General features: G+C 65.7%; 35 protein-coding genes, 1 tRNA gene and 1 pseudogene. 28 read left to right on the top strand and 9 right to left on the bottom strand.

The window, feature by feature from the left end:
* On the bottom strand, nt 1-511 hold a 511-nt coding region (locus M529_RS34765), incomplete at its 3' end, for an MFS transporter (protein ID WP_040600678.1).
* Between the two features lie 106 nt (nt 512-617).
* Nucleotides 618-1,670 (bottom strand): NAD(P)-dependent alcohol dehydrogenase, encoded by a 1,053-nt coding sequence (locus M529_RS34760; RefSeq protein ID WP_021317856.1) that lies wholly within the window; start codon nt 1,668-1,670, stop codon nt 618-620.
* Nucleotides 1,671-1,855: 185 nt separating this feature from the next.
* On the opposite strand from M529_RS34760, the gene uvrC reads away from it, so the two are divergent.
* From uvrC to M529_RS34700, 12 genes are all read left to right on the top strand, one after another.
* A complete protein-coding gene (gene uvrC, locus M529_RS34755; RefSeq protein ID WP_021317855.1) occupies nt 1,856-3,769 on the top strand; it encodes an excinuclease ABC subunit UvrC in 1,914 nt (637 codons plus the stop codon).
* Between the two features lie 247 nt (nt 3,770-4,016).
* Complete coding sequence (locus M529_RS49705; RefSeq protein WP_161626340.1) at nt 4,017-4,157, top strand: hypothetical protein; 141 nt, start codon at nt 4,017-4,019, stop codon at nt 4,155-4,157.
* 76 nt (nt 4,158-4,233) lie between these two features.
* On the top strand, nt 4,234-4,443 hold the full coding sequence (locus tag M529_RS34750) for a hypothetical protein (protein ID WP_021317854.1): 210 nt from the start codon (nt 4,234-4,236) through the stop codon (nt 4,441-4,443).
* A 1,383-nt stretch (nt 4,444-5,826) separates the two neighbouring features.
* Nucleotides 5,827-6,561 carry a DNA repair protein RecO gene (recO, locus tag M529_RS34740; protein WP_021317852.1) on the top strand — a complete coding sequence of 245 codons (735 nt, stop codon included), beginning with the start codon at nt 5,827-5,829 and terminating at the stop codon, nt 6,559-6,561.
* 49 nt (nt 6,562-6,610) lie between these two features.
* Nucleotides 6,611-7,654, top strand: coding sequence for a 3-isopropylmalate dehydrogenase (gene leuB / locus M529_RS34735; protein WP_021317851.1), 1,044 nt, complete (start codon nt 6,611-6,613; stop codon nt 7,652-7,654).
* A 48-nt stretch (nt 7,655-7,702) separates the two neighbouring features.
* Entirely contained in the window at nt 7,703-8,695 is a 993-nt protein-coding gene (locus M529_RS34730; RefSeq protein WP_021317850.1) for a threonine dehydratase, read from the top strand.
* Complete coding sequence (locus tag M529_RS34725) at nt 8,692-9,900, top strand: trans-sulfuration enzyme family protein (protein ID WP_021317849.1); 1,209 nt, start codon at nt 8,692-8,694, stop codon at nt 9,898-9,900. Before M529_RS34730 ends, M529_RS34725 begins: the two co-directional genes overlap by 4 nt.
* Before the next feature lie 32 nt (nt 9,901-9,932).
* On the top strand, nt 9,933-10,331 hold the full coding sequence (apaG, locus tag M529_RS34720) for a Co2+/Mg2+ efflux protein ApaG (RefSeq protein WP_021317848.1): 399 nt from the start codon (nt 9,933-9,935) through the stop codon (nt 10,329-10,331).
* Nucleotides 10,328-11,119, top strand: a complete 792-nt coding sequence (locus tag M529_RS34715; RefSeq protein ID WP_031294931.1) for a LysR family transcriptional regulator — start codon at nt 10,328-10,330, stop codon at nt 11,117-11,119. Before apaG ends, M529_RS34715 begins: the two co-directional genes overlap by 4 nt.
* A 13-nt stretch (nt 11,120-11,132) precedes the next feature.
* Complete coding sequence (locus M529_RS34710; RefSeq protein ID WP_021317846.1) at nt 11,133-11,897, top strand: alpha/beta fold hydrolase; 765 nt, start codon at nt 11,133-11,135, stop codon at nt 11,895-11,897.
* Between the two features lie 54 nt (nt 11,898-11,951).
* On the top strand, nt 11,952-13,763 hold the full coding sequence (locus M529_RS34705) for a M2 family metallopeptidase (RefSeq protein ID WP_021317845.1): 1,812 nt from the start codon (nt 11,952-11,954) through the stop codon (nt 13,761-13,763).
* Between the two features lie 83 nt (nt 13,764-13,846).
* Nucleotides 13,847-14,947 (top strand): GGDEF domain-containing protein, encoded by a 1,101-nt coding sequence (locus tag M529_RS34700; RefSeq protein WP_236617679.1) that lies wholly within the window; start codon nt 13,847-13,849, stop codon nt 14,945-14,947.
* A 10-nt stretch (nt 14,948-14,957) separates the two neighbouring features.
* Here M529_RS34700 and M529_RS34695 read toward each other — a convergent pair whose 3' ends face one another.
* Together M529_RS34695 and M529_RS34690 are read right to left on the bottom strand one after the other, a co-directional pair.
* Nucleotides 14,958-16,412, bottom strand: coding sequence for an AMP nucleosidase (locus M529_RS34695; RefSeq protein ID WP_021317843.1), 1,455 nt, complete (start codon nt 16,410-16,412; stop codon nt 14,958-14,960).
* A gap of 75 nt (nt 16,413-16,487) precedes the next feature.
* Nucleotides 16,488-16,970 carry a peroxiredoxin gene (locus M529_RS34690; protein WP_021317842.1) on the bottom strand — a complete coding sequence of 161 codons (483 nt, stop codon included), beginning with the start codon at nt 16,968-16,970 and terminating at the stop codon, nt 16,488-16,490.
* 149 nt (nt 16,971-17,119) lie between these two features.
* Here M529_RS34690 and M529_RS34685 point away from each other — a divergent pair, with 149 nt between their 5' ends.
* The 9 genes from M529_RS34685 (at nt 17,120) to trxA (ending at nt 30,715) form a co-directional block, all read left to right on the top strand.
* Nucleotides 17,120-17,680: a YqgE/AlgH family protein gene (locus tag M529_RS34685; protein WP_021317841.1), complete on the top strand. Its 561-nt coding sequence runs from the start codon at nt 17,120-17,122 to the stop codon at nt 17,678-17,680.
* 131 nt (nt 17,681-17,811) lie between these two features.
* Nucleotides 17,812-19,221 (top strand): adenosylhomocysteinase, encoded by a 1,410-nt coding sequence (ahcY, locus tag M529_RS34680; protein ID WP_021317840.1) that lies wholly within the window; start codon nt 17,812-17,814, stop codon nt 19,219-19,221.
* A gap of 214 nt (nt 19,222-19,435) precedes the next feature.
* Nucleotides 19,436-21,784: a sensor histidine kinase gene (locus tag M529_RS34675; RefSeq protein ID WP_021317839.1), complete on the top strand. Its 2,349-nt coding sequence runs from the start codon at nt 19,436-19,438 to the stop codon at nt 21,782-21,784.
* Nucleotides 21,785-21,791: 7 nt separating this feature from the next.
* Entirely contained in the window at nt 21,792-22,235 is a 444-nt protein-coding gene (gene tsaE, locus M529_RS34670; protein ID WP_152522581.1) for a tRNA (adenosine(37)-N6)-threonylcarbamoyltransferase complex ATPase subunit type 1 TsaE, read from the top strand.
* Nucleotides 22,232-23,218: an aminoglycoside phosphotransferase family protein gene (locus tag M529_RS34665; protein ID WP_031294930.1), complete on the top strand. Its 987-nt coding sequence runs from the start codon at nt 22,232-22,234 to the stop codon at nt 23,216-23,218. Before tsaE ends, M529_RS34665 begins: the two co-directional genes overlap by 4 nt.
* On the top strand, nt 23,215-23,925 hold the full coding sequence (locus M529_RS34660) for a nucleotidyltransferase family protein (protein WP_021317836.1): 711 nt from the start codon (nt 23,215-23,217) through the stop codon (nt 23,923-23,925). Before M529_RS34665 ends, M529_RS34660 begins: the two co-directional genes overlap by 4 nt.
* On the top strand, nt 23,918-26,893 hold the full coding sequence (addB, locus tag M529_RS34655; RefSeq protein WP_021317835.1) for a double-strand break repair protein AddB: 2,976 nt from the start codon (nt 23,918-23,920) through the stop codon (nt 26,891-26,893). The genes M529_RS34660 and addB overlap by 8 nt, the downstream gene beginning before the upstream one ends.
* Before the next feature lie 56 nt (nt 26,894-26,949).
* The gene (addA, locus tag M529_RS34650) at nt 26,950-30,330 is read left to right on the top strand and encodes a double-strand break repair helicase AddA (protein WP_021317834.1); all 3,381 of its coding nucleotides are present in this window, start codon (nt 26,950-26,952) and stop codon (nt 30,328-30,330) included.
* A gap of 64 nt (nt 30,331-30,394) precedes the next feature.
* Nucleotides 30,395-30,715, top strand: coding sequence for a thioredoxin TrxA (gene trxA / locus M529_RS34645; protein ID WP_021317833.1), 321 nt, complete (start codon nt 30,395-30,397; stop codon nt 30,713-30,715).
* 19 nt (nt 30,716-30,734) lie between these two features.
* On the opposite strand, the gene M529_RS34640 is transcribed toward trxA, so the two are convergent.
* From M529_RS34640 to M529_RS34625, 4 genes are read right to left on the bottom strand one after another with little or no spacing between them, the layout of a single operon-like run.
* Complete coding sequence (locus M529_RS34640) at nt 30,735-31,346, bottom strand: glutathione S-transferase family protein (protein ID WP_021317832.1); 612 nt, start codon at nt 31,344-31,346, stop codon at nt 30,735-30,737.
* Nucleotides 31,347-31,358: 12 nt separating this feature from the next.
* On the bottom strand, nt 31,359-32,156 hold the full coding sequence (locus M529_RS34635; RefSeq protein WP_021317831.1) for an inositol monophosphatase family protein: 798 nt from the start codon (nt 32,154-32,156) through the stop codon (nt 31,359-31,361).
* Complete coding sequence (gene argJ, locus M529_RS34630; RefSeq protein ID WP_021317830.1) at nt 32,156-33,382, bottom strand: bifunctional glutamate N-acetyltransferase/amino-acid acetyltransferase ArgJ; 1,227 nt, start codon at nt 33,380-33,382, stop codon at nt 32,156-32,158. The genes M529_RS34635 and argJ overlap by 1 nt, the downstream gene beginning before the upstream one ends.
* A gap of 31 nt (nt 33,383-33,413) precedes the next feature.
* Entirely contained in the window at nt 33,414-34,979 is a 1,566-nt protein-coding gene (locus M529_RS34625; RefSeq protein ID WP_021317829.1) for an ArnT family glycosyltransferase, read from the bottom strand.
* A 253-nt stretch (nt 34,980-35,232) separates the two neighbouring features.
* Between M529_RS34625 and secA the strand changes: the two genes are divergently transcribed.
* The 3 genes from secA (at nt 35,233) to M529_RS49700 (ending at nt 39,574) form a co-directional block, all read left to right on the top strand.
* On the top strand, nt 35,233-37,965 hold the full coding sequence (gene secA, locus M529_RS34620) for a preprotein translocase subunit SecA (RefSeq protein ID WP_021317828.1): 2,733 nt from the start codon (nt 35,233-35,235) through the stop codon (nt 37,963-37,965).
* A 156-nt stretch (nt 37,966-38,121) separates the two neighbouring features.
* Entirely contained in the window at nt 38,122-38,958 is an 837-nt protein-coding gene (locus M529_RS34615; RefSeq protein WP_021317827.1) for a flagellin N-terminal helical domain-containing protein, read from the top strand.
* 442 nt (nt 38,959-39,400) lie between these two features.
* Nucleotides 39,401-39,574, top strand: a complete 174-nt coding sequence (locus M529_RS49700; RefSeq protein WP_021317826.1) for a hypothetical protein — start codon at nt 39,401-39,403, stop codon at nt 39,572-39,574.
* Between the two features lie 28 nt (nt 39,575-39,602).
* Here the strand turns inward: M529_RS49700 and M529_RS34610 are convergent.
* Nucleotides 39,603-39,692: transfer RNA gene (locus M529_RS34610), tRNA-Ser, on the bottom strand.
* Nucleotides 39,693-40,084: 392 nt separating this feature from the next.
* Between M529_RS34610 and M529_RS34605 the strand changes: the two genes are divergently transcribed.
* The 4 genes and pseudogenes from M529_RS34605 to M529_RS50280 form a co-directional block, all read left to right on the top strand.
* A complete protein-coding gene (locus tag M529_RS34605) occupies nt 40,085-41,092 on the top strand; it encodes a lytic murein transglycosylase (protein WP_031294927.1) in 1,008 nt (335 codons plus the stop codon).
* A complete protein-coding gene (locus tag M529_RS34600) occupies nt 41,076-41,993 on the top strand; it encodes a septal ring lytic transglycosylase RlpA family protein (RefSeq protein ID WP_031294926.1) in 918 nt (305 codons plus the stop codon). The genes M529_RS34605 and M529_RS34600 overlap by 17 nt, the downstream gene beginning before the upstream one ends.
* A gap of 45 nt (nt 41,994-42,038) precedes the next feature.
* A complete protein-coding gene (locus M529_RS34595; RefSeq protein WP_021317823.1) occupies nt 42,039-43,202 on the top strand; it encodes a D-alanyl-D-alanine carboxypeptidase family protein in 1,164 nt (387 codons plus the stop codon).
* A pseudogene (locus M529_RS50280) lies at nt 43,199-43,295 on the top strand (dTMP kinase); the annotation flags it as partial. The gene M529_RS34595 and the pseudogene M529_RS50280, both read left to right, overlap by 4 nt.

The raw sequence follows: 43,295 nt of genomic DNA, 5'->3' as shown, positions 1-43,295 counted from the left end.
AGCGCCAGCCCAGCGCCTGCCCCATCCAGTTCGCCACCGGCACGCCGATGATCGTCGCGACCGTCAGGCCCGCAAACATGCGCGCGATCGCCTGCGCCCGCCGTTCCGGCGGCACCAGCGACGCGGCGACCAGGGCGGCCACGCCGAAATAGGCGCCGTGCGGCAGGCCGCTCAGGAACCGGAACAGCAGCATCCAGTGATAGCTGGGCGACAGCGCGGACAGGCCGTTGGCGACAGCGAACACGGCCATCAGCCCGATCAGCAGCGTCCGGCGCGGCAGCCGGGCGCCGAAGGCGGCGATCACCGGCGCGCCCGCTACCACGCCCAGCGCATAGGCGCTGATCGCATGGCCCGCCGTCGGCGTATCGATCCCCAGGTCGCGCGCGAAGAAGGGCAGCAGGCTCATCGCCGCGAATTCGGTCGTGCCGATCGCGAAGGCGCCCACCGCGAGCGCGAAGAGTACCAGCGCGGGATGCGCTGCGTGCCGGCTGTCCGCCATGGCCTGCTCCATGTTGCAATGCAAAATTTCGGAAGACCTGCCCATGGGCCTTATGACAACGTCGGTCAAGCGCGGAAGGCGGACCGCGTCCCGCAGAAGGCGGCCCGCCTTCGGACGCTCAGGTCGCCAGCGTCGCGCTGTCGATCACGAAGCGATATTTGACATCGCTCTTCTGCATCCGGTCATAGGCGGTCTCGATGTCCTGGATGCGGATCATCTCGATGTCGGCGACGATGCCCTTCTCGGCGCAGAAATCCAGCATCTCCTGCGTCTCGGCGATGCCGCCGATCAGCGATCCGGCGATCGACCGCCGCTTGAAGATCAGAGCCGCGACGTTGGGTGAGGGGTGCGGATGTTCCGGAATGCCCACCAGCGTCAGCGTGCCGTCGCGCTTCAGCAGGATCGTGAACTGGTCGAGATCGTGGCTCGCCGCGACGGTGTTCAGGATGAAGTCGAAGCTGCCCGCATGCGCCGCCATCTCCTCGGCATTGCGCGACACGACGACCTCGTCCGCGCCCAGGTCCAGCGCCTCCTGCCGCTTGGATTCGGACGTGGTGAAGGCGACGACATGCGCGCCCATCGCATGGGCCAGCTTCACGCCCATATGGCCGAGGCCGCCGATGCCGACGATGCCGACCTTCTTGCCCGGTCCGACATTCCAGTGGCGCAGCGGCGAATAGGTGGTGATGCCGGCGCACAGCAGCGGGGCGACTGCGGCCAGCTGATCCTCGGAATGGCTGATCTTCAGCACGAAATCGTCCTTGACGACGATGCTCTGCGAATAGCCGCCCAGCGTATGGCCCGGTGCGTCCGGCGTCGGGCCGTTATAGGTGCCGACGAAGCCGTTCTCGCAATATTGCTCCAGCCCCTCGTCACAGGACGCGCAGTGCTGGCAGCTGTCGACCATGCAGCCCACGCCGACGACGTCGCCGACCTGGAACTTGGTCACGCCGTCGCCGACCGCGGTCACATGGCCGACGATCTCGTGGCCCGGAACGCAGGGATAGAGCGTGCCGTCCCATTCGGATCGGACCTGGTGCAGGTCCGAATGGCACACGCCGCAATAGGCGATGGCGATCTGGACGTCGTTCGCGCCGACCGCGCGGCGTTCGATGTCGATGGCTTCGAGCGGCTTGTCGGCGGCATAGGCGCCATAGGCTTTGACAACCATGGGATGTCCCTTTTTGCAGGAGGGAAGGCGCGCGCGGCGCCTTCTGTCAGGGGGGAGATTCCGCCTGTGACCGGCGGTGCCGCGAAGATAGGAAGCGGACGCGGACGGTCAACGGGGGCGGAGGAATTTCTCGGACAAATTCCTGCGCCATTGCGCTTGCCGCCCCGGCCGCTATTTCTCCAGCCATGTCGCGTCCCCAGTCCCCCGACCGTTTCAACGAAGACAAGGCCACCTTCACCGTCAAGGGCAGCCAGCCCGACATCGACGCCGGGGTGGAGGCGATCCGCACCACGCTCAAGACCCTGCCGGTTCGCCCGGGCGTCTACCGGATGCAGGATGCGCGCGGCGACGTGCTCTATGTCGGCAAGGCGCGGGCACTGCGCAACCGCGTGGCGAACTACACCCAGGTCGATCGCCTGCCCAAGCGGCTCCAGCGCATGGTCGCGCAGACGCGCAGCATGACCATCGTCACCACCAACAGCGAGGCGGAGGCGCTGCTGCTGGAGGCGCAGCTCATCAAGCGCTTCCGGCCGCCCTACAATGTGCTGCTGCGCGACGACAAGAGCTTCCCCTTCATCCTGCTGCGCGAGGATCACGCCTTCCCCCGCGTCCAGAAGCATCGCGGCGCGCGCAAGGCGAAGGGGCGCTATTACGGCCCGTTCGCCAGCGCCGGATCGGTGACGCGCACCATCAATGCGCTGCAGAAGCTGTTCCTGCTCCGCTCCTGCACCGACAGCTTCTTCGCCAACCGTTCGCGCCCCTGTCTGCTCTACCAGATCAAGCGCTGCTCCGCCCCCTGCGTCGGCCGCATCGACGAGGCGGGCTATGCCGAACTGGTGAAGGACGCGCAGGACTTCCTCGGCGGCAAGTCCACCGCCGTGCAGAAGAAGCTGGGCGAGGCGATGCAGCTGGCCTCCGACGCCATGGATTTCGAGCAGGCGGCGGTGCTGCGCGACCGGCTGAAAGCGCTGACCTTCATCCAGGGGTCGCAGGCGATCAATGCGGAAGGTCTGGGCGACGCCGACATCTTCGCCTTGGCGGAAAAGGGCGGGGCGATGTGCATCCAGGCCTTCTTCATCCGCGGCGGCCAGAACTGGGGCCATCGCAGCTTCTTTCCGGTCCACACCGCCGACGTCGCGACGGATGAGGTGCTGGAAAGCTTCATGGCGCAATTCTACGAGGAAGTGCCGCCGCCCAAGCTGATCCTCGCCGACCGCGAGCCCGCCGAATGCGAACTGATGGCGCAGGCGCTGACCGAGCGGATCGGCAGCCGCGTCCGCATCGAGGTGCCCCAGCGCGGCGAGCGCACGCGCCTGATCCGCCAGGCGCAGCGCAACGCGGTGGAGGCCCTCGACCGGCGGCTCGCGGAATCGACCAGCCAGGGCCGGATCATGGACGAAATGGTCGAAACCTTCGGGCTGGACGGCGTGCCCGACCGGATCGAGATCTACGACAACAGCCATATCCAGGGCGCGCACGCGCTCGGCGCGATGGTGGTCGCGGGGCCGGAGGGATTCCGCAAGAGCGCCTATCGCAAGTTCAACATGAAGAACCCGGAAACCTCGAACGACGATTTCGCGATGATGCGCGAGATGTTCGAGCGCCGCTTCGGCCGCGCGCAACGCGAAGACCCCGATCGCGAAAGCGGCGAATGGCCCGATCTCGTCCTGATCGACGGCGGCAAGGGACAGTTGTCCGCCGCCCGCGCGATGCTGGAGGAAATGGGGATCGAGGACGTGACGATGATCGGCGTCGCCAAGGGGCCGCATCATGGTCGCGAGGGGCGGGAGGTGTTCCACCTGATGGACGGGCGGGAAATCACCTTCCCCCTGAACCATCCGGTCCTCTTCTATCTCCAGCGCCTGCGCGACGAGGCGCACCGTTTCGCCATCGGCGCCCACCGGCAGAAGCGCAGCAAGGCGATCACCGTCTCCTCGCTGGACGAAGTCCCCGGCATCGGCCCCGCCCGCAAGAAGGCGCTGCTGATGCACTTCGGCACGGCGCGCGCCGTTCGCGACGCCGCGCTCGACGACCTCCAGCGCGCGCCCGGCGTGTCAAAGGCCGTGGCGCAGCAGGTCTATGATTATTTTCACGGCTGACGTCGCCGATCCGAGGTTGAATAATTAACGAAGCTCCCGTATATAGTTGCCACTGACATCGTGTAAGACGATCTGTGATATTTCCGCTTCCCCTCAAAAATATCGGGAAAACGTCGGAAATGCTGGGTTGAGGCGTTTCGCTTCCCTCCGGATCATGGTTTTCGGACAATGATAGTTTCGGTAGCGCATCGTCATGGGACGCTGCGCTTATTCATCCACGCGGCGGCATCTGGCCGCCAGGAATTTCATGAACGTATATCGCAATAAATTACCGCTTCTCTCTCCTCGTTTCGACAGGCCATCGGGCCTGGGTCAGCCCAGGCGGCGGATGCATCCGACCCTGTCGAGCAGCGAATTGAAGCAGATCGTCGCCGACATGGTCGGCTGATCACCAGAAACCCGCCAGGCAAAGCCGATGCGCTTTGCCTGGCTTTTTATTTCCTTCAGCGGAATCGGATCCGAACATGAGCAGGCAAGCGGTGAAACCCTATCTGATAAGCAAGGACGAGGACGGCAATTTCCGCCTCACGATCCGCGACACCCGCTACAACTCGCAGGGTTATCCCCTCGTCACCTCCACCCTGCAGGAAGACCTGTTCGCCACCGCGACGGCTGCGCGCAACGCGGCCCGCGACAAGTTCAACGCCGAACCAGGCGAATTCGCCACCAAATAGCGCGGGCGATGGGATGGCGTGTCACGGTAAGCAGTCGCCTGTCATCCGCCCAGGCCCGCCCTCCAGCGCGCGCCCGGCGTGTCAAGGGCCGTGGCGCAGCAGGTCTGGTCTATGGCTGTTTCCAAAGGTGATAGGGAGGCGGACAGGGACGGTTTGCGGACTGTCGGGTCTGGGGAATGGCACGCGATAGCTGACGCTGCGCGGTAGGAAATCATTCGGCAACATGCCCGCTTGCAGACATTCGTGCAGTTCGCGACAATGACTGTATGCCCGTTCGAAAACATATTGCAGTTGTTGCCGCTTGCCTTGTTCTTGGTGGGTGCGGAAAGCCCGAGCACGAATTACCCGCGCTACTCCTCGGTGCTACGACGACGGGCGGAAGCAACTTCCTCTGCGAAGGCGGCAGCGAGCAGGGATCGGAACCGGAAACTGCTTCGCACTCGCCCGAAATTGTTGCGCGGCTTGACGCTGCCTATCCGCCCGGATCATCTGCCAAAGAACTGAGGAGAATGCTTTCGCGGCAGAGGTTCACCATTCACGACGGTTGCTCAGCCGACAAAAGCGTAAGCTGGGCTGAGTTCCGGCAGCGCCGGTCCAACGGCGTTGCGACCTATCAGGCGGCGTTTGGGACAGTGTACTGGAAGCAGGATGAGATCGGTCGTCTGATTTGGACGACTGGCGATATTGCCTACACTGGCTGGTAGTCCGCTCTCCACCAGATTTAGTCATTCAGCCGCTGGCCTGCCGTCGGAATGAATGGCTGGTATTAGGGATGCGGATGATCTGACGGACCGACCAAACTTGTCGAAATCAGCTAGGCAGCTTTCGGTAGCGGCATTTCGCACTCATGCCACCCGAGGGTAGGGAACGGACATAAATCCCAAGTTCGTCATCCCGGGCTTGACCTGTGCCTGTCGACGGGGTCGGGGTGACGTAGAATGTGGTTTCTGAAGGTGCTCGGAACCAGCCATCCCCATCGTCATACTGATCCCCGATCCGGCATCCCGACGCTTCACCTTCCCGCCCCGCGTCACCCCTAACAATGTAGGATAATCTCTGATCTATCCTGCCAGATGACCTGCCTGCCCCGAATCTCCCCCCCCCCGCCGCGCGAACCCGCAGACCAACTGTCGCGTCAGCGTGACCCAACTGTCGCGTCGGTGGCGCGTCACCGTGACCCGACCGTCGCGTCCCTGTCGCGTCGCCGTGACCTGGCCGTTACCCTCCTCCTGCGCCAGGGCCCCATTTCCCCGGAATCCCGTGATTTCACGGCCCCTGCAACGGTGTGAACTTCGGAGGCCCATCCCGCTGTCGCGCTCGGCAGCCGCCGTCACCCGCCGGCCGGACTTGGTGCCCGCCCGTCTTGCCCCTACAGACAGGTCCATGCCCGCGCTCACCACCTCCGCCATCGTCTGCGCCGTCCGCGCCCATGGCGAGCATGGTGCCATCGCCCGGCTGCTGACGCCGGATCATGGCCTGCTCCCCGGCTATGTGCGGGGCGGGCGGTCGCGGGCGATGCGGCCGGTGCTGCTGCCGGGCAATGTCGTGAAGGCTGAATTCCGCGCCCGGACGGAGGAGCAGCTTGCCGGCCTCACCGTCGAGCTGGCGCACAGCCGCGCCCCGCTGCTGGCCGAGCCGCTGCCCGCCGCCGCGATCGACTGGAGCTGCGCGCTGACCGCCGCCGCCCTGCCGGAAGCGACGCCCTATCCGGCGCTCCACCAGGCGCTCGACGGCGTGCTCGGCGCGGTCGAGGCGGCGCCGGCGGCGCGGGGCTGGGCGGTGGCGCTGGTGCGCTACGAGCTGCTCCTGCTGGCGGAGCTGGGCTTCGGCCTCGACCTCACGCGCTGCGCCGCCACCGGCGCCGCGGACGACCTCGCCTTTGTCAGCCCGCGCAGCGCGGCGGCGATCAGCCGGGCGGGGGCGGAGGGCTATGAGAACCGGTTGCTGCCGCTCCCTCCCTTCCTGCTGGAGGGAGGAAGCGGCGACTGGAATGGGATCATGGACGGGCTGCGCCTGACCGGCTTCTTCCTCGAACGCTCGGTGCTGACCGACCGCCGCGCGGACGTCCTCGCGGCCCGCGAAAGGCTGGTGGACCGGCTCAAAAGGGCGGTTGCGTAATGATGCCGTGCTTCATAAGGCGGCGGCGACTGAAACGAGGAGAGCCGCCATGTTGATCGCCCTGTTCCCCGGAGACGGGATCGGCCCGGAAATCGTCGCCCAGGCGAAGCGGGTGCTGGACGCTCTCGGGATCGACGGCCTGACCTATGAAGAGGGTCTCGTCGGCGGCGCGGCCTGGAAGGCGGTCGGCCATCCGCTTCCGCCCGAGACGCTGGACATCGCCAAGCGGGCCGACGCGATCCTGTTCGGCGCCGTGGGCGACCCGGACTGCGACGGGCTGGAACGACACCTGCGGCCGGAGCAGGCGATCCTCGGCCTGCGCAAGGAACTCGGCCTGTTCTCCAACCTCCGTCCCGCAAAGGTCTTTCCCGAGCTGGCCGATGCCTCGGCGCTGAAGCCCGAGGTGGCGAGCGCCATCGACCTTCTGATCGTGCGCGAAACCAATGGCGACGTCTATTTCGGCGAAAAGGGCTTCCGCACCACGGCGGAGGGCTGGCGCGAAGGCTATGACATCATGTCCTATAACGAGGCCGAGGTGCGCCGGATCGCCCATGGCGGCTTCCAGGCGGCGCGGGCGCGGCGCGGCAAGCTCTGCTCGGTCGACAAGGCCAATGTGCTGGAAACCAGCCAGCTCTGGCGCGACGTGGTGATCGAGGTGGCGAAGGACTATCCTGACGTGGCGCTCAGCCACATGTATGTCGACAATGCCGCCATGCAGCTGGTTCGCGATCCCGGCCAGTTCGACGTCATCCTGACCGGCAACCTGTTCGGCGACATCCTGTCCGATCAGGCCAGCATGTGCGTCGGGTCGATCGGCATGCTGGCCTCGGCGACGCTGAACGCCGAGGGCAAGGGGCTCTATGAGCCGATCCATGGCTCGGCGCCCGACATCGCCGGCCAGGGCAAGGCCAATCCGCTGGCAACGGTCCTGTCTGCCGCGATGATGCTCCGCTATTCGCTCGGCCTTGGCGCCGAGGCGGACCGTATCGAGGCCGCCGTGGCCAGGGCCCTCGCCGGCGGCGCGCGCAGCGCCGACCTCGGCGGGACCATGGGCACGGAGGAGATGGGAGACGCGGTCCTCGCGGCCCTTTGATTTTTCCGTCATGTCCGCACCGGCGGCGCGACGGGCTTAGGAGTGTCCGTGACCGACCTGTCCCTGCCTTCCCTGCGTGCCGCCGCCGCTATGGTGCATGCCCAGGTGCCGCCGACCCCGCAATATGCCTGGCCGTTGCTGGGCCTGCGAGCTGGATGCGAGCTCTGGGTCAAGCATGAGAACCACACGCCGACCGGCGCCTTCAAGGTGCGCGGCGCGATCACCTATATCGACTGGCTGCGGCGCACCCATCCCGAGGTGACGGGCATCATCACCGCGACCCGCGGCAATCACGGCCAGGCCCAGGTCCGCGCGGCGCGCGCGGCGGGCCTCGCCGCCACCATCGTGGTGCCCCACGGCAATGCGCTGGAGAAGAACGCGGCGATGCGCGCGTTCGGCGCCACGCTGATCGAGCACGGCCACGATTTCGACAGCGCCAAGGCGCACGCGATCATGCTGGCGGAGCGGGACGGGCTGTTCATGGTGCCCGCCTATCATGGCGAACTGGTGCGGGGCGTGGCGAGCTATGGGCTGGAACTGTTCGAAGCAGTGCCCGACCTCGACACCGTCTATGTCCCCGTCGGCTGCGGGTCTGGCCTCTGCGGCACGATCGCGGCGCGCGACGCGCTGGGGCTGAAGACCAAGGTCGTCGGGGTGGTCTCGGCCCATGTCGACGCGGCGAAGCGCTCCTTCGAAGCGGGACGGCTGATCGCCAGCCCGACCGCCCACACCTTCGCCGATGGGGTGGCGGTCTGCACCCCGGTCCAGGCCGCGCTCGACTATTTCGGCCCCCGTGCCGAGCGCTTCGTCGCCGTGACCGACGACGAGGTGGCGGAAGCGATCCGCATCTGCTGGCAGGACACGCACAATCTGCCCGAAGGCGCCGGCGCGGTCGCGCTGGCGGCGCTGCTGCAGGAAAAGGACCGAATGCGCGGGCGAAAGGTTGCGGTTATCCTCTCGGGCGGTAATGGCGACATGAGCCAGATGGCGACGATCCTGGCGGGGCACACGCCCCGTATCGAAATGCGGAAGGCAGTATGAAGCGCAAGAGCGGGCAAGACCGGGACATCACGAAGAACTGGAAGCCTGCGACCCTCGCGGTGCGCGGCGGCACGGCGCGCACCGAATATGGCGAAACGTCGGAAGCGCTGTTCCTCACCAGCGGCTACAGCTACGATCGCGCCGAGGACGCGGCGGCGCGCTTCGCCGGGGAGCAGGTCGGCATGACCTATTCCCGCCTCCAGAACCCCACGGTGGAGATGCTGGAAAAGCGGATCGCCCTGCTGGAAGGGGCGGAGGCCTGCCGCGCCACCACCACCGGCATGGCCGCGATGACCGCGGCGCTGCTGTGCCAGCTGTCGGCCGGGGACCATGTCGTCGCCGGCAAGGCGCTGTTCGGCTCCTGCCGCTGGCTGACCGACACGCTGCTGCCGCGCTTCGGCATCGAGACGACGACCGTGGACGCACGGGACAATGCCGCCTGGGAAGCGGCGATCCGTCCCAATACCAAGGTCTTCTTCTTCGAGACGCCGGCCAATCCGACCATGGACGTGGCCGATCTCGCCTTCATCTGCGGCCTGGCGAAAAGCCATGGCATCACCTCCGTCGTCGACAATGCCTTCGCGACCCCGGCGCTCCAGCGGCCGCTCGATTTCGGCGCCGATGTCGTCGCCTACAGCGCGACCAAGATGATGGACGGGCAGGGTCGTGTGTTGGCCGGTGCGATCTGCGGGACGGAGGAGTTCATCCTCAACACCCTGCTGCCCTTCCACCGCAACACCGGGCCGACGCTCAGCGCCTTCAACGCCTGGGTGGTGCTCAAGGGGCTGGAGACGCTGGACCTGCGCATCCGCCGCCAGAGCGAGAATGCGCTCAAGGTCGCGCTATTCCTGGAGGGGCGAGTCGCAAAGGTCCTGTATCCCGGCCTTGCCAGCCATCCGCAGCATGACCTCGCCATGCGGCAGATGGAGATGGCCGGCCCGATCTTCTCGCTCTATGTCGGCGGCGGACGAGCGGAGGCGCACGGCCTGCTCAACGGGCTGCAACTGGTCGACATCAGCAACAATATCGGGGATTCGCGCTCGCTGATGACTCACCCTGCATCGACCACCCATTATGGCATGGCAGAGGAAGCGCGGCTGGAAGTCGGCATTACGGAGGACATGCTGCGACTCAATGTCGGCCTCGAGGATGCGGACGATGTGATCGCCGATCTCGACCAGGCACTGACGGCAATCGGCCGTTGACGGATCAAGGGGCAGGGCGCAATCCTCCCGGCATGAACGCGCTCTTCCCCTTCCACGCCACGACGCGCGACGTCACGGTCCATGTGGCGGTGACCTTCCTGCCGGAACAGTCGGAGCCCGACCGCGGGCGCTGGTTCTGGGCCTATCATATCCGCATCGAAAATGAAGGCGACCAGCCGGTCCAGCTGCTGACCCGGCATTGGCTGATCACCGACGGACGCGGCGCACAGCACAGGGTTGACGGCGATGGTGTGGTCGGCGAACAGCCCGTGGTGCAGCCGGGCAGGAGCTACGACTATGTCTCCGGTTGTCCGCTGAACACGCCGACCGGATCGATGAAGGGGCATTATCACATGATCGGTGCCGACGGGCAGGCCTTCGACATCGCGATTCCGCACTTCGCGCTGATCGCCCCGGCGGTGGCCGAATGAAGCGTACCCATTTGCCGCTGAACGGCTTGCGCGTGCTGGACGCAGCAGCGCGGCACCTGTCCTTCACCCGCGCGGCGGACGAGCTTGCTGTGACCCCGGCGGCCGTCGGCCAGCAGATCCGCGCGCTGGAGGATATGCTGGGCGTCGTCCTCTTCCGCCGCACGCCCAAGGGCCTGGAACTGACGCCGGAGACCGAGGCGGGGCTTCGCGCGCTGCGGGCTGGCTTCCTCGAATTCGAGGAAGCGGTGCGGGCCATGCAGGCCGGGCAGTCCAGTTCCGCGCTCACCATTGCGGCGCCGCGCGACATCACCGCCAAATGGCTCCAGCCGCGCCTCGCCGCCTATGCCGCCAGCCGGCCTGACCTCAGTTTCTCGCTGATGGCCGCGGACGAAGCGCTGGACTTTACCGAGGCCAATCTGGACCTTGCTCTGCGGCTCGCCGAGGGCGCTGGCGAGCATGAGGGGACACGGCTGGGCGAAGCGCTGTTCGTCACCGTGGAAGCGGCGCAGGGCGGTCCCGACCAGCGCATCCACTGGCCCGGTTGCCCGTCGAGCGACGAGCATGCGCCGATCCGCGTGGCTGATGCCGGCCTGGCGATCGAGGCGGCGGCCACGGGCTTCGGTCGTGCCACCGTTCCGCAACTGCTGGCCGAAGCGGACATCAAGGCCGGGCGCGTGCGGCAGCTGGGGGAGGCGGTGCCGTCTTCCCTGTCCTACTGGCTCATCGCGCCGCTGCCGCAATGGCGGCAGAAGAAGGTCAAGGCGCTGGTCGAGGCGCTGCTGGAGTGAGAAAAGGAAAACCGTGACCGACCTGCCGATCGAGAAGCTGGAGATTGAGGGGCTGGGCGGCCTGCCGATCGCCGTGCATGTCATGGGGTCGGGCCGCGATCTGGTGCTGATCCACGGCTATTTCTCCAACGCCTGGACCAACTGGATACGCTATGGCCATGCGGCAAAGCTGGTCGAGGCGGGTTTTCGCGTCATCATGCCCGATCTTCGCGGTCATGGAGAAAGCGGAAAGCCGCACGACGCGGCCGCTTATCCCCCGGACGCCTTGATGGAGGACGGTTTGGCGCTGATCGACCAGCTCGGCCTTGCCGACTATGATCTCGGCGGCTATTCCCTGGGTGCGCGCACGACGGTACGGATGATTGCCAGCGGTGGCGCCACCCCTCGCCGGGTGATCCTGGCAGGCATGGGTCTTCAGGGCCTGACCCACACGATCGACAGGGGCGGTTATTACACCAACGTCCTCACCAATCTCGGTACGTTCGAACGCGGCACCTCCGAATGGATGACCGAGGCTTTCCTGAAGACGACCAAGGGCGATCCGGTGGCGCTGCTGCATATTCTTCAGACTTTTGTCGATACCCCGCGTGAGGAGATCGCAAGGATCGCACAGCCCACCGAGGTGATCTGCGGCGCGGACGACCGGGATAACGGCTCTGCCCGGGAGCTTGCGGACACGCTGCCGAACGGCCGCTATGTCGAGATACCCGGCAACCATATGAACGCCGTCGTCCGCAGGGAGCTCGGCGAGGCGATGGCGGATTTCCTCACCGCTTGACTGTGTCGCGCCCCTGACACAGTCTCCGCGCAGATAAGTTAAAAGGGGTCATTCATGAAAATCGCCGTCTCGCTGGCTGCACTCGCGGCCGCGCTCCTCCCGTCGCCAGCCTTCGCGCAACAGGTGGCGCCCACCGCTGCGCAGGCCGAAGCGTTTCTCGGCGAGGCGGAAAGGGCGATGTTCGACCATTCGCTGATCGCAGGACGCGCCGAGTGGATCAACGCGACCTACATCACCGATGATACCGATGCCGTTTCGGCCTATTTCGGTTCGATCCGGACCAAGATGAATGTCGACTATGCGCTCGATGCGGCGAAGTTCATGGCAGCGCCTGGCCTCAGCGAGGAAACCAAGCGGCGGCTGACCCTGTTGCGCACCGCACTCACCCTTCCGGCGCCGACCACCCAGGGGGCCGCGGAGGAATTGAACGCGCTCTCTACCCGGCTTCAGTCCGCCTATGGCAAGGGCCGGGGCACGCTGCGCGGCCAGCCGATCAACGGCAGCGACATCGAGGCCGAGATGGGCACGGATCGCAATCCCGAAGAGCTCAAGGAGATGTGGGTCAGCTGGCATGACAATGTCGGGGCGCCGATGCGCGGCGACTATGCCAAGCTGGTGTCCATCGCCAATGCGGGCGCCAAGGAACTGGGATTCGCCGATACAGGCGCGATGTGGCGCTCCAAATATGACATGACGCCCCAGCAGTTCGCCGCGCTCACCGACAAGATCTGGAACGAGGTGAAGCCGCTTTATGAAGAGCTGCACTGCTACACCCGGACCAAGCTGAACGAGAAATATGGCGATTCGGTGCAGCCGAAGACCGGCCCGATCCGCGCCGACCTGCTCGGGAACATGTGGGCGCAGGAATGGGGCAATATCTACGACATCGTCGCGCCGCAGGGCGCGGGCGACCTCGGCTACGACATCGGCGACCTGCTCCAGGCCAAGGGATATGATCCGATCAGGATGGTGAAGGCGGGGGAGGGCTTCTACAGCTCGCTCGGCTTTGCGCCGTTGCCGCAGAGCTTCTGGGACCGCTCGCAGATCGTGAAGCCGCGCGACCGGGAGGTGATCTGCCATGCCTCGGCCTGGAATCTCGACAACAAGAACGACATCCGCATCAAGATGTGCACGAAGGTCAATGGCGACGACTTCGTGACGATCCATCACGAGCTGGGGCATAATTACTACCAGCGCGCCTATCAGAATCACGGCTATCTCTACCTCGACGGCGCCAATGACGGTTTCCACGAGGCGATCGGCGATTTCGTCGCGCTGTCGATCACGCCCGACTATCTGGTGAAGATCGGCCTGCTGGATCCTGCCAAGGTGCCGGGTCCGGAGAAGGACATCGGCCTGCTGCTGCGGCAGGCGATGGACAAGGTCGCCTTCCTCCCCTTCGGCCTGCTGATCGACAAATGGCGCTGGGGCGTGTTCGATGGCTCGATTCCCGAAAGCCGCTACGAACAGGCCTGGACAGACCTGCGCCGGCAATATCAGGGCATCGTCCCGCCCGTGGCCCGGGATGAGACGAAATTCGACGCGGGCGCGAAATATCATATCCCCGGCAACACACCCTATGCCCGCTACTTCCTGGCACGGGTGCTGCAGTTCCAGTTTTACGAAGCGGCGTGCAGGCAGGCGGGGTGGACGGGGCCGCTTCATCGCTGCTCCTTCTATGGAAACAAGGCTGTAGGCGCCAAACTTGATGCCATGTTGGAGATGGGTGCGTCCAAGCCCTGGCCTGATGCGCTTCAGGCCTTCACCGGATCGCGCGAAATGTCGGGCCGCGCCCTCACCGCCTATTTCGCGCCGCTCCAGAAATGGCTGGAGCAACAAAATAAAGGCAAGTCTTGCGGCTGGTAATTCTGCTTTAGAATCAGTACAGGGCCGGTCCCGTGAATACGGCGATCATTGTCCTGTCCCTGCTATTCTTCACCAGCACCACCATGGCGGTGGCGATGGGGGTCGCCTGGGCGCATTTCGGTCGCCAGCGGCACATGCTCAGCTGGACGATCTCCTATGCTATCGCCAGCGTGCAATGGGTTTCCAACGCTGCCGGGCTGGTGCTGAAAAATCCCTTTTTGATGGGATTTGCCGGTCTTTGCATTGTGGTCAGTGCGTCGCTCGTGCTCGTCGGAGTCAAGCAGCGGAGCGAGCGGCCGATCCCTTGGCGGACCCTGATCGGCGTCGGCGGCCTGGTGTCGGTCGCCAGCTTCTATGCGGCGCTAATCAATGACCGCCCGCTGCAGAGCATGATCGTGCCCGGCTATGCTGCCATCCTGATCCTCAACTGCGCGATCGCCCTCTGGCCGACCGAAAGGCGGTTCTCGGCCCCTGAAGCCGGCTTCTTCGTCATTCTGCTCCTCTTTGCAACGTTTGAAGCGGGTCTGGTCGTCAGCGCCGCCACCGGCATGGGATCTGCGCCCGGGCAGGACATGGCGCTTTATCGCGCGGTGCTGGGTTTGGGCCTGCCGTCGGTTTATGTCGCCACGGGGGTAGCCGCGGTGCTGGTCGTCGCCGGCGATCTGGCCTATCAGCTACGGCGGCAGATACGCCATGATCCGCTGACCAACGTATTGAACCGGCTGGGTTTCAGTGAAGCGGCTGAGCGGGCGATTGCCAACGCCCAGCGTCAGGGGCGGCCTCTAACCTTCATCATCTGCGATCTCGACGGCTTCAAGGCATTGAACGACGGACATGGCCATCTGACAGGCGATGCGGCGCTGCGGAGTTTTGCTGGACTGCTGTTGAATGCGGTGCGCCGCGGCGACATCGTCGCACGCATGGGAGGCGACGAATTCGGTCTGCTGCTGATCGATACGGACGCCACGGTCGCCGCCACGGTCATGGAGCGAGTGCGCGCGGAGGTCGCTTGCCTCATCTTGCACGAGGCGCCGGGAGCGCTGCTGCGGGCGAGCTTTGGGGTGGCGCAGCTCAGGGCGCAGGACAGGCAGATCGAGGATATGGTGGGCCGTGCCGACCAGGCGCTCTACGAAGCGAAGCGCGCCGGCCGCAACCGCATCCGCGTGAGCGGCGAAGCCGCCTGACCGTAGCGCTTTAGCGGAAGGGCGGCTCGTTGAAGGCGCGCAGCTTGCGGCTGTGCAGCTTCGGCCCCTCCTGCCGCAGCAGTTCGCAGGTCATCAGGCCGACGCGCAGATGGCCCGCAATCGCTTCCTCATAGAAGCGGTTGGCCTGCCCCGGCAGCTTGAGTTCTCCATGGATCGGTTTGTCCGAAACGCAGAGCAGCGTGCCATAAGGTACGCGAAAACGGTAACCCTGCGCCGCGATCGTCGCTGATTCCATGTCGATGCCGACAGCGCGCGACAGGCTGAAACGCAGCGCCGAATGGGAATAGCGCAGCTCCCAATTGCGATCGTCGGTCGTGACCACGGTGCCCGTGCGCAGCCGCCGCTTGAAATCCTCCGGGTTGCCGCCGCCCAGGATTGCCTCGGCCGCCTTGGCGAGCGCGACCTGCACCTCGGCGATGGCTGGCACCGGGATCTCCGGTGGCAGCATTTCGTCGAGCACATGATCATCACGGAGATAGGCGTGGGCCAGCACATAGTCGCCGATCCGCTGGCTGGGGCGAAGGCCGCCGCAATGGCCGATCATCAGCCATACTTCGGGTCGCACCACGGCGAGATGATCGCAGATCGTCTTCGCGTTGGACGGACCCACGCCGATATTGACCAGGGTAATGCCGCTGCGGTCCGGCGCGATCAGGTGATAGGCGGGCATCTGGTGCCGACGCCAGGCGCTGTCGGCGATCATTTCGGCCGGATCGGCCGTCTCCGGCGTCACATAAAGGCCGCCGGCGCCTGAAAGCGCGGTGAACCGGGTGCCTTCCCGCTTCAGCTCCGCACAGGCCCAGTTGACGAACTCATCGACATAGCGGTGGTAGTTGGTGAACAGGATGTATCGCTGCACATGCTCGGCCGGCGTGCCGGTATAATGCTTCAGCCGCGCGAGCGAGAAATCGGTGCGCAGGCCGTCGAACAGTGCCAGGGGCCGGTCACCCTCCGAATCGGGCGTGAACAGGCCGTCGGCGATCTCGTCGCCGATCTCGGCCAGTTCGGTCGCGGGGAAGTGGCGCGCCAATTCTGTCGGCGGCGCCCCGTCCAGGGCACTGATATCCAGGCCATCCAGCACATAGGGAAAGGGGATCTGCTGGTCGCTGATCGCGGCTTCCACCTCGACCCCATAATCGCGGACCAGCAGGTCGATCTGCTCGGCCAGATAGTCGGCGAACATCGCCGGCCGGGTGATCGTGGTGACGTAGCGACCAGCCGCCGACAGCCGGGCGAAAGACCGGCCCGGCGGCGGCGCGTCATTGTCGTCGCGATGGGTGATGCGCAGTTCGGGATAGCAGAAACGGCGCTCGCTCCGCGCCTCGGGCGGTGGCACGGCGCCGTTGCTCGCATAGGCCCGCATGGCCTGGCGCAGATTGTCGATGGAGGTGCGGTATATCTCGTCGAGTTGCGCGACGATGGCGCTGCCGATGCTCTGTGTCATCGCCTCCTGTTACCGCAGATATGTGACGGAAGGAAGGCCGCGCGCGCCGGAAACGGCGCGCGCGGTGCGAAGGGATCAGAGCTGTTCGAGCATATGATCGGCGGAGGAGACCTTGAAGTCGCCGGGCGCCTCCACGTTCAACTCCTCGACCACGCCGTCCTTCACGATCATGGAGAACCGCTGCCCACGCGTGCCGAGGCCGAACTTGCTGCCATCCATGGTGAGACCGACTGCCTGGGCGAAATCGCCATTGCCGTCGGCCAGCATCGTCACCTTGCCGTCCGCGCCGGCCGCCTTGCTCCATGCGCCCATGACGAACGCGTCGTTGACCGCGGTGCATGCGATGACATCCACGCCCTTGGCCTTCAGCTCTTCGGCCTTGTCGATGAAACCGGGCAGGTGCCGGGCCGAACAGGTCGGCGTGAAGGCGCCGGGAACGGAGAAGAGCGCGACCGTCTTTCCCGCGAAGAAGTCGTCGGAGGCAATCTGCTCGGGACCGTTCTCGGTCATGGTGGCGAAAGTGGTGCTGGGAAGGCGGTCGCCCTTTGCGATGGTCATGGCATGTCTCCTGGCTTGTGGCGCCGGGGAGGTCGGCCTTGTATGCGGCGCTGTCAAGCCCCGGTGCGGGTCGGGACTTATCTGTCGCATCGCCCCGCCGCAGCGACAGGGCGCATTGGTTTTGCCGCCGGGCGGGCTATATTCCGTACATGGACCAGTCCCGTTTCTATGGCGGCCAATTCCTGCTCGCGCTGCCGGGCATGGAAGACATGCGCTTCGCCCACTCGGTGATCGCAATGTGCCTGCACGACGAGAATGGGGCGTTGGGCATTGCCGTGGGAGAGGAGATCGAGGGCCTGACCTTGCGCGACCTGCTCCAGAGCTTAGACATCGACGTGCGCGACGTACCCGACCGCCCGGTGCTCCGGGGCGGGCCGGTGGAGCCGCGGCGCGGGTTCGTGCTGCATTCGCTCGACTGGTCCGGGCAGGACATGATGCAGGTGGGAACAGGCTGGGGCCTGTCAGGCTCCCTCGACATATTGAAGGCGATAGCAGCGGGGCGGGGACCCAGCCGTTTTCTGGTCGCGCTCGGCTATGCTGGCTGGGGCTCGGGACAGCTGGAACAGGAGATGGCCGGAGAAAGCTGGTTTCCGACGCGCGCTGACGCCGACCTGTTGTTCGGCGTGCCGGCCGAGCGCAAATGGGCCGCCGCCTTTGCCGCCGCCGGCGTCGATGCCAGCCATCTGGTGAGCGGTGCCGGATCGGCCTGACGCGCGAGAGGCGACATAAAGAATTCTTTATATTGAGTTGCCATCGACCAAGTCGATTGGTAAAGCCCCTTCCAGCGCCGCCTGTCCGCCGAGGCAGCTGGCATTCAATCGAGCCCAATGGAGACAAGACCGTGGCTACCGCACCCGCCGCCCAGGCGCAGGACTATGTGATCCGCGACATCAGCCTCGCCGCCTTCGGCCGCAAGGAAATCGAGATCGCCGAAACCGAGATGCCGGGCCTGATGGCGCTGCGCGCCGAGTTCGGCGCCGCACAGCCTCTCAAGGGCGCGCGCATCACCGGATCGCTCCATATGACCATCCAGACCGCCGTTCTTATCGAGACGCTGGCGGAGCTGGGCGCCGAGATCCGCTGGGCCTCGTGCAATATCTTCTCGACGCAGGACCATGCCGCCGCCGCCATCGCCGCGCGCGGCATTCCCGTCTTTGCCGTGAAGGGCGAGACGCTGGAGGAATATTGGGACTATGTCATCCGAATCTTCGACTGGGGTGACACTACCTGCAACATGATCCTGGACGATGGCGGCGATGCCACTATGTTCGCGCTCTGGGGCGCGCGGGTCGAGGCGGGCGAGGAACTGTTCACCCCGTCGAACGAGGAAGAAGAGATTTTCGTCGCCACCCTCAAGCGCTTCCTGGCGGAGCGTCCCGGCTATCTCACCGAGACGGTCAAGGCCATCAAGGGCGTGTCGGAAGAGACCACCACCGGCGTCCATCGCCTCTATGAGCTGGCGAAGAAGGGCAAGCTGCCCTTCCCGGCGATCAACGTGAACGACAGCGTCACCAAGTCGAAATTCGACAATCTCTATGGCTGCAAGGAATCGCTGGTCGACGCGATCCGCCGTGCCACCGACGTCATGCTGGCCGGCAAGGTTGCCTGCGTCGCGGGCTTCGGCGACGTCGGCAAGGGCTCTGCCGCATCGCTCCGCAATGGCGGCGCCCGCGTGCTGGTGACGGAAATCGATCCGATCTGCGCGCTCCAGGCCGCGATGGAAGGCTATGAGGTCGTGACGATGGAAGAGGCTGCCACTCGCGCCGACATCTTCGTCACTGCGACGGGCAATGAGGATGTCATCACCGTCGATCATATGCGCGCGATGAAGAACATGGCGATCGTCTGCAACATCGGCCATTTCGACAGCGAGATCCAGATCGCGGGCCTTTCCAACTATAAGTGGACCGAGATCAAGCCGCAGGTTGACGAGGTCGAATTCTCCGACGGCAAGAAGATCATCGTCCTGGCCAAGGGCCGTCTGGTGAACCTGGGCTGCGCCACCGGTCACCCCAGCTTCGTCATGTCGTCCAGCTTCACCAACCAGGTGCTGGCGCAGATCGAGCTGTGGACCAAGTCCGACGAGTACAAGAACGACGTCTATGTGCTGCCCAAGCATCTGGATGAGAAGGTCGCCGCGCTTCACCTCGAAAAGCTCGGCGTGAAGCTGTCGAAGCTGACCGAGAAGCAGGCTGCCTATATCGGCGTGAGCGCCGAGGGTCCGTTCAAGCCGGACCATTACCGCTACTGATCGGGTAGCGCGGGAGGGCGAGTCCTTCCCGCGCCTCCGGTCGGACGGGTTCTGCCGCGAGAGCCAGAGCCGGATCTTGGTTCCTGCCCTCGCGGGGATAAGATCTATCTTTGCTTTCCCGATGGTTGAAAGCTTCCCGCTGCCGCCGACTTGGGTTAGTCCCTGACTCGATGAACCGGGGCATCCAGTCGGGACCGATGGCGGAGCGTGTGCGATGACGCCCATGACGCCGCTTGCCCTCGCCCTGCTCGGCATGTTCCTCGCCTGTTGGTTGGGCGCGGCCGTATGGGCCTTCCTCAGTGGTCAGCGGATGCGGCGCGAGGGGATGCATGTGCAGGGCAAGCTGGACCGCGTGTCGGTTCTGCTGGCATCCGCGCCTGCCGCACCCGTGATCATCCATGCCGATGGGCGGATCGAGGCCGCAGACAGGCTCGCCAAGTGGCTTTCCCGCGATCGGGCGCCGGCCTTTCTTTCCGAGCTGGTGTCTCCCGAAGGCGGGCTGGAGCCGACCGACGCGGCCCAGCTCGGCCGCGAGATCACCGGGGCGCAGCGCGCCGGCAAGAGTTTCGCCCTGCCGGTGCGCGGCGTCGGATCTTCCCGCCTGCTGCTGGTTCGGGGAGCCCCGGCTGGGCCGGAACTTGCCAATAATGGCGGCGTCGTCCTGTGGATATTCGATGCCACCGACAGCCAGTCGGAGATTGAGGCGCTCAAGGGGCAGGTCGACCAGCTGCGCGAAGCGCTGGAGGCGCTCGCCGGCCTCGTGGAGGCGGCGCCCTTCCCGATGTGGCATCGCACGCCCGACATGCGCCTCAGCCTGGTCAACACCGCCTATGTCAGCGCGGTGGACGGAGCCAGCGCGCGCGACGTGATCGCTGGTGGCACCGAACTGGTCGAGGCAGTCAATGGGCTGACGCCGCAGGCTGCTGCGGCGGAGGCGGTCGCCCAGTCCAGGCCGATCGACCGCATGGTGCCGGCGACCATCGGCGGCGAGCGGCGGATGATGCGCGTGGTCGATGTTCCCCTGGGTGCGGCGGGAGTGGCGGGCTTTGCGGTCGACCAGCATGCGCTGGAGCAGGCGCGGGTCGAGCATCGGCGGTTGGAAACGGCCCAGCGCGACCTGCTCGACCGGCTCTCTGCCGGCGTGGCTCGCTTCGGGCCCGACCGCACCCTGCGCTTCTGGAATCAGCCCTTCATCAGCCTGTTCGGACTTAACCAGGAGCGGCTGAGCGACCATCCGCTGTTCGAGCGCCTGCTCGATCAGATGCGTGATGCGCGACGCCTGCCCGAGCATCGCGACTTCCCGGCTTGGCGGAACGAACGTCGTGACTGGTTCCTTTCACCCGATCCGCTGGAGGAGAACTGGCTGCTCGCGGACGGCACGCACCTTCGCGTCTATGCCCAGCCGCTGCCCGATGGCGGACTGCTGCTGATCTTCGAGGACCGCACCGAGCAGGTCCAGCTGTCGAGCGCACGCGACACGCTTCTGCGCGTCCGGACGGCGACGTTCGACAATCTGTTCGAATCGATCGGCGTCTTCTCTTCGGACGGGCGGCTCCATCTCTGGAACAGCCGCTTCCGCGACGTCTGGGGCGTGGAGGAAGCGGTGCTTGCCGCCCATCCCCGCATCGACGACCTCATGCGCGCGGTACAGTCCCGCCTCGCCAAGCCGCATCAGGCCAATGTGGTGCGCGAACTTGTCCGGGCCGCCACCCTGGAACGCAAGCAGCGCGGCGGCCATGTTGGCTTCGCGGATGGCCGGGTATTCGAATTTGCGGCGATCCCGCTGCCGGACGGCAATGCGCTCTTCACCATGCTGGACGTCACCGACAGCCGCCGCATGGAGCAGGTGCTGCGTGACCGGAACGAGGCGCTGGAACAGACCGACAAGGTCAAGACCGCCTTCGTCACCAATATGAGCTACGAGTTGCGCACCCCGCTCACCACCATTGCCGGCTTCGCCGAGATGATGAGCGCCGGTTATGCGGGGGAACTCAGCGATTCGGCGAGGGACTATGTCGCAGGCATCCTTCAGAGCACCACGCGTCTTTCGATGCTGATCGACAATGTGCTCGACCTGACCCAGGGGGAGGCGGGAACCCTCTCCATCGAACGCGAGACGGTGGACCTCGGTGCGGTGCTGCGCGACTGCGGAACGCGGGCCATGGTGGATGCGAAGGCGAAGCGCATCGACCTGGCCCTTTCGATCCAGGACTCGCTGGGTACGGTCTCCGGTGACGCCCGGCGCATCGGTCAGGCGCTCGATCATCTGCTGGAAAATGCCATCCGCTACTGCGAGCCAGGCGCCCGTGTGCTGTTGCATGGGGATGGTGACGGCCGACGTGCCCGACTGGTCGTGTCGGACAACGGCCCCGGGCTCGATTCCGCGCAGCTTGCCGTGATCTTCGACCCCGTGGCGCGCGCCGAGCAGGCGCGGCAGGGGCAGAATGCGACATTCGGCCTGCCGCTTGCGCGCCAGCTCGCGGAAGCGCATGGCGGGACGCTCCAACTGGCCTCCGAACCGGGACAGGGCACGATGGCTGTGATCGAGTTGCCGCGTGGCTGATACGATCATGGAACTGCCTGATCCCGTCGCCATGCTGGACCTCGGTCGCCGGCTTGCCGCGCAGGTCCGCATCGGTGACGTCATCGCGCTGGAAGGCGGGCTGGGTGCCGGAAAGACGACGCTGGCGCGCGGGATATTGGAAGGGCTGGGCCTGGAAGGGGAAGCGCCCAGCCCCAGCTTCGCGCTGGTCCAGCCCTATGACGTGCCGGAAGTGCGCCTGCCCGTCGCCCATGTCGACCTCTATCGCATCGATTCGCCGGACGAGGCGGAGGAACTGGCGCTCGACGACTATCTGATGGACAGCCTGCTGATCGTGGAATGGCCCGACCGGCTGGGCGACGGGCAGTGGCTCCATGCGCTGCGCCTCGCCATAGACTTCGCGCCGGACGGCGGACGCCGCTTGACAGCGCAGGTGCCGGGCGCTTGGACGGAGCGATGGTCGCAGACATGATCCCCCCCGCCGCCGCTCCTCAATTCCTCGCGCGCGCCGGCTGGGATGGCGCCGCGATCGTGCCTCTGGCAGGGGACGCCTCCTTCCGACGCTATTTCCGGGTGCTGGACGGAGACCGACGCGCCGTGCTGATGGATGCTCCGCCGCCGCATGAAGATCCGCGCCCGTTCATCGCGATTGCCGAACATCTTCTCGCGCAAGGCTTCGCCGCTCCCCGCATAGAGGCGCGTGACCTGGACGAAGGCCTCGTCCTGATTGAGGATTTCGGAGATCGGCGGCTCAAGGAGCATGTGGAGGAACATCCGGCCGACGAGCGTGCGGTTTATGCCCGCGCGATCGCCCTGCTGGCCGATCTCCACCGCCTGCCCGCCGCCGATCTGCCGCCCTACGATCGGGCGGTCTACCAGCGAGAGGCCGGGCTGTTGACGGAATGGTATTGTCCCGCCGTCGGCCTGGCGGTCGATGTCGAAGGTTATGCGACGGCATGGGATCTGGTGCTGCCCGTAGTCGAGCAGTCCGCCAGTCCCACGGTCACGGTGCTGCGCGACTATCATGCCGAGAATATCATGCTGATCGACGGCCCTGCGTCTCATGGGCTCGGTCTGCTGGACTTTCAGGACGCGCTTGCCGGGCATCCGGCCTACGATCTCGTCTCCCTGTTGCAGGACGCGCGTCGCGACGTGTCGCCCGTGCTGGAGGCCGAGATGATCGCGCATTACAAGGCGCTTGCGGACCCGCCCGCCGATTTCGACGCCGCCTATGCGGTGCTCGGCGCTCAGCGTAATGCAAAGATCATCGGCATCTTCACGCGCCTGTGGAAGCGCGACGGCAAGCCGCGCTATTTGTCCTATCTGCCGCGCATGTGGAACCTGCTGGAACGCGACCTCGTCCATCCCGCCCTCGCGCCAGTCGCGGACTGGTTCGCCGCGAACATTCCGGCCGACAAGCGTCATGCCGCCCTTTTGGAGTTCGCGCCCGCATGATCGACACGGCGATGCTGATGGCGGCGGGCCTGGGCAAGCGGATGCGCCCGCTCACTGCCACCCGGCCCAAGCCGCTGGTCAAGGTGGCGGGCAAGCCGTTGATGGATCATGCGCTCGACCGGCTGGAAGCCGGCGGCATCCGCAAGGTGGTGGTGAATGTCCACTATCTGGCCGACACGGTCGAGGCGCATATTGCCGCGCGCAAAGACGGAATCGAGTTCGCCGTTTCCGACGAGCGGGCCAAGCTGCTGGAGACCGGCGGCGGCCTGATGAAAGCCAAGCCGCTGCTGGGCGAAGAGCCTTTCTTTTGCGCGAACAGCGACAATCTATGGGTCGACGGCCCCAATGAGACGCTGGGTGTCATGCGCCGCATCTGGGATCCGGGGCGGATGGATGCGCTGCTGCTGCTCGTGCCGCTGGCGCGCGCCAATTGCCATCGGGGTCCGGGCGATTTCCACATGGATGCCACCGGGCGACTGGCGCGGCGCAAGACCGCTCATGTCGCTCCCTTCGTCTTCACCGGCGTTCAGATCCTATCGCCTTCCCTGCTGACCGATCCGCCGTCCGATGTCTTTTCCACCAACGTCTTCTGGAACCGCGCGATCGAGGCCGGGCGCTGCTACGGCGTCTCGCACCAGGGGCTGTGGTTCGATGTCGGCACGCCGCAGGCCATTCCCGTGGTGGAATCCATGATCGCCCATGGCTGAGGGGGCGAAGCCCGCGCTCTATACCATACCCGCGCATCGCGCCTTTTCCGATGCGCTGGTGGCCGGCATCCTGGCGCGCCATGGGGCCGATCCGCTGGAACTGGCGCGGGGCATGGTCCTGCTGCCCAGCAACCGCGCCGTCCGCGCCGTATCGAACGCCTTCGTGCGGCAGTCGGGCAGCGGCCTGCTGCTGCCGCGCCTCGTGACGATCGGCGACCCGGAACTGGGCGAGGAGGCGGGCGGCGCGCTCGATCCGCTGGGGGAGGGGGATGCCATCCCGCCGGCCGTGTCGCCGATGCGGCGGCAGATGATCCTGGCCCGGCTGGTACAGCAGGCGACGGCTGAACCCATGGATGCAGGGCAGGCCCTCCAACTGGGCCAGGCGCTGGGCGCCGTGCTGGACCAGATGCAGGTGGAGCGGATCTCGCCGCGTGCGCTGACCGACCTTCAGCTCTCGACCGAGTTATCGACCCACTGGGAACGATCGCTCGACCTGTTCTCGATCCTCCTCCGGCGCTGGCCGCAGGAACTGGAGCGCCTCGGCTGCATCGACCTTGCCGACCGGCGCAACCGGCTGTTCGACCGGATCGCCGCACGCTGGGCTAAGGCGCCGCCGGCGGGTTTCGTGGTCGCGGCCGGCATTTCCACCACCGCACCAGCCGCCGCTGCGTTACTGCGCCGGATCGCCCACATTCCGGGGGGTATGGTCGTCTTCGCTGGGCTGGACCACCATATGGATCAGGAGGCTTGGGACGCGATCGGCCCGTTCGATCCCGATCCCGTCACCGGTCACGCCCCGGCAGGCCATGAAACACACCCCCAATATGCCTTGAAGCGCCTGCTCGACCGGATGGGTGCTACCCGGGACGACGTCGCCCAATGGCGCTGGGGCAGCGAGCATGATGCGCGGGCGGTGCGTGGTCGCAACATCTCCAACGCGATGCTTCCGCCGCGGCTGACATCCCGCTGGCGAAGCCTCAAGATGGCCGACCGCTCGCTTGCCGGGGTGGAGGCGCTGGAGGTCGCGACCCCGGGGGAGGAGGCCCAGGCCATCGCCATCGCCCTGCGCGAGGCGGTCGAGACTCCGGGCCGCACCGCCGCCCTGGTGACGCCGGATCGTCAGCTTGCCACCAGGGTTTCCGCGCATCTGCGGCGCTGGGGCATCGAGGCCGACGATTCGGCTGGCCAGCCGCTGTCGCGCCTGCCGCCCGGCACACTGCTGATCGCTATGGCGCAGGCGGTCGCAGAGCATTTCGCTCCGGTGCCGCTGCTGACCCTGCTGAAGCATCCGCTGGTGATGCGGGGGGAGGGGCGGCTTGCCTGGCTGGACGGCGTGCGTCTGCTCGACCTGCTGCTGCGTGGGCCACGCCCGCAGGCCGGGCTTGCAGGCATCGACCTGTTGTTGGAGCCGCGCGCAGCAGAAGACCGACAGGCGCCCCTGCGCGAGCGTGTTCGCCTGTGGTGGCCGCAGGCCCGTGCGCTGCTCGCTCCCTTGGAATCCGCTTTCGCCATCGCGTCGGACTTCAGCGCGCAGATGGCGGCCATCCGCGAGCATGCGGGTATGCTCACCGCCGACGCCGTCTGGGCGGGGCATCAGGGGCATGCCGCCGCCGATCTGTTCGCCCAGATCGAGGAGGCTGCATCCGACGGGCCGCGGCAGGCGGATGTTCGCGCTCTCCCGGCTCTCCTCGACCATCTGCTGGGCGGCGTGCCGGTGCGCCCGCCCCAGGGGGGACATCCCCGCATTGCAATCATGGGGCTGATCGAGGCGCGGCTGGTGCAGGCGGACCTCATGATCCTGGGCGGGCTCAACGAGGGGGTATGGCCGGGCCTCCCCACACCCGATCCCTGGCTTGCGCCGCGCATCCGTCGGGAGCTGGGCCTGCCGGGGCTGGAGACACGCATCGGCCTGGCCGCTCATGATTTCGCCAGTACGCTCGGCGCGCCGGAGGTCCTCATCACCCGCGCCAGGCGTGGATCAGGCGGACCGGCAGTGGCGTCCCGCTTCTCGTTGCGGCTGAAGGCGATGGCAGGACCGCAATGGCAGTCGGCCGGTCGTTATGCAGCGCTGGCGGCGGCGATCGACCGGCCGGCGGCGCATAGCCCCGCTACCAAGCCCGCGCCTTCGCCGCCGGCTGCCGTGCGTCCGAAGCTGATCCCGGTCACGGATGTGGACCGGCTGAAGGCGGATCCCTATGCCTTTTATGCGCGCCGTATCCTGAAGCTCTCGCCGCTGGATGCGGTGGACGCCGATGCCGGTCCCGCGTGGCGAGGAACGGTTGTGCATGAAATCCTCCAGCATTGGGCGGAGGCGGGCGCCCGCGACCCTGCTGATCTCGTCCACCGCGCCCGCGCCATGTTCGAACGGCCGGACGTGCATCCGCTGCTCACCGCGCTCTGGCAGCCCCGACTGATCGAGGCGGTAGGCTGGATCGCGCAGCAGGTTGCCGCCGATCGCGCCGATGGCCGCACGATCCTGGCGGTGGAGGCGGAGGGCAGGGCGGAAATTGCGGGCGTCAGTCTGATGGGCAAGGCGGACCGGATCGACCGAATGCCCGACGGCACGCTCGGCATTGTCGACTACAAGACCGGCAAGCCGCCGAGCGCGCGGCAGGTGAAGGCGGGCTTTGCGTTGCAACTCGGCCTGCTGGGACTGATCGCCGAACATGGCGGCTTCCCAGGGGTCGGCGGGAAACTGATGGCCGGATGCTTCGAATATTGGTCGCTGGCGAAGAAAGGCGACGCCTTCGGTTATCGGGAGAGTCCGGTCGATCCGGCGGGCAAGCGGGACAAGATCGTCACGGCGGACTTCACCGCCACGGTCTATCACCAGTTCCAGCAGGTGGTGGACGCTTTCCTGATTGGTAACCAGCCATTTGGCGCGCAGGTGAATCCGGAAGTCGCCAATTACGGGGATTATGACCAGCTCATGCGGCTGGAGGAATGGTATGGGCGGGATGACGGATAGGCAACTTCACAATAACGCCAGGCCATCGCCCTTCCCCAAGATTAGGGAAGGCATCCGTGACTAGGAAATCCGCCCCCCTGCAGAGGCTGCTCGGCGAACAGGCGCTTGCCGCAGCGCCCGACGCGCATGTGTGGCTGTCCGCATCGGCAGGCACGGGCAAGACGCATGTCCTCACCGCGCGGGTCTTCCGCTTGCTGCTTCAGGGGGTGCGGCCGGAGAATATCCTTTGCCTCACCTTCACCAAGGCTGGCGCGGCGGAGATGGCCGACCGCATCCATGATCGACTCGCCCTCTGGGTCCAGATGGAGGAAGCCGACCTCTTCAACGACCTTGAAGCGCTGGGTGAGGAGTCGGGGCCGGAAGCACGCGATCGCGCCCGCCGCCTCTTCGCACAGGTGCTGGAATCCACCGGAGGTGGCCTGCGCATCCAGACCATCCATGGTTTCTGCCAGCAGCTCCTGACGTCCTTTCCGCTGGAGGCCGGCCTGGCGCCCGGCTTCCGACCGCTCGACCAGCGAGAGCAATCCGCACTCGCCCGTCAGACGCTGGCGGACATGGTCCTCGGCGCCGAACCATCGCTGATGGAGTCGCTCCAGGCGATCAGCCTGCGCCTGGGCGAAAGTGGCGCTGAACAGTTCCTGTTGCGTTGTGCGTCGAAGCTGGATGCGCTTGATGCGCTGCCCGATGACATCTCTTCCTGGGTCGTGACCGAACTGGGCCTGCCGGAAGGCGACATCGACGCGTGGCTTGCCGAACAATGTTGCGATGAAATATTCGACATGCGCACGCTCGGCTGGGTCGCGCAGGCCAATGCCGACTGGGGCACGAGCCGTGCGATGGAACGCTGCGACCGCATCGCCCGCTGGCGTGCGCTGGAGGCGCAGGGCCGGGCCGCTGCGCTGGGTGACCTCCATGGCGCCTGGGCGAAGGCGGACGGCGAGCTGATATCGGCCAAGGGCTGGGTGCCGCCGGTGGACGGCTATGGCGAGGCGAGCGCGCGGCTCCATGCCCGCTGTACCGAGTTGCTGGCGACGAAGCTGCTCGCCGATTACGCCGCATTGCTCGGCAAGGCGCTCCATGCCGGCCGCGCCTATGCCCGCGCTTATGGACGGGCCAAGGCGCTCGCAGGCGCGGTCGATTTCGATGACCTCATCGCCCGCACGGCGGGGCTGCTGCAGCAGGACGGCATCGCCGACTGGATCCGCTACAAGCTGGACCAGCAGATCGACCACATTCTGGTGGACGAGGCGCAGGACACCAATGCGGCGCAATGGCGGATCGTCCGGTCCTTGGCCGAGGAATTTTTCGCCGGGGAAGGGGCCAAGGGAGACAAGGTTCGCACGATCTTCACGGTCGGCGATTTCAAGCAGGCGATTTTTGGTTTCCAGGGGACCAGTCCCCAGAATTTCGCGGCTGCGCAATTCCTGTTTCAGCGCGATGCGGAGCAGGTCGGCCATGTCTTTCACGATCTCTCGCTCGACCGCAGCTTCCGCTCGACGCCGGCGGTGCTGGAAGTGGTGGATCGTACCATCGCAACGCTGGATGCGGGTCGCTTCGGTTTGTCGGGATCGAGCGTCCACCATGTCAGCGCCAACCGCTTTCCGGGGGAGGTGCTGCTGTGGAAACCGACCGCCGCGGGGAGCGCGGAGGATGCGGAAGGGGAGGAGGACTGGGCGGCTGACCAGGAAAGGCTGCTGGCGCGGAACATCGCCGCGCAGATCCGCGAATGGATCGACAATGGCCTGATGCTGGAAAGCCGCGGCCGGCCGATCAGGGCCGGCGACATCATGATCCTGGTCCGCCGCCGGAGCGAGCTGGCGCGGCTCATCGTCGCGCGGCTCTATGAAGAGGGAGTGGCGGTGGCGGGCATCGACCGGTTGCGCCTCAACGCGCCGCTCGCTGTGCGCGATCTGCTCGCCGCCCTGCGTTTCGCAGTACAGCCGGAGGACGACCTGAACCTCGCGGCGCTGCTCGTCTCGCCCCTGATCGGCTGGAGCCAGGACGAGTTGATGGCCCGGCTGATCGGGCGACAGGGCGGTGTGTGGCGCCATATCAACAGCACGGTGGACCAAGCTTTGCTCGCTTCGCTCCATGCTTTGCTGGGCCAAGCGGACTTCACCACGCCCTATCGCTATCTCGAATCCATCCTGTCCGGGCCGATGGAGGGGCGCCGCCGGCTGATCGAACGACTGGGGGCCGAGGCTGCTGATCCGATCGAGGAACTGCTGAGCGCTGCGCTGGCCTTCGAGACCGACGACCATCCCTCGCTCCAGCGTTTCATCGACTGGTTCGACCGTGGGGAAGTGGAGATCGTGCGCGATGCCGCCGCGCAGGGCGATTCCCTGCGGTTGCTGACGGTTCATGGCGCAAAGGGCCTGCAGGCGCCGGTCGTGATCCTGGCCGACGCATGCCTTGATCCCGATGCCGGCAATCGCGCGGATTCGCTCGAATGGAACGGCCTGCCGATCCTGGCCCCGCACAAGGCGGAGCGGCGGGGCTCGATCGGAGAGGTCCATGCCACGGCCGCGGCCCAGGAGCGGGAGGAGCATTGGCGCCTGCTCTATGTCGCGCTCACCCGCGCGGAAGAGAAGCTGATCGTCACCGGTTCTCTGGGGCCTCGCGCGAAGGGCGAAGTCAAACCGGAAAGCTGGTTTTCCGCCGTTGAAAGCGCGATGGCCTCGCTGGGTGCTGAATGGGAAGCCGATCCGTTATGGGGTGCACGCCGCCGCTGGACCGGGATGGAGGTGCTGCAACCCCGGATCGCCGAGCCGGAGCCGCCGAAAGAAGCCGTCACGCCTTCCGAGCCCACATGGTTGCGCCGTCCCGCACCGGTCGAGGCGCGCCCGCCACGCCCGCTCGCTCCCTCGGCACAGGTCGAAGACGATGTGCCGAACCCACCGCCCACCCCCGCCATGCGGCAGGCGGCCGAGCGGGGAAGGCTGTTGCATGCGCTGTTTCAACGGCTGCCTGACATCCATCCCGACCGCCGGCTGGATAGCGCCGACCGCTGGCTGATGCAGCAGGGTGTGGCGGATGCGGCTGCGCGCCAGGACATTGTGCGCCATGCGCTCCGCGTGATCGACGAGCCTGGCTTCTCCGCGCTTTTCGGTCCAGGGGCGCTGGCCGAAGCGCCGATCGCCGCCGTGGTGGGCGAGGACGTGATCGCCGGCACGGTGGACCGCCTTTGCGTGGGTGCCGACCATGTCCAGCTTGTCGACTTCAAGACCGGCCGTGTTGCACCACTGTCGGTGGAGGAGGTGCCACTCTCGCATGTCCGCCAGATGGCGGCCTATGTCGCGGCGCTGGAGGTGATCTTCCCCGGGCGGACCGTGGAGGCGGGATTGCTCTACACCAGCGCGCCGCGCCTCATCGTCCTGCCGCCCGAAAGGCTGGCGCCGCACAAGCCCGGCTTTCTGCCCGAGCAGCACATTTTGTAGCCCGGCCGGTTGAGAGGCCGTCCCGCCCGCCTTAAATTGCAGGCAACCGAAGGAGACTGAAATCATGGCCACCAAGGCAGTTACCGACACAAGCTTCCAGGAAGACGTCCTTTCAGCCGACAAGCCGGTGCTTGTCGATTTCTGGGCGGAATGGTGCGGCCCTTGCAAGATGATCGGTCCGGCCCTGGAGGAAATCTCCGAAGAACTGGCCGACAAGGTGACGATCGCGAAGGTGAACATCGACGAGAATCCCGATGCGCCCGGCCGTTACGGCGTGCGCGGCATTCCCACGATGATCCTGTTCAAGAATGGCGAGGCGGCCGCAACCAAGGTCGGCGCCGCGCCCAAGAGCGCGCTCAAGGGCTGGCTCGAAAGCGTCCTTTGACCTGACTCCGACGGTCGGACTATGTCAGCGGTATCATGACCGTTTCGGCATAGGCCGGCCGCTCGCGCAGCCGGTCGTACCAGCCGCGCACATGCGGCAGCTCCGGCCGCTCCATATCGAGTGTGAAGAAGGTGTGGGCATAGACGCCCATCGGCACGTCGGCAGCGCCGAATTCCTCCCCCGTCAACCAGGGCTGCCCCGCCAGCGCATCGTCCAGAATCCCCATCAGTTCTCCCGCCTTGCGCGCCGAAACGGCGATGGCATTCCCGTCACGCGTTTCGGGCGGACGCCGTACGAGATGGAGGAAGGCGTCCCGCTGCGCATCAGCGAAGCTGAACTGCCAGTCCATCCATCGGTCGCCCCGCGCCCGTGCCGCTGCGTCGGCGGGCCACATTCCCGCTGGTGCATAGCGCGCCGCCAGATAGCGCAGGATCGCGTTGGATTCCCACAGGACCAGTTGGCCATCCTCGATCGTCGGGATCAGCGCGTTGGGATTGAGGGCCAGATAGGCATCGCTCATCCCGAACTCGCCGCCCACGTCATGGCGGACGAACGGCACCCCCACTTCCTGCGCGAACCAGACGACCTTCTTCACATTATGCGAATTGAGCCGTCCCCATATCGTCAGCACGCTTTCTTCCTTTCAGCGGAGCAAGGTTTCCGCCGCTAAATCCCAGAGCCGTGGGGAGGAAGCGCCCAGCAGCCCGCGCCGCAGGTCGCCCACGCGATAGGGCGAACCGTCGAGCCGCTGGCAGCATCCACCTGCCTCGTTCAGGAACAGCGTTCCTGCCGCATGGTCCCAGGGCAATGTCCGTGCGAAGATCGACACGTCGTTCTGGCCCAGCACCAGCCGCGGATATTGCTCGGCGGCGCAGCGGGGAATGTCCACCAATGTAAAGCTGGTCTGAGCGCGCCGCTGCACCTCGGCGCGCTCCTCCGGCGTCATGAAATAGACCGCCAGCGCCGCGACCGGCAATGCCGCGCCGCTCTCCCGCGCCTGGACACGCTCGCCGTCGATAAAGCTCCCGTCCCCGAGCACGGCGTGGCACAGCCGTCCGCTCAGCGGATCGAGAATCCAGCCGGCCAGGATTATGCCCCCGTCTGCCAGCGCGACCATGATGCCGAAGGGGGGCTTTCCTGCCGCGAAATTGCCCGTCCCGTCGATCGGGTCGATGATCCAGTTGAGCCCTTCGCCCGCGCGATCCAGAATGGACGGATCGGCAGCACAGGCCTCCTCGCCGATGATCCCCGCTTCCGGCAGGATAGCGCTCAGTCCCTCGGCAAGCCGCAGTTCGCTTTCCTTGTCGGCGATCGTGACGAAATCGTCCGCAGCCTTCTCGCTGATCTCGTCCGCGGCGAGGTTGCGATAGCGCGGCATCACCACTTCGGCTGCCACGATCCGCAGCTGCGCCGCCACGGGCTCGTGCAGGTCCAGCGGCATCAGCTGCGATAGTCCGCATTGATCGAGATATAGCCATGCGTCAGGTCGCAGGTCCACACCGTCGCCCGCCCTTTTCCCAGGCCGATGTCGACGCCGATACGGATATCCTGTCCTTTGAGATGCGCCGCCACGGGCGCTTCGTCATAGCCCTCGACCGCAAGGCCGCCTGTCGCCACCTGCGTATCACCGAAACGGATCGACAGCCGGTCCCGGTCCGCAGGCTCGCCGGCCTTGCCGACCGCCATGACGATGCGGCCCCAATTGGCGTCCTCGCCCGCGATCGCCGTCTTTACGAGCGGCGAATTGGCGATGGACAGGGCGATGCGATGCGCGCTGCTATCGCTCTCTGCGCCCTCCACCGCGATCTCGATGAACTTCGACGCCCCTTCGCCGTCGCGCACGACCAGATGCGCCAGCTGGCGGCACAGATCGCTCAGCGCCGCTTGGAAGGCGTCGGCACCGGCATCTTCCGATGACGCAAGTGGCGCGTTCCCAGCCTTGCCGGTGGCGAAGGCCAGCACCGTGTCGCTGGTGGACGTGTCGCTGTCCACGGTGATGCAGGAGAAGGTCTGGCGGTTGGCGGTCGACAGCATCTGCTGCAGCAGCGCCGGCTCGATCGCGGCATCGGTGAAGATATAGCCGAGCATCGTCGCCATGTCCGGCGCGATCATGCCCGACCCCTTGATGATCCCGACCAGCTCCACGCGGGTGCCGCCTATCATGGCCGACGTTCGTGCGCCCTTCGCATAGGTGTCGGTCGTCCCGATCGTGGCCGCCGCGTCCTCCCAGGTGCAGGGCGACGCAGCAAAGGCGGCTTCCAGCCCCGCCTCGGCTTTGTCGACCGGCAACGGCACGCCGATCACGCCGGTGGAGGAGACGAAGATATCGGAGGGCAGGCAGCCGAGATGATTAGCGACCTTGGCGGCGATGGCCTCCACCGCTGCGCGCCCGCGGTGGCCCGTGAAGGCATTGGCATTGCCCGCATTCACCACCAGGGCCCGCGCCGACCCGAGCGGCAGCGCGTCCCGGCACCATTCCACCTCGGGAGAGGGGCACTTGCTTTGCGTGGTGACACCCGCGACGGCAGTGCCTTCGCTCAGCTCGACATAGGTGAGATCACAGCGATCCCATGCCTTGTAGCGCGCCCGCGCGATCCTGGGCGTGACGCCAGCGATCGCAGGCAAATCGGGAAAGGCGACGGGGGCGAGGGGAGAGCGCTCGATCATATCCAGCCGCTTAGCGCAATCCCGTGCAACGTCAACGCGCCATCCTGCGCGGACGGCCCAGTTCGCGGGTTGCCGTCCGGACTTTGACATAGAGCCGCCCGATCCCGTCGGGCATTCGGATCATTCGATAGGCATTCCGCCTCGCATAGGCGATCAAGCTGTCATCCGGCCGCAACGGCAGGTTCCGGGTGCCATTCTCATAGCCGACCAGGATCGCTTCGGGCGGAGCGCGGTCCAGGTCGGTCAGCGTGGCCGGCGTCAGAGCCTTGATCGCGCGGGCTTCTGCCGGACTGATCGTCCAGCCGCTGCGATAGGCGAAGGGGCCGGTTGCCAGTCGGGGATCGAGCGCCAATCCCCCGTCGATGATCCGGTGCGGGGCGAGGGTGATGATCTCATCATCGCCGGTCAACGCCCGCACCTTCCGGGCTGCCCAATAGGCAGCTTGGGTCGAACTCCAGACCGGCGATCCCTCCCTCGCCATGGCCGCAATGGCGTGGCTGGTCGGCCATAAGCCGGCCAGCGCCATCAGGCACAACAGGCCGATTGCTGTCTCGCGTCGCGCCCTGGTCCAATGCCGGGCGTCATCCAGCATGTAGCCAAGCGCCAGACCCAGCGGCGGCAGCAGCGGCATCACATATTGCAACTGGGTGGGGGTGGGGAGGGCCGCGCCGAAGAGACCGCCGACGACCATCCACACCGCCAACCGCCGTCCGGGCGAACGGACCTGAGCGCGATTCGTGATCCAGTTAACGGTCAGCAGCAGCAGTGCGACCAGGGCAGGTCCGGAGGCAAGAGCCTTGAGCATGTCCCCCGCTTTTCCTGCCAGGGTCAGTTCGTCGCCTTGCCCATTGGCCGAATACCAGGCGAACGGCCCTGTCGAGGCGAAAGTCAGCACGCCGTAGAAGAAGCTGTCCGGCGCCAGCAGCCAGATGCCCAGCATCGGCAGCAGGCCAGCGATTCCTCCCGCTGCGAGCCATGCCGCCGCCCGGATGCCGCATCGTCCGCCGCTGGTCAGCACATAGAGGCCGGCCGCTGCCGCCAGTGGTGCGAAGTTGAGCTTCGTGGAAATGGCGAGGCCGAATAGCAGGCCCGCTGCGAACCAGAAGCGCGGCCGGCAATGGCGCAGCGCCAGGATCAGCACGAGCATCGCCATGGAGACGAGCAGCGTAGGCAGCATGTCGTTGCGAACCACGCTGCCGCAGAATTGAAAGGCCGCGGTTGCCGCAACAAGCAGGGTCGAAACCGTAGCGCTTTCCCGGGAGATTGCGGCTGCCCGCTGCGTGGTCCACAGTGCGGCCAGCGCACAGATCGCGGTCACGGCGGTCGCCAGCCGCATCGCGATGACGATATGGCCGGGAAACAGCCAGGCAAGCGGCGCGAAGGTCCAGCTGTGCAGCGGGGGCTGCAGATAGAGAAAGTCGCGGAAGATCAGCAGGCGGGAGCTGAAATAGGCACCCGCCACATATTGACTCTCGTCATGGTCGAACGGCGTAGCCAGCGCGGCGAGACACAACCACAGCGCCAGGACCAACGGCACGAGCGTGACAGCCGGCACGGCCAGCCTGCGCACCGGCGCCAGCGCTGCCTGAGGATACATGATGGTGCGACCCTTGCTCTTTCATTACCGCTATCACGCCCGGCGCGGCGAGTGCAAATCCCTTTCGGCCAGCCGCTGCAGTGCGGCGTCAATCCGACGTCATTTGCCTGCTTTCCGCGATGCGCGCGCATTGTGACGCGCGTGCGACAGGTGTAGCTTGATTGACTAAAGCCCGTACCCTCCCTAAATCGCCGCGCATGTCTGCGCGCGGTGTCGGAAGGGTTCGCGCGCCCCCTCTTTGTCAGGAATTTGCATGTTCGGCGCACTCGCCAAGTCCATCTTCGGATCGTCCAACGAACGTTATGTGAAGTCGCTGGGCAAGATCGTCGATCAGATCGCTTCTTTCGAACCTGCGATCTCGGCGATGTCCGACGAGGAACTGGTGGCGCAGACCGTGAAGTTCCGCGAGCGGCTAGCCAATGGCGAAACGCTCGACGACCTGTTGCCCGAAGCCTTCGCCACCGTGCGCGAGGCGGCCAAGCGCACGCTCGGCCAGCGTCATTATGACGTCCAGATGGTGGGGGGCATCGTCCTCCATCGCGGCGAGATCGCCGAGATGCGCACTGGCGAGGGCAAGACCCTGGTCGCCACGCTCGCCACCTATCTCAACGCGCTGGAGGGGAAGGGCGTCCACGTCGTCACCGTGAACGACTATCTCGCCAGCCGCGACTGCGAATGGATGGGCCAGGTCTATCGTTTCCTGGGCCTCACCACCGGCGTCATCGTGCCCAACCTTAGCGAGGAGCAGCGGCGCGAGGCTTATAACGCCGACATCACCTATGCGACCAACAACGAACTCGGCTTCGACTATCTGCGCGACAATATGAAGTACGACCGCGCCTCGATGGTGCAGCGGCCCTTCAATTTCGCGATCGTCGACGAGGTGGATTCGATCCTGATCGACGAGGCACGCACGCCGCTCATCATCTCCGGCCCGACCGACGACAAGTCGGAGCTGTATGTCGCCGTCGACGCCATCGTGAAGCAGATCGGCGAGTCCGACTATGAGAAGGACGAGAAGCAGCGTTCGGTCACCCTGACCGAGGAAGGGACCGAGAAGGTCGAACGGATGCTGGAGGATGCCGGCCTGCTCCAGGGCGCCAATCTCTACGATTTCGAGAACACGGCAGTCGTCCACCACGTCAACCAGGCGTTGCGCGCCAACGTCATGTTCCGCCGCGACATCGACTATATCGTCAAGGACGGGAAGGTCGTCATCATCGACGAGTTCACCGGCCGCATGATGGACGGGCGCCGCTGGTCCGATGGCCTGCACCAGGCGGTCGAGGCCAAGGAAGGCGTCCAGATCGAGCCGGAGAACCAGACGCTCGCGTCCATCACCTTCCAGAATTACTTCCGGATGTACCCGAAGCTCAGCGGCATGACCGGCACCGCCGCGACCGAGGCGACGGAGTTCTACGAAATCTACAAGATGAACGTCGTCACCATCCCGACCAACCGGCCGGTGCAGCGTGTCGACGAGGAAGATACCTTCTACAAGAGCCTGGAAGACAAGTTTCGCGGCATCGCCAGGACGATCAAAGAGCATTCGGAGAAGGGCCAGCCCGTCCTTGTTGGCACTGTCTCGATCGAGAAGTCGGAACTGCTGTCCGAGTTCCTGAATCAGGAAGGCGTGCCGCACGCGGTCCTCAATGCCCGCTTCCATGAGCGCGAGGCGCACATCGTCGCCCAGGCGGGCCGCAAGGGTGCGGTGACGATTGCGACCAACATGGCCGGCCGCGGTACCGACATCAAACTCGGCGGCAACCTTGAGATGCGTGTCGAGGATGAACTGCGCGACATGCCGGAGGGGCCGGAGCGTGACGCCGCCATCGCCCGGATCGAGGCGGAGATCGAGGCGGAGAAGCAGGAAGTGCTCGCCGCAGGCGGTCTGTTCGTGCTGGCGACCGAGCGGCATGAGAGCCGGCGCATCGACAATCAGCTGCGCGGTCGTTCCGGTCGTCAGGGCGACCCGGGCTTGTCGCGTTTCTACCTCAGCCTCGATGACGATCTGATGCGCATCTTCGGCCCGGACACGATGTTCGCGAAGATGATCCGCTCCAACCTGGAGGACGGCGAGGCGCTTCCGCCGTCCAAATGGCTGAGCAAGGCGATCGAGACCGCGCAGAAGAAGGTCGAGGCGCGCAACTACGACATCCGCAAGCAGGTCGTCGAATATGACGACGTCATGAACGACCAGCGCAAGGTCATCTACGAACAGCGCAGCGACATCATGGATGCCGATACGGTGGACGACGTCGTCACCGACATGCGGCGCGAGACGGTGAACGACCTGGTCGGCGCGTCCTGCCCGCCCGGCACTTATCCCGAGCAGTGGGACATTGCCCGGCTGAAGGCGCGCACATCGGAAGTTCTGGGTCTGGAACCCGATTTCGACGCCTGGCTGGCAGAGGATCAGGTCGATCCCGAGATGATCGAGGAGCGGCTGGCGGCACTCGCCGACGAAGCCGTCGTGGAGAAGGTCAAGGAGATCGACACCCGCGACTGGCATATGATCGAGAAGTCGATCCTGCTTCAGAGCCTGGACCATCACTGGAAGGAGCATCTGGCGACGCTCGACGCGCTGCGGCAGGTCGTGCACCTGCGCGCCTATGCGCAGAAAACGCCGATCAACGAATATAAGCAGGAAGCCTTCGCCCTGTTCGAGCGGATGCTGGAGAATATCCGCGAGGATGTGACCGGCTCCATCGCCCGTGTCCAGTTCCGGCTCGACCAGCCGCCGATGCCCGAGTTCGAGCTGCCGGTCCTTCCCGACTTCATCACCACCCACATCGATCCGTTCTCCGGCGACGACGACAGCGTCGATCGGGATGGTGCGTTGCGTGGCATCACCACCACGATCCCTCGGCCGCCGGTGGGAGACGCCCAGCCGGGCGAGTTCGCCAATCTGGACATCAGCCGCAATGCCCCATGCCCTTGCGGTTCGGGCCAGAAATACAAGCATTGCCATGGCGCGCTGAACTGATCGACGCACTGTAACAATCTCAAATCCCTTTCCTTTCCGGAAAAGTTGGGGCGCGATTTAAAAGATCGCGCCCCTTGCCGTTCTGATTGTCGAAGCCGCCGCAGATCGAAGGGTGGTGGCCTCGTTTTTTTCACGTCAAACGGAAGGGGACTCCCAATGACTGTTATCGGAACCAATTCTTCGGCGCTGCGCGCCGCCAATGCCTCGTCGATGGCCAGCAAGTCGCTGAGCACCGCGATGGAGCGCCTGTCGACCGGCAAGCGCATCAACTCCGCGAAGGATGACGCCGCCGGCCTCGCCATCGCGTCCACCATGACCGCCCAGATCCGCGGCATGACCCAGGGCGTGCGCAACGCCAATGACGGCATCAGCCTGGCGCAGACCGCCGAAGGCGCGCTCGGCGAAGTGTCCAACATGGTGCAGCGCATGCGTGAACTGGCCGTCCAGGCGCTGAACGGCACCAATGACGACAAGGCGAAGGCCAACATCAAGTCGGAAATGGACCAGCTCTCGACCCAGATCACCGACACGCTGACGAACTCCTCGTTCAACGGCATCAAGCTGTTCGACGGCTCGACCGCTTCGGTGGCGATCCAGGCCGGCGCCAACGCCTCGGACTCGGTCACGATCACCCTCGACGACCTGGCCGGCTCGGCCGACATCACCGCCGTCGCCGGTGCGACCGCCTCGGCCGTCGACGTGACCGACGTCGCCTTCTCCTCGGCCGACCTCGCGCTGTTCGACACCGCACTCGACACGATCTCCACGACCCGCGCCAACCTCGGCGCCGTGCAGAACCGCCTCGAATCGACGGTCAACAACCTGACGAGCAACATCACCAACCTGACCGACGCCCGCAGCCGCATCGAGGACGCCGACTTCTCGGCCGAAACGACCGCGCTCGCCAAGCAGCAGATCCTGAGCCAGGCATCGACCGCAATGCTCGCCCAGGCGAACCAGAGCCAGCAGGGCGTGCTCAAGCTGATCCAGTAAGGGCAGCCTCTTTCCGATCATCGCAAGGCCAGCGGGCATCATGTCCGCTGGCTTTTGCTGTTTTTTGCTGTTTGTCGCTCTGCTGCCCGATTGCCTCGGACGATTGCTCTGAATTCCCCGAGAATGCCTTTTGGGGAGCGGTTGGGGATATACCGCTGATTCAGAAAAGAAATATTCCAGTTGCATCAGCGATGTGAAGATTCAAACCTTAGCATCGCCATGAAAATATGATGCTGCGATGCCGCATTTTGCAATTGACACCGCACGTTCATCCTTCATTGTATCGACTTCCAAGCCGCATTCGGGGGAGAAAGCGGGATCGGCAGTGCTTGAGTCATGAAATTGACCTACGAACAGTATCAAAGGTCATGACGTCCGATTTACCATTCGTGCAGGAATGGGCTGGATCAGGTGGTTAATCTCATCTGGAGGAAGAATTACTATGGCGATCAGCGAAGAGACTGCGGCGCTCGTGGCAGCGCAATTGACGCAAGCCTGGGCGATCCGTTCGGGCATCAAGAAGCCCGATCCCAAGAAGCCGGCCGATGGTCAGGTGGAAGCGCAGGTCATCACGATCTTCAGTCGCTTCCTGGATACCGTGAAGAAGAAGGCCTGATAACCGGCTTTCCGATTGACCCCAATGATGGCGGACAGGGTGGGATTCGAACCCACGGTGAGCGTAAACCCACGGCGGTTTTCAAGACCGCTGCCTTAAACCACTCGGCCACCTGTCCGTCTGCGGCTTCCTAGCGCAAGGCAACGGCTTGCCAAGCCCAAATATATCGAAAGATTGCGCTCCCCGCTTGCAAGGGGCAGGGCGGGGAGCGCGTCCGGATGCTGTCGGGCACTCTGGACTGCTCGGCGCATAGGCGCAGGATCCGCGTTCGTCATCCCCGAAAGGCATGATCGGGCCGCTGCGGCACATTAAATTTCGTTCACCTTGGGCGGATGCGCATCTTTTGACGAAACCCCGGTCGTGTGCGTAACAAAATTTCGCCTTCCATAGGGTGCCTCGATCATTCCCTTCATGAAGCGATACATTTAGGAATTCACGAGCCGGCCCCCCTGTGCAACAACAGGGGCAATGAGAGTCTTCCAGCAATCCTTCCTGCTTTTTCTCCTGCCCATGCTCGGTGCTGTTTCCTTTGCATTGCTGGGATCGTCTGCCGCCCTGGCGCAGGACGACGCCGCCTTCCGCGCTTATCTGGAAGGCCTTCGCCCGCAGGCGCGGGCGATGGGTATCCGGGATGCCACGCTCGACGGCGTCTTCTCAACTCTGACCCCCAATCCTCGCGTCATCCAGCTGGACCAGAACCAGCCGGGCGGCGGCGCCTATTCGCCGATCCCCAATTTCGAGCCCTATCGCCGCCAGCATGTCGATGCCGCGCGAATCAGCCGAGGCCGCGCCGCCTATGCCGCCAACCGAGCGCGCCTTGCGCGGATCGAGGCGGAAACGGGCGTGCCGGAAGAGATCATGGTGGCGATCTACGGCCATGAGACCAATTACGGGTCCTACACCGGGGATTTCGATCTGATCCGCTCGCTCGCCACCCTGGCCTGGGAGGGCCGCCGCCGTTCGCTGTTCGAACCGGAACTGCTCGCCACGCTCAAGATGCTCGACAATGGCGTGCCGCGCAGCCGGCTAGTGGGCAGCTGGGCGGGGGCCACCGGCTATCCGCAGTTTCTGCCCAGCGTCTATCTGCGTCTGGCGAAGGACGGGGATGGCGATGGACGGGCGGACATCTGGACCAGCGAGGCCGACGCACTCGCCTCGATCGCCAATTATTTCGTCAATGCCGGCTGGCGCCGCGGCCAGCCCTGGGGAATCGCGGTTTCGGTGCCGGCTGGCTTCAACCGCGCAGCGGTGGCCGCGCGCACGGCGCCCGCGCGTTGTCCGCGCGTCTTCAACCGGCACAGCCGCTGGCTGACCATGGCCGAATGGCGGCGGCTGGGCATAGTGCCGGCTGCCGGCGGCTGGCCGGGGGACAGCATGCTTGCCACGCTGCTGGAGCCCGATGGTCCCGGCAAGACCGCCTATCTGCTGACTGGCAACTATCGCGTGATACTCGATTATAACTGCTCGAATTTCTATGCGCTTTCGGTGGGGCTGCTGGCAGATGCGGTTCGTCAATAACGCATGGTTCTGGGCCTGCGGTGGATCGCTGTTGCTTGCGGCCTGTGGCGGGGGTGAGGAGGGGCCTCGTCCCCCGGCGCCGACGGCTCGCCCCGCTCCGGCGCCACAGGCCGTAGCGGATGAGCCAGTCCGGATTGGACCGCCCTATCAGGTCGGCGGCGTCACCTATACGCCCGAGGACAAGCTCGATTATGACGAGGTCGGCTATGCCGGCTGGTACGGGGAGGAGCTGCAGGGCAACGAAACGGCAAATGGCGAGCGTTTCCTGCCGTCGGCCGTCACCGCGGCGCACCGTACCCTGCCAATGCCCAGCTATGTCGAGGTGACTGCGCTGGACACCGGCCGCACGATCCTGGTGCGGATCAACGATCGCGGCCCGTTTTCCAATGACCGCATCATCGACCTGTCCCGTGGCGCGGCGGAGCAGCTCGGCATCATCGGCACTGGAGCGACGCCGGTGCGCGTGCGCCGCGTCAATCCGCCCGAACCGGAAAAGGCGCTGCTGCGCGCCCATGGCCGCGCGCCGGAGCGGCTGGAAACGCCCGCCCCGCTGCTGGCCGTGCTCCGGAAGCGGATCGTCCAACCGTCTCCCACCGCCGCTGCATCGCTCCCCCCGGCCGCCCAGCCTGCCCGCACGCCCGGCAAGCGGCCTTCGGCTCCGGCTGCTTCCGTGCCGCCGCCATCGTCGGGCGGTTACATGGTGCAGGTCGCCGCCTTTTCCTCCCGCCAGCGCGCCGAAGCGCTTGCCCGCCGTATCGGCGCCATCGCGGTGGAGGGCGGCGGCGTCTGGCGCGTCCGCTACGGTCCCTATGCGACGCGGGACGCGGCGCGGGCGGGCGTGAAGCAGGCCGCCGCCAAAGGCTTTCAGAACGCCCCCATCATGGCTAATGACGGCCGATAGGGCTCGCCCCCATTTGCGATTCCATCAACCCGAAGGCAGTTGTTCATGAAGAAGTCCGTTGCAGCCATCCTTTTCGTCGGGCTGCTGGCCCAGCCGCTGACCGCGGCCGCACCGCCTTACACCACCGACGCGCCGGTCGCTTACATGAAGGATCTGTCGTCGGGCGCGGTGCTGTATGACAAGGGCGGCGAGACGCGGATGCCGCCTGCCTCGATGGCGAAGATGATGACCGCCCATGTCGCCTTCCGCCTCATCCAGAAAGGAGACCTGAAGCTCGATACCAAGTTCACGGTGCGTCCCGAGACCTGGAAGCAGTGGCACGGCCCGCAGGCCGGCTCCACCATGTTCCTTTCGGCCGGCGAGCAGGTCTCCGTCGAGAATCTGCTGCACGGCATCGTCACCCTTTCGGGCAACGACGCCTGCGTGGTGCTGGCGGAGGGCATTGCCGGAACCGAACAGGCCTTCGTCGCGCTGATGAATGAGGAGGCCAAGCGCCTTGGCCTGAAGAACAGCCATTTCGGCACCAGCAACGGCTGGCCGGACGAGGGCGTCACCTATGTGACCGCCGAGGATCTCGCCAAGCTCGCCCAGGCGACGATCGAGGAGACGCCGGACCTCTACAAGAAATTCTACGCCACCACCTCCTTCACCTGGGGCACGACCATGGGCGGCGCGGCGATCGAGCAGGCGAACCGCAACCCCATACTGGGCAAGATCGCGGGGGCCGACGGTCTCAAGACGGGCCATACGGAGGAAGCCGGCTTCGGCTTTACCGGATCGGCGGAGCAGGACGGCCGTCGCCTGGTGATGGTGCTGGCCGGCCTCAAGAGCTTCAATGGTCGCATCACGGAGTCGGTCCGCTTCATGGACTGGGGCTTCAAGGCGTGGAGGGCGCAGCCGCTCTTCAAGAAGGGCCAGACCGTCGAGACCGCCGAGGTGCAGCTGGGCAGCGCCACCTCCGTGCCGCTGGTTGCGCCGCAGAACCTGGCGGTCACCCTGCCGCGCACAGCCTCGTCCAATATTTCGGTCAAGGTCACCTATACCGGCCCGATCAAGGCGCCGATCGCCAAGGGGCAGAAGATCGCCGAGCTGATCGTCTCCACCCCCGACACGCCGCCGCAGGTGATGCCGCTGGTCGCCGGTGAGGATGTGGCGGAGGCCGGGGTCTTCGGGCGGATCTGGAACGGCCTGAAGTCCTTCTTCGGGTGACGCGCGGCCGCTTCATCACGCTGGAAGGCGGGGAGGGGGCCGGCAAGTCGACGCAGCTTCGCGCCCTCGCCGCTGCGCTGCGCGCGCGCGGGC

Origin of the sequence: Sphingobium ummariense RL-3, from assembly GCF_000447205.1 — a bacterium.
Lineage (GTDB): Bacteria > Pseudomonadota > Alphaproteobacteria > Sphingomonadales > Sphingomonadaceae > Sphingobium > Sphingobium ummariense.
The sequence above is the reverse complement of the archived record's forward strand: the minus strand, read 5'-3'. Positions and strand labels throughout refer to the sequence as shown.

Bases quoted from the DNA above. Each gene is read 5' to 3' on its own strand.
- M529_RS34760 (WP_021317856.1), bottom strand. From the start codon at position 1,670: ATGGTTGTCAAAGCCTATGGCGCCTATGCCGCCGACAAGCCGCTCGAA.
- uvrC (WP_021317855.1), top strand. From the start codon at position 1,856: ATGTCGCGTCCCCAGTCCCCCGACCGTTTCAACGAAGACAAGGCCACC.
- M529_RS49705 (WP_161626340.1), top strand. From the start codon at position 4,017: ATGAACGTATATCGCAATAAATTACCGCTTCTCTCTCCTCGTTTCGAC.
- M529_RS34750 (WP_021317854.1), top strand. From the start codon at position 4,234: ATGAGCAGGCAAGCGGTGAAACCCTATCTGATAAGCAAGGACGAGGAC.
- recO (WP_021317852.1), top strand. From the start codon at position 5,827: ATGCCCGCGCTCACCACCTCCGCCATCGTCTGCGCCGTCCGCGCCCAT.
- leuB (WP_021317851.1), top strand. From the start codon at position 6,611: ATGTTGATCGCCCTGTTCCCCGGAGACGGGATCGGCCCGGAAATCGTC.
- M529_RS34725 (WP_021317849.1), top strand. From the start codon at position 8,692: ATGAAGCGCAAGAGCGGGCAAGACCGGGACATCACGAAGAACTGGAAG.
- apaG (WP_021317848.1), top strand. From the start codon at position 9,933: ATGAACGCGCTCTTCCCCTTCCACGCCACGACGCGCGACGTCACGGTC.
- M529_RS34715 (WP_031294931.1), top strand. From the start codon at position 10,328: ATGAAGCGTACCCATTTGCCGCTGAACGGCTTGCGCGTGCTGGACGCA.
- M529_RS34705 (WP_021317845.1), top strand. From the start codon at position 11,952: ATGAAAATCGCCGTCTCGCTGGCTGCACTCGCGGCCGCGCTCCTCCCG.
- M529_RS34700 (WP_236617679.1), top strand. From the start codon at position 13,847: ATGGCGGTGGCGATGGGGGTCGCCTGGGCGCATTTCGGTCGCCAGCGG.
- M529_RS34695 (WP_021317843.1), bottom strand. From the start codon at position 16,412: ATGACACAGAGCATCGGCAGCGCCATCGTCGCGCAACTCGACGAGATA.
- M529_RS34690 (WP_021317842.1), bottom strand. From the start codon at position 16,970: ATGACCATCGCAAAGGGCGACCGCCTTCCCAGCACCACTTTCGCCACC.
- M529_RS34685 (WP_021317841.1), top strand. From the start codon at position 17,120: ATGGACCAGTCCCGTTTCTATGGCGGCCAATTCCTGCTCGCGCTGCCG.
- M529_RS34675 (WP_021317839.1), top strand. From the start codon at position 19,436: ATGACGCCCATGACGCCGCTTGCCCTCGCCCTGCTCGGCATGTTCCTC.
- tsaE (WP_152522581.1), top strand. From the start codon at position 21,792: ATGGAACTGCCTGATCCCGTCGCCATGCTGGACCTCGGTCGCCGGCTT.
- M529_RS34665 (WP_031294930.1), top strand. From the start codon at position 22,232: ATGATCCCCCCCGCCGCCGCTCCTCAATTCCTCGCGCGCGCCGGCTGG.
- M529_RS34660 (WP_021317836.1), top strand. From the start codon at position 23,215: ATGATCGACACGGCGATGCTGATGGCGGCGGGCCTGGGCAAGCGGATG.
- addB (WP_021317835.1), top strand. From the start codon at position 23,918: ATGGCTGAGGGGGCGAAGCCCGCGCTCTATACCATACCCGCGCATCGC.
- trxA (WP_021317833.1), top strand. From the start codon at position 30,395: ATGGCCACCAAGGCAGTTACCGACACAAGCTTCCAGGAAGACGTCCTT.
- M529_RS34635 (WP_021317831.1), bottom strand. From the start codon at position 32,156: ATGCCGCTGGACCTGCACGAGCCCGTGGCGGCGCAGCTGCGGATCGTG.
- argJ (WP_021317830.1), bottom strand. From the start codon at position 33,382: ATGATCGAGCGCTCTCCCCTCGCCCCCGTCGCCTTTCCCGATTTGCCT.
- M529_RS34625 (WP_021317829.1), bottom strand. From the start codon at position 34,979: ATGTATCCTCAGGCAGCGCTGGCGCCGGTGCGCAGGCTGGCCGTGCCG.
- secA (WP_021317828.1), top strand. From the start codon at position 35,233: ATGTTCGGCGCACTCGCCAAGTCCATCTTCGGATCGTCCAACGAACGT.
- M529_RS34615 (WP_021317827.1), top strand. From the start codon at position 38,122: ATGACTGTTATCGGAACCAATTCTTCGGCGCTGCGCGCCGCCAATGCC.
- M529_RS49700 (WP_021317826.1), top strand. From the start codon at position 39,401: ATGGCGATCAGCGAAGAGACTGCGGCGCTCGTGGCAGCGCAATTGACG.
- M529_RS34605 (WP_031294927.1), top strand. From the start codon at position 40,085: ATGCTCGGTGCTGTTTCCTTTGCATTGCTGGGATCGTCTGCCGCCCTG.
- M529_RS34600 (WP_031294926.1), top strand. From the start codon at position 41,076: ATGCGGTTCGTCAATAACGCATGGTTCTGGGCCTGCGGTGGATCGCTG.
- M529_RS34595 (WP_021317823.1), top strand. From the start codon at position 42,039: ATGAAGAAGTCCGTTGCAGCCATCCTTTTCGTCGGGCTGCTGGCCCAG.